At 48.6% G+C, this 57671-nt stretch carries 57 protein-coding genes, 14 tRNA genes and 4 rRNA genes; 5 read left to right on the forward strand and 70 right to left on the reverse strand.

Annotation, left to right across the window (positions count from 1 at the left end; all coding sequences use genetic code 11):
* Positions 1 to 276: 276 nt before the first annotated feature.
* Positions 277 to 1341 (reverse strand): suppressor of fused domain protein, encoded by a 1065-nt coding sequence (locus NST84_RS27085; RefSeq protein WP_342563161.1) that lies wholly within the window; start codon positions 1339 to 1341, stop codon positions 277 to 279.
* 135 nt (positions 1342 to 1476) lie between these two features.
* Complete coding sequence (locus NST84_RS27090) at positions 1477 to 1836, reverse strand: hypothetical protein (protein ID WP_342563162.1); 360 nt, start codon at positions 1834 to 1836, stop codon at positions 1477 to 1479.
* 142 nt (positions 1837 to 1978) lie between these two features.
* Between NST84_RS27090 and NST84_RS27095 the strand changes: the two genes are divergently transcribed.
* Complete coding sequence (locus NST84_RS27095; RefSeq protein ID WP_342563163.1) at positions 1979 to 2800, forward strand: DUF2785 domain-containing protein; 822 nt, start codon at positions 1979 to 1981, stop codon at positions 2798 to 2800.
* Between the two features lie 58 nt (positions 2801 to 2858).
* On the opposite strand, the gene NST84_RS27100 is transcribed toward NST84_RS27095, so the two are convergent.
* From NST84_RS27100 to NST84_RS27235, 28 genes are all read right to left on the reverse strand, one after another.
* Positions 2859 to 3167 (reverse strand): hypothetical protein, encoded by a 309-nt coding sequence (locus NST84_RS27100; RefSeq protein ID WP_342563164.1) that lies wholly within the window; start codon positions 3165 to 3167, stop codon positions 2859 to 2861.
* Positions 3168 to 3322: 155 nt separating this feature from the next.
* On the reverse strand, positions 3323 to 5155 hold the full coding sequence (glmS, locus tag NST84_RS27105; protein ID WP_342563165.1) for a glutamine--fructose-6-phosphate transaminase (isomerizing): 1833 nt from the start codon (positions 5153 to 5155) through the stop codon (positions 3323 to 3325).
* A 600-nt stretch (positions 5156 to 5755) separates the two neighbouring features.
* Positions 5756 to 7096, reverse strand: a complete 1341-nt coding sequence (gene glmM / locus NST84_RS27110; protein ID WP_342563166.1) for a phosphoglucosamine mutase — start codon at positions 7094 to 7096, stop codon at positions 5756 to 5758.
* 158 nt (positions 7097 to 7254) lie between these two features.
* Complete coding sequence (locus tag NST84_RS27115; protein WP_342563167.1) at positions 7255 to 8712, reverse strand: CdaR family protein; 1458 nt, start codon at positions 8710 to 8712, stop codon at positions 7255 to 7257.
* The gene (gene cdaA, locus NST84_RS27120) at positions 8705 to 9535 is read right to left on the reverse strand and encodes a diadenylate cyclase CdaA (protein WP_342563168.1); all 831 of its coding nucleotides are present in this window, start codon (positions 9533 to 9535) and stop codon (positions 8705 to 8707) included. Before cdaA ends, NST84_RS27115 begins: the two co-directional genes overlap by 8 nt.
* Positions 9536 to 9740: 205 nt before the next feature.
* The gene (locus tag NST84_RS27125; protein ID WP_342563169.1) at positions 9741 to 10355 is read right to left on the reverse strand and encodes a zf-HC2 domain-containing protein; all 615 of its coding nucleotides are present in this window, start codon (positions 10353 to 10355) and stop codon (positions 9741 to 9743) included.
* A 120-nt stretch (positions 10356 to 10475) separates the two neighbouring features.
* On the reverse strand, positions 10476 to 11042 hold the full coding sequence (sigW, locus tag NST84_RS27130; RefSeq protein WP_342563170.1) for an RNA polymerase sigma factor SigW: 567 nt from the start codon (positions 11040 to 11042) through the stop codon (positions 10476 to 10478).
* 942 nt (positions 11043 to 11984) lie between these two features.
* Positions 11985 to 14777 (reverse strand): phosphoenolpyruvate carboxylase, encoded by a 2793-nt coding sequence (ppc, locus tag NST84_RS27135; RefSeq protein WP_342563171.1) that lies wholly within the window; start codon positions 14775 to 14777, stop codon positions 11985 to 11987.
* A gap of 410 nt (positions 14778 to 15187) precedes the next feature.
* A tRNA-Pro gene (locus tag NST84_RS27140) sits at positions 15188 to 15261 on the reverse strand.
* 16 nt (positions 15262 to 15277) lie between these two features.
* Positions 15278 to 15351 (reverse strand) — tRNA-Gly (locus NST84_RS27145).
* A gap of 15 nt (positions 15352 to 15366) precedes the next feature.
* Positions 15367 to 15440 (reverse strand) — tRNA-Pro (locus NST84_RS27150).
* A 32-nt stretch (positions 15441 to 15472) separates the two neighbouring features.
* A tRNA-Arg gene (locus NST84_RS27155) sits at positions 15473 to 15549 on the reverse strand.
* Positions 15550 to 15555: 6 nt separating this feature from the next.
* Positions 15556 to 15630: transfer RNA gene (locus tag NST84_RS27160), tRNA-Gly, on the reverse strand.
* An 8-nt stretch (positions 15631 to 15638) separates the two neighbouring features.
* A tRNA-Leu gene (locus NST84_RS27165) sits at positions 15639 to 15722 on the reverse strand.
* Positions 15723 to 15742: 20 nt separating this feature from the next.
* A tRNA-Lys gene (locus tag NST84_RS27170) sits at positions 15743 to 15815 on the reverse strand.
* A gap of 5 nt (positions 15816 to 15820) precedes the next feature.
* Positions 15821 to 15894: transfer RNA gene (locus NST84_RS27175), tRNA-Gln, on the reverse strand.
* A 46-nt stretch (positions 15895 to 15940) separates the two neighbouring features.
* Positions 15941 to 16016, reverse strand: a tRNA-Val gene (locus tag NST84_RS27180).
* 34 nt (positions 16017 to 16050) lie between these two features.
* Positions 16051 to 16125, reverse strand: a tRNA-Glu gene (locus NST84_RS27185).
* Between the two features lie 11 nt (positions 16126 to 16136).
* Positions 16137 to 16212, reverse strand: a tRNA-Thr gene (locus NST84_RS27190).
* 1 nt (position 16213) lies between these two features.
* Positions 16214 to 16289 (reverse strand) — tRNA-Asn (locus NST84_RS27195).
* A gap of 13 nt (positions 16290 to 16302) precedes the next feature.
* A 5S ribosomal RNA gene (gene rrf / locus NST84_RS27200) occupies positions 16303 to 16419 on the reverse strand.
* A 146-nt stretch (positions 16420 to 16565) separates the two neighbouring features.
* Positions 16566 to 19491 (reverse strand): 23S ribosomal RNA (locus NST84_RS27205).
* Between the two features lie 198 nt (positions 19492 to 19689).
* Positions 19690 to 19765, reverse strand: a tRNA-Ala gene (locus NST84_RS27210).
* Between the two features lie 27 nt (positions 19766 to 19792).
* Positions 19793 to 19869: transfer RNA gene (locus NST84_RS27215), tRNA-Ile, on the reverse strand.
* Positions 19870 to 19908: 39 nt separating this feature from the next.
* A 5S ribosomal RNA gene (rrf, locus tag NST84_RS27220) occupies positions 19909 to 20025 on the reverse strand.
* Between the two features lie 106 nt (positions 20026 to 20131).
* A 16S ribosomal RNA gene (locus NST84_RS27225) occupies positions 20132 to 21679 on the reverse strand.
* Together the 16S, 23S and 5S rRNA genes with 14 tRNA genes alongside form the textbook arrangement of a ribosomal RNA operon.
* Before the next feature lie 417 nt (positions 21680 to 22096).
* On the reverse strand, positions 22097 to 22327 hold the full coding sequence (locus tag NST84_RS27230) for a hypothetical protein (protein WP_025336637.1): 231 nt from the start codon (positions 22325 to 22327) through the stop codon (positions 22097 to 22099).
* 246 nt (positions 22328 to 22573) lie between these two features.
* Positions 22574 to 23170: a stage II sporulation protein M gene (locus NST84_RS27235; RefSeq protein ID WP_342563172.1), complete on the reverse strand. Its 597-nt coding sequence runs from the start codon at positions 23168 to 23170 to the stop codon at positions 22574 to 22576.
* 131 nt (positions 23171 to 23301) lie between these two features.
* Here NST84_RS27235 and pdaB point away from each other — a divergent pair, with 131 nt between their 5' ends.
* The gene (gene pdaB / locus NST84_RS27240) at positions 23302 to 24108 is read left to right on the forward strand and encodes a polysaccharide deacetylase family sporulation protein PdaB (protein ID WP_342563173.1); all 807 of its coding nucleotides are present in this window, start codon (positions 23302 to 23304) and stop codon (positions 24106 to 24108) included.
* Positions 24109 to 24152: 44 nt separating this feature from the next.
* On the opposite strand, the gene NST84_RS27245 is transcribed toward pdaB, so the two are convergent.
* Both NST84_RS27245 and NST84_RS27250 read right to left on the reverse strand, forming a co-directional pair.
* The gene (locus NST84_RS27245) at positions 24153 to 24974 is read right to left on the reverse strand and encodes a PPK2 family polyphosphate kinase (protein WP_342563174.1); all 822 of its coding nucleotides are present in this window, start codon (positions 24972 to 24974) and stop codon (positions 24153 to 24155) included.
* Positions 24975 to 25144: 170 nt separating this feature from the next.
* A complete protein-coding gene (locus tag NST84_RS27250) occupies positions 25145 to 25753 on the reverse strand; it encodes a KinB-signaling pathway activation protein (RefSeq protein WP_342563175.1) in 609 nt (202 codons plus the stop codon).
* A gap of 121 nt (positions 25754 to 25874) precedes the next feature.
* Here NST84_RS27250 and gerD point away from each other — a divergent pair, with 121 nt between their 5' ends.
* On the forward strand, positions 25875 to 26573 hold the full coding sequence (gerD, locus tag NST84_RS27255; protein WP_342563176.1) for a spore germination lipoprotein GerD: 699 nt from the start codon (positions 25875 to 25877) through the stop codon (positions 26571 to 26573).
* Positions 26574 to 26649: 76 nt separating this feature from the next.
* On the opposite strand, the gene NST84_RS27260 is transcribed toward gerD, so the two are convergent.
* The 24 genes from NST84_RS27260 to NST84_RS27375 all read right to left on the reverse strand — a co-directional run bounded on the left by NST84_RS27260 (position 26650) and on the right by NST84_RS27375 (position 47587).
* Complete coding sequence (locus NST84_RS27260; protein ID WP_342563177.1) at positions 26650 to 27756, reverse strand: Mrp/NBP35 family ATP-binding protein; 1107 nt, start codon at positions 27754 to 27756, stop codon at positions 26650 to 26652.
* A 90-nt stretch (positions 27757 to 27846) separates the two neighbouring features.
* Complete coding sequence (gene cwlD, locus NST84_RS27265; RefSeq protein WP_342563178.1) at positions 27847 to 28593, reverse strand: N-acetylmuramoyl-L-alanine amidase CwlD; 747 nt, start codon at positions 28591 to 28593, stop codon at positions 27847 to 27849.
* A gap of 77 nt (positions 28594 to 28670) precedes the next feature.
* On the reverse strand, positions 28671 to 29840 hold the full coding sequence (sat, locus tag NST84_RS27270) for a sulfate adenylyltransferase (RefSeq protein WP_342563179.1): 1170 nt from the start codon (positions 29838 to 29840) through the stop codon (positions 28671 to 28673).
* 45 nt (positions 29841 to 29885) lie between these two features.
* On the reverse strand, positions 29886 to 30578 hold the full coding sequence (locus NST84_RS27275; RefSeq protein WP_342563180.1) for a phosphoadenylyl-sulfate reductase: 693 nt from the start codon (positions 30576 to 30578) through the stop codon (positions 29886 to 29888).
* Between the two features lie 298 nt (positions 30579 to 30876).
* A complete protein-coding gene (locus NST84_RS27280) occupies positions 30877 to 31707 on the reverse strand; it encodes a glucosaminidase domain-containing protein (RefSeq protein ID WP_342563181.1) in 831 nt (276 codons plus the stop codon).
* Positions 31700 to 31963 carry a hypothetical protein gene (locus tag NST84_RS27285; RefSeq protein ID WP_342563182.1) on the reverse strand — a complete coding sequence of 88 codons (264 nt, stop codon included), beginning with the start codon at positions 31961 to 31963 and terminating at the stop codon, positions 31700 to 31702. The genes NST84_RS27280 and NST84_RS27285 overlap by 8 nt, the downstream gene beginning before the upstream one ends.
* Before the next feature lie 100 nt (positions 31964 to 32063).
* The gene (locus NST84_RS27290; protein WP_342563183.1) at positions 32064 to 32261 is read right to left on the reverse strand and encodes a hypothetical protein; all 198 of its coding nucleotides are present in this window, start codon (positions 32259 to 32261) and stop codon (positions 32064 to 32066) included.
* 1 nt (position 32262) lies between these two features.
* The gene (locus tag NST84_RS27295) at positions 32263 to 32562 is read right to left on the reverse strand and encodes a hypothetical protein (protein ID WP_342563184.1); all 300 of its coding nucleotides are present in this window, start codon (positions 32560 to 32562) and stop codon (positions 32263 to 32265) included.
* Between the two features lie 234 nt (positions 32563 to 32796).
* Entirely contained in the window at positions 32797 to 33255 is a 459-nt protein-coding gene (locus tag NST84_RS27300) for an XkdW family protein (RefSeq protein WP_342563185.1), read from the reverse strand.
* Between the two features lie 22 nt (positions 33256 to 33277).
* Positions 33278 to 36628 (reverse strand): hypothetical protein, encoded by a 3351-nt coding sequence (locus NST84_RS27305; RefSeq protein ID WP_342563186.1) that lies wholly within the window; start codon positions 36626 to 36628, stop codon positions 33278 to 33280.
* Between the two features lie 30 nt (positions 36629 to 36658).
* Positions 36659 to 37210, reverse strand: a complete 552-nt coding sequence (locus NST84_RS27310) for a phage tail protein (RefSeq protein ID WP_342563187.1) — start codon at positions 37208 to 37210, stop codon at positions 36659 to 36661.
* Positions 37203 to 38333: a baseplate J/gp47 family protein gene (locus tag NST84_RS27315; protein WP_342563188.1), complete on the reverse strand. Its 1131-nt coding sequence runs from the start codon at positions 38331 to 38333 to the stop codon at positions 37203 to 37205. Before NST84_RS27315 ends, NST84_RS27310 begins: the two co-directional genes overlap by 8 nt.
* Position 38334: 1 nt before the next feature.
* Entirely contained in the window at positions 38335 to 38667 is a 333-nt protein-coding gene (locus NST84_RS27320) for a GPW/gp25 family protein (RefSeq protein WP_342563189.1), read from the reverse strand.
* Complete coding sequence (locus tag NST84_RS27325; RefSeq protein ID WP_342563190.1) at positions 38664 to 39089, reverse strand: phage tail protein; 426 nt, start codon at positions 39087 to 39089, stop codon at positions 38664 to 38666. Before NST84_RS27325 ends, NST84_RS27320 begins: the two co-directional genes overlap by 4 nt.
* A complete protein-coding gene (locus tag NST84_RS27330) occupies positions 39086 to 39481 on the reverse strand; it encodes a phage baseplate assembly protein V (protein WP_342563191.1) in 396 nt (131 codons plus the stop codon). Before NST84_RS27330 ends, NST84_RS27325 begins: the two co-directional genes overlap by 4 nt.
* 2 nt (positions 39482 to 39483) lie before the next feature.
* The gene (locus NST84_RS27335; protein WP_342563192.1) at positions 39484 to 40515 is read right to left on the reverse strand and encodes a contractile injection system protein, VgrG/Pvc8 family; all 1032 of its coding nucleotides are present in this window, start codon (positions 40513 to 40515) and stop codon (positions 39484 to 39486) included.
* 2 nt (positions 40516 to 40517) lie between these two features.
* Positions 40518 to 40721, reverse strand: a complete 204-nt coding sequence (locus NST84_RS27340; protein WP_342563193.1) for a tail protein X — start codon at positions 40719 to 40721, stop codon at positions 40518 to 40520.
* Positions 40718 to 43708 carry a phage tail tape measure protein gene (locus NST84_RS27345; protein ID WP_342563194.1) on the reverse strand — a complete coding sequence of 997 codons (2991 nt, stop codon included), beginning with the start codon at positions 43706 to 43708 and terminating at the stop codon, positions 40718 to 40720. Before NST84_RS27345 ends, NST84_RS27340 begins: the two co-directional genes overlap by 4 nt.
* A gap of 152 nt (positions 43709 to 43860) precedes the next feature.
* Positions 43861 to 44190, reverse strand: a complete 330-nt coding sequence (locus NST84_RS27350; protein ID WP_342563195.1) for a phage tail assembly protein — start codon at positions 44188 to 44190, stop codon at positions 43861 to 43863.
* A 14-nt stretch (positions 44191 to 44204) separates the two neighbouring features.
* Positions 44205 to 44726: a phage major tail tube protein gene (locus NST84_RS27355; RefSeq protein ID WP_342563196.1), complete on the reverse strand. Its 522-nt coding sequence runs from the start codon at positions 44724 to 44726 to the stop codon at positions 44205 to 44207.
* Positions 44727 to 44737: 11 nt separating this feature from the next.
* On the reverse strand, positions 44738 to 46183 hold the full coding sequence (locus tag NST84_RS27360; protein ID WP_342563197.1) for a phage tail sheath family protein: 1446 nt from the start codon (positions 46181 to 46183) through the stop codon (positions 44738 to 44740).
* Between the two features lie 3 nt (positions 46184 to 46186).
* Positions 46187 to 46534 carry a hypothetical protein gene (locus tag NST84_RS27365; protein WP_342563198.1) on the reverse strand — a complete coding sequence of 116 codons (348 nt, stop codon included), beginning with the start codon at positions 46532 to 46534 and terminating at the stop codon, positions 46187 to 46189.
* Positions 46531 to 46950: a hypothetical protein gene (locus NST84_RS27370; protein WP_342563199.1), complete on the reverse strand. Its 420-nt coding sequence runs from the start codon at positions 46948 to 46950 to the stop codon at positions 46531 to 46533. Before NST84_RS27370 ends, NST84_RS27365 begins: the two co-directional genes overlap by 4 nt.
* A 136-nt stretch (positions 46951 to 47086) precedes the next feature.
* Positions 47087 to 47587: a sigma factor-like helix-turn-helix DNA-binding protein gene (locus NST84_RS27375; RefSeq protein WP_342563200.1), complete on the reverse strand. Its 501-nt coding sequence runs from the start codon at positions 47585 to 47587 to the stop codon at positions 47087 to 47089.
* Between the two features lie 196 nt (positions 47588 to 47783).
* Between NST84_RS27375 and NST84_RS27380 the strand changes: the two genes are divergently transcribed.
* On the forward strand, positions 47784 to 48167 hold the full coding sequence (locus NST84_RS27380; protein WP_342563201.1) for a helix-turn-helix transcriptional regulator: 384 nt from the start codon (positions 47784 to 47786) through the stop codon (positions 48165 to 48167).
* A 92-nt stretch (positions 48168 to 48259) separates the two neighbouring features.
* Positions 48260 to 49147, forward strand: a complete 888-nt coding sequence (locus NST84_RS27385; RefSeq protein WP_342563202.1) for an ImmA/IrrE family metallo-endopeptidase — start codon at positions 48260 to 48262, stop codon at positions 49145 to 49147.
* 81 nt (positions 49148 to 49228) lie between these two features.
* Here the strand turns inward: NST84_RS27385 and rpsI are convergent, their stop codons facing one another.
* The 14 genes from rpsI to rplO all read right to left on the reverse strand — a co-directional run bounded on the left by rpsI (position 49229) and on the right by rplO (position 57652).
* Entirely contained in the window at positions 49229 to 49621 is a 393-nt protein-coding gene (gene rpsI, locus NST84_RS27390) for a 30S ribosomal protein S9 (protein ID WP_342563203.1), read from the reverse strand.
* A gap of 20 nt (positions 49622 to 49641) precedes the next feature.
* Positions 49642 to 50079 (reverse strand): 50S ribosomal protein L13, encoded by a 438-nt coding sequence (rplM, locus tag NST84_RS27395; protein WP_342563204.1) that lies wholly within the window; start codon positions 50077 to 50079, stop codon positions 49642 to 49644.
* 237 nt (positions 50080 to 50316) lie between these two features.
* A complete protein-coding gene (truA, locus tag NST84_RS27400; RefSeq protein WP_342563205.1) occupies positions 50317 to 51096 on the reverse strand; it encodes a tRNA pseudouridine(38-40) synthase TruA in 780 nt (259 codons plus the stop codon).
* A gap of 323 nt (positions 51097 to 51419) precedes the next feature.
* Positions 51420 to 51785: a 50S ribosomal protein L17 gene (gene rplQ, locus NST84_RS27405; protein WP_019908254.1), complete on the reverse strand. Its 366-nt coding sequence runs from the start codon at positions 51783 to 51785 to the stop codon at positions 51420 to 51422.
* Between the two features lie 43 nt (positions 51786 to 51828).
* On the reverse strand, positions 51829 to 52773 hold the full coding sequence (locus NST84_RS27410) for a DNA-directed RNA polymerase subunit alpha (RefSeq protein ID WP_068727647.1): 945 nt from the start codon (positions 52771 to 52773) through the stop codon (positions 51829 to 51831).
* Between the two features lie 131 nt (positions 52774 to 52904).
* Positions 52905 to 53300 carry a 30S ribosomal protein S11 gene (rpsK, locus tag NST84_RS27415; RefSeq protein WP_062520357.1) on the reverse strand — a complete coding sequence of 132 codons (396 nt, stop codon included), beginning with the start codon at positions 53298 to 53300 and terminating at the stop codon, positions 52905 to 52907.
* Positions 53301 to 53319: 19 nt separating this feature from the next.
* On the reverse strand, positions 53320 to 53688 hold the full coding sequence (gene rpsM / locus NST84_RS27420) for a 30S ribosomal protein S13 (protein ID WP_039877382.1): 369 nt from the start codon (positions 53686 to 53688) through the stop codon (positions 53320 to 53322).
* 20 nt (positions 53689 to 53708) lie between these two features.
* Positions 53709 to 53822: a 50S ribosomal protein L36 gene (gene rpmJ, locus NST84_RS27425; protein WP_003322638.1), complete on the reverse strand. Its 114-nt coding sequence runs from the start codon at positions 53820 to 53822 to the stop codon at positions 53709 to 53711.
* A gap of 53 nt (positions 53823 to 53875) precedes the next feature.
* A complete protein-coding gene (infA, locus tag NST84_RS27430; RefSeq protein WP_018753971.1) occupies positions 53876 to 54091 on the reverse strand; it encodes a translation initiation factor IF-1 in 216 nt (71 codons plus the stop codon).
* Positions 54092 to 54093: 2 nt separating this feature from the next.
* Complete coding sequence (locus tag NST84_RS27435; RefSeq protein WP_342563206.1) at positions 54094 to 54402, reverse strand: KOW domain-containing RNA-binding protein; 309 nt, start codon at positions 54400 to 54402, stop codon at positions 54094 to 54096.
* A gap of 11 nt (positions 54403 to 54413) precedes the next feature.
* Positions 54414 to 55166 (reverse strand): type I methionyl aminopeptidase, encoded by a 753-nt coding sequence (gene map / locus NST84_RS27440; RefSeq protein WP_342563207.1) that lies wholly within the window; start codon positions 55164 to 55166, stop codon positions 54414 to 54416.
* A gap of 4 nt (positions 55167 to 55170) precedes the next feature.
* Positions 55171 to 55815 (reverse strand): adenylate kinase, encoded by a 645-nt coding sequence (locus NST84_RS27445; protein ID WP_342563208.1) that lies wholly within the window; start codon positions 55813 to 55815, stop codon positions 55171 to 55173.
* 98 nt (positions 55816 to 55913) lie between these two features.
* Positions 55914 to 57212: a preprotein translocase subunit SecY gene (gene secY / locus NST84_RS27450; protein ID WP_342563209.1), complete on the reverse strand. Its 1299-nt coding sequence runs from the start codon at positions 57210 to 57212 to the stop codon at positions 55914 to 55916.
* The gene (rplO, locus tag NST84_RS27455; RefSeq protein WP_020427058.1) at positions 57212 to 57652 is read right to left on the reverse strand and encodes a 50S ribosomal protein L15; all 441 of its coding nucleotides are present in this window, start codon (positions 57650 to 57652) and stop codon (positions 57212 to 57214) included. The genes secY and rplO overlap by 1 nt, the downstream gene beginning before the upstream one ends.
* Positions 57653 to 57671: the final 19 nt, after the last annotated feature.

A 57671-nucleotide genomic window follows, 5' to 3' on the forward strand; every position in this document is an offset into this window, starting at 1 on the left:
TCCCAATACAATTTTTAAGTTTGCAAAGCAATAATGCTCCGAATATTATGAAATCTTTACATTCTCTTTTCTATAATACATAATTTTCAATTTTTCGGCAATATTTTTATCTATTAAAACCTGCCCAATACAATTAATAAATGGCCAAGTTGTGATCCTCTTTGTCGCTCACAGTGCAAAAAAATAGGTGTTTAGGTGTACAAAGTACACTAAAACACCTTCTGGCAGCAGTGCACCTGACCGCAGTCGGCGCAATCCGTTCTTTTAAGCTTTACCTCAACCAATGGTATCCACTACCTGCCCGTCCTGATCCTTAATAAAGGTCTTATTCACCCGTACGATCAGCCCTTTGGCCGACGACAGCTTATATTCACCCTCCAAAGGCTTGAGTGTCGCTGACAGCTCCCGGACAGCCGCCTCACTTAGGCCAATCCTTACAGACTGTTCCCCTTCCTCGAACACAGTCTCCGTCGCAGGCTCCAGTATAACCCGCAGCTTTTGGCTGACTAAAGCCAGCTCCTTGTCCTTCGATAAACGTGCACTAAGGAGTCTTGCCACCATCTCAGCCTGCTTGGCACCCATCGTCAGAACGGCTGGTGCTTTGCTGAACAAGCGGCTTTTACCCGGCTCCCATTCCAGCTGATCCACATAGAAAAAGCCGGTGCTCGATCCGTCACGCTCAATCCCCTCCCGCAGTGCATCCTTTATGCCGGGAACGCTCAGCAGCGAATCACGCAAAAGATCGGTAATAAAGGAGGGGAGCTCTTCCTCTGCCGCATGCAAAAAGGCATTCGTATTCCAGGTAGTCATTGCCTCCAGCTCATCCGCTGTAATCCCAACCATCTGCAGGAACTCAACCCGCCCATTAGGCGTATCTATCGCCGGAAGCTCGGGATCATCCGTGAAGGCAAGCGCCGTCAGCTTGGTATCAGCCTCCAGACAGATCGGGCCGTTCGCATCCAGATAATGACCGGACGCAAAAACATTGCCGCTGGAAAATACATATCTCGCCATATTTTGCAGAAGATTAAGCGCCCAGGCCGGCGGCTCCTCCTCATCAGCAGCCCGTATCAGCCGAAAAGTCAGTTCAAAACCGTAGCCGCTGTATTCCGGGTCACTGGACTCTTTTTCATACAGCTCCGAGAAACCATAAGTTACGAAATGCCAATGGGGATAGGGCTTCTCCGCCTTATAAGCACTGATCCCCCGCAGCGGGTCCTTGCCTCCCAGACCATAAGGAATAAGGGTACCGTAATGCTTCGGCTCCTGCTCCCCATACAATCTGTTCACCTGCTCATCAATGGCATCCCAGCCGGTTGCTTCCATTTCTTCCTCGCTCATTTGGCTCACTCCTATAATCGGAATTATGTATTATTTCCAATATTACCCTTAGAAGAGTTCAATTAAGCAACCCGGGTTAACAACCTTTGACGGCTACATCTCCCGAAGCAGCGAATAATCAAGCTCCCCTTATCTCTATAGATTCAGATCCCTTTTTGCTAAATCCATGGATACAGCTACTTTGATTTGATTAATTTTGCTGATTCCCTTACACAAGTACTCTTCTATCGGATGCACATTCACTATAGGCGAAATACTATAATCGTAGCGGTCCAGTTCAATCGTAATAACAGAGTCCGTGTCCACAAGGAAAGTAATAATATCTTCTCCCTGCTCCGGTATCCAATATAAAATATATGCTGTTTTCATCGCGGGAAAAGTTTCTTTAAGAATGTGTAGAAATCTCAGCATGGATATGTCATTAAACAGACGGGCTTTGGAAGCTTGCAGTTCTTTTCTGAATGCCTGCTCAGTAAGGGTTCCTCTAAGTCTCATGTCTTAGCACCTGCTCTCCGCGCTTCTTAACTGTAGTCCCACAATACTACCGAACCAACGCTTTCCGGCTTAATATTATGCATTGTATCTCCTCCTTGCAATATTTTATAGTAGAAGAAATACTTTTAATAGGAGCTTTAATATGACTTTAAAAGAAAAGCTGATGTTCATAAAAGAAAACAACTATCAGGCACCTCCCGAGCCATTCCAGTTAGTACAAGAAATGATACATAACATCGGTTCTTTGGATGCGGAGCTGCGTGATGATCTCATTTACGAAACCTTATCACAATGGATTCCAGGTAATGTTTTAACTATATATGAACTGGAGCAGCTCATACCTGTTATTTTAGATAGTGACCATCTGCTTTATAAGCTTGGTGAATCAGATACAGACTCTGTCTTCACCCGGTCTTTTTCTATGCTACTCATCCCGCCCCTCTTCACAAGGCACAATAGATCTCCATTCCTCTCAAAAGAGCAGATTCATCAGATTAAAAAGAGCGTATTTTACAGCCTGCAGGAAGAACGGGATTACCGCGGCTATGACGAACAAAAAGGCTGGGCTCACGCCACAGCCCACGCAGCTGATGCTTTAGATGAGCTGGCTCAATGTTCCGAGCTGGATCAGAACGACCTCTTAAACATCCTAGATTTGGTGTACGACAAAATGACCATCACAAAGCGGATTTACTCTGACGGGGAAGATGAACGATTGGTCCGGCCTGTAATTAGTGTTTTGAATAGGAAAATCCTCAGTCAGGCGTCTGTTGAGCAATGGATTCAACGTTTCGGTGAGGTGGAGAAGAGTCCCGAATTCCTCCCTGCCTTCAGGCAAAAAAACAATATAAAGAACTTTTTAAAAAGCTTATACTTCCGGGTGAAATTCTACAAAGCGGATGCCGGCCTCTGCCCGGTCATAGAGAATACGTTATATAAAATAGAGAAAGTGTATTACTCCTGATTAAGAGGGGAGATATGATCAATGATTGATTGGGATCATACTCCTCATCCTCTCATATTTACATAAATCCATCCTCGGGTTCCCCAACATCAAATCCTAATACTTTTGTTGCTTCCGATTTAAATGTCTCCATCCAAATATCCCAATCGCTTTGATTCATCTGTGCATAAAATGATAACCCACTCGGCTCAACAGATGCCACAATATAAACATCATCGTCCTCCTGCCCAAACCAATATGGAATACCATCTTTATACCCTGCCCAACCTGGCATACTTTGGTATAAATCAGAGACCTTTTCCCATACTTCATCAGAGAGATGATCCCAGATATTCAGATTACAATTATGAGAAGTTAGTCTATTCATTCGTATTCCCCTTAGCTTTAAGCTTACACCAAATAAAGGTTCTATCGCTCATTATCAAAGTAATGCTACTGCCTTTTAATAAAAAGAGGGCAGCCTGATTGTTCTTTCAGGCTGCCCTCAAGGTGTGTTCAATTAATCTGTTAATCTTACAATTCCTATTCCACTGTGACGCTCTTAGCGAGGTTTCTTGGCTTATCAACATCATGACCCAGAGCCAGCGAAGCATAGTAAGCAAGCAGTTGAGTTACGACTACAGACAATGCGGAAGTCAGCAGCGGCAGGGTCTTAGGAATAACGAACGCCTGGTCAACGGATTTCAGCAGGTCTGTTACGTGCTCCTGGTGAGTGATCGCCAATACGTCTGCGCCGCGGGCTTTCACTTCTTTGATGTTGCTCACAGTCTTTTCGAGTACGGATTCCTGTGTTGCCAGGGCAATTACCGGAACGCCATCTTCGATCAGTGCCAGGGTACCGTGCTTCAGCTCACCTGCAGCATAAGCTTCGGAGTGAATGTAAGAAATCTCTTTCAGCTTCAGCGAGCCTTCTTGAGCTACTGCGTAGTCTACGCCGCGGCCGATGAAGAACAGGTGCTTGTGGCTGGAGATTTGCTCTGCGTAAGTCTTGATAGCATCCTTCTGAGCCAGAATTTCTTCTACCTGCTCAGGCAGGGTGTTCATAGCTGCCAAAATTTCAGCAACCTGTGCATCCGTTTGTGTTCCGCGTACTTCAGCCATATACAGGCCGAGCAGTGTGAACGCAATGATCTGCGAAGTGTAAGCTTTAGTCGATGCTACCGCGATTTCCGGACCAGCCAGAGTAACCAGTACATCGTTAGCTTCACGGGCAATCGAGCTACCTACTACGTTAGTGATTGCCAGTACATGTGCTCCGTTTGCTTGGCCTTCACGCAGTGCAGCCAGGGTATCAGCAGTTTCGCCGGATTGGCTGACTACGATAACCAGTGTTTCCGGTGTTACGATTGGTGAACGGTAACGGTACTCAGACGCAATATCATTCTCAACCGGGATACGAACCAGGGACTCGATCAGGCCCCGGCCAACCAGACCAGCGTTGTATGCAGTACCGCAGGCAACGATCTGAATGTTCCGGATGTTCTTGATCTGCTCAGGAGTCAGGTTAAGCTCCGGCAGGATAACTTTAGTGCCTTCAGCATTAATACGTCCGCGCATAGTGTCGCGGTAAGCCTTAGGCTGCTCGTGGATTTCTTTCAGCATGAAGTGCTCATATCCGCCTTTTTCTGCGGTAACAGCATCCCAATCGACAGTAATCATTTCCCGAGAAATAAAGTTGCCTTCAATCGTCATCAGTTCGACAGCATCTCTTGTCAGTACAGCCATTTCGCCGTCGTTCAAAATATATACGTTACGGGTATATTCCAGCAGTGCCGGAATGTCCGACCCGATAAAGTTTTCGCCTTCGCCAAGACCGATAATCAGCGGGCTGGCCTGACGCACAGCTACCAGTTTATCCGGTTCGTGTTCAGTCAGAACGCCCAGGGCAAACGCACCGCGCATGTGGGTGATTGCCTTCTGTACTGCTTTTACGATATCGCCCTCATATTCACGGGCGATCAGGTGGGAAATAACCTCAGTATCCGTCTCGGAAGTGAAGTGGCATCCGCCGGCAATCAGCTCTTCCTTCAGTTCCAGGTAGTTTTCGACAATCCCGTTATGCACAACCGAGAACTTCTGGCTGTCATCTGTGTGCGGGTGGGAGTTCTCATCAGACGGTTTACCGTGAGTGGCCCAACGGGTATGCCCGATTCCGGCACTGCCAGTCAGCGGAGTGGTTTCCAGTCTGGACTCCAGGTTAGCCATACGGCCCTGTGCTTTAACAACCTGCAGACCTTCCTTCGTGAAAACGGCAATCCCTGCTGAATCATAACCACGATACTCCAGCTTCTTCAATCCCTCTACCAGGATTCCCTGCGAATTCTGATTACCAATATATCCTACAATACCACACATTATAAATTCCTCCGTCCAATTATCGTAATGTGGGCGGCATAAGGAAAGAAACGTGCCGTGCGGCATGTGTAGAGAAAAAGCCTTATTCTGTTGTATTGTCTGTCACCTGTAAGTAGGTATTCATGACATGTACAGTCTTCTTCTCTGCCGCAGCAGGACTCGCGTATCTTCCATAAGCGCATACCCATGAATGATTAAATTCTTCGTACACCCATGAAAGCGTTGTGTGAAAGGTCGCCCTGACATTTTCCGCTTCCATTTACGGCTCTGGTGTATCACCGGGAGGTCCCCGCCGAACATTTCGAACACCTCCACCTCGTCAGCTTACATCTGCCGTGATCCGTTTCAGCCCATCTGGCTGTCCCTTCTCCCCCGCGCAAGATCAAGCTCTGGCGCTTGCTATTGCTGTTACCTCACTATCCCCGCTTTCCTTCTCGAATGACACTTCATCATTATATGCACCTTACATCACATTTGGCAATGAAATAATGGTTGAAACCGCTGGAATTTGTTGAAAAAAATTTCAAAATAGCCACAAAGCCGGCATTTGGAGCATAAATCTCCATTCACCGGCTCTGCAAGCCATGGGTTCTAATGATATTAAACCAGTTCGCGCTCTACAACTTCAACAATCTGGCCTACAAAAAGATCCAGCTCTGCCTTATCCGGGCCTTCTGCCATTACCCGGATCAGCGGTTCTGTTCCCGACGGGCGGACAAGCACGCGGCCGTTATCGCCGAGCTTGCCTTCCACCTCTTTAATCGCTGCTTCAATCGCCGGATTATTCGGATAATTGGTCTTATCCTGTACCCGCACATTAACAAGCACCTGAGGGTATTTGGTCATCATCGAACTCAGCACACTCAGCTTCTTGCCGTCACCCTTCATCGTATCGACAAGCTGAATAGCCGTCAGAATGCCGTCACCGGTTGTATTATAATCCAGGAAAATAACATGGCCGGATTGCTCTCCTCCCAGGTTATAGCCGCCGCGGCGCATTTCTTCCATTACATAACGGTCTCCTACAGCCGTCTTGGCTGTATTAAGCGCCAGCTTTTCGGTTGCTTTGTAGAAGCCGATGTTGCTCATAACGGTGGACACAATAGTTGCATCCTTCAGCTTGCCGGCACGGTTCATGGCATCTCCGCAGATGCAGAGAATAAAGTCACCGTCAACCTCTTCGCCCGTCTCATCAATGGCAATCAGGCGGTCAGCATCGCCGTCAAAAGCAAGTCCCAGGTCAGCACCGTGACGCAGCACCTCTTCCCGCAGCTTCTCCGGATGTGTCGAGCCGTAGCCGTCATTGATGTTAAGGCCGTCAGGCTCTGCACCGATAGCAATCACTTCGGCACCCAACTCTCTGAACAGACGAGGGGCCAGCTCATAAGCCGCTCCATGCGCACAGTCCAGCACAACCTTAATTCCTTCAAAACGGTTATTAATCGTTGTCTTCAGATATTCCAGATACAGATACTTAGCATCATTATCAACAGTAAGCTTGCCAAGACCGGCACCCACAGGGCGTGGAAGCTCATCCTTCTCAGCATCCATCAGCTCTTCAATACGCAGTTCAGTCTCATCAGTCAGCTTAAAGCCGTCTCCGCCAAAAAACTTAATTCCGTTATCCTCAACCGGATTGTGGGAAGCCGAGATCATTACTCCGGCATCCGCCTTGAGCAATCTGGTGATATATGCTACTGCTGGTGTGCTAACGACACCAATACGGATTACTTCTGCTCCTATGGACAACAGCCCGGCAACAAGTGCCGATTCCAGAAGCGGTCCGGAGATGCGTGTATCCATTCCGATGACTACCTTTGGCTTTTCAACATTTCCTGCAAGTACATAACCACCGCAGCGGCCGATGCTATATGCCATTTCTGCTGTTAACTCCTGGTTTGCGACTCCGCGCACACCGTCTGTTCCAAAATACTTACCCATCTCTTTTCTCCTTTAAATACGCTACATTGTAGAATGCGAACTTAAGAATGTTATGGATGAAGCTCCATTTCTTAAGTTCATCTTATATAGCTTAATGAATTATTGTATGAAAGAATTCGGATTCTTGTAACTAAAGGACTCAACACATCATCAAAAAGTTACGTACCGCCGGCACCAGCATTTCCAGTATTCGCGTCATTTCCGCTCCCTGCGGGAGTGCTGCTGCTTTCCGCCGTATCCTCTACCGGCTCCGGCGTAGCAGTACTTGTCGGTTCTGCGCTACGTGTTGGTTCCACACTCGTCTCCCCGCCGGAGACAGCTTCAGAGCTTGGCTCCGGGGTAGGAACAATACCCGTATCCGGACTAACGGTTGCCTCTGGTGTTGCTGCCGGCGTCTGCAGGTCTATAGTGACTGTATTGGGCTGTGAAGAGCTGACCATTGAAATAAACCTCGGCATCGAGATCTGCAGGGAGACCTGGTGAGTGCCTGCCGCCAGTCCCCCGACATCGGCAACCACACTGATATTATCCTGATCCAGCTGATCCAGCAGTGTCGGTGCTCCTGCCAGAGTCAGCGAAATGGCTTTGGCGGCGGGGTCTGTCACTACTGCTGTAAGCCCGCTGGCTACACCTTCAAGCTTGATCGGGATATTCTCCATCGTCCGTTCAGCAATTTCGGCTGCGGAGACAGTAACATTCACTTCCGCCGGCTCAATCTTAGCTGTCCCCTCCGGCGGCTTCAATTCCAGCTTCACCTGTTGCGTGCCTGCAGACTGGACCGTGCTTAGATCAAGGGTTGCCTCGTAAGAGGACAACCCGGCAAGTGCTTCCTTGCTGCCGTATACCGTAACCGCATCTATTTCAGGCGTAACTCTGGATAGCACAAGCGAACCGGGCAGTTGTCCGGAAAAGCTGATATCCAGCGGCAAGGTTTTGTTAGGTAGAGTAATCGACAGCTGCACAGCAACTGTGGAAGGCTCAATAACAGCGCCGCTGATTTCATTGCCGCTCTCATCGTAGGCTGTCAGCCGCATTCTTTTCTCCGTAAAGGATTCATTCTCCCCGTCGAGCTCAATCGTCCCCTGAACCGTTGCTACCTTACTCAACTCACTCGCCGGCAGGGTTACCTCCACCTCCGACGGATCTATAACCGCAGCAGCTGCCTGGTATCCATCTGCCGGCGCCCCCGTAATATTTACGGTAACCGGAAAGGTTTTTGTGTTGCGCAATTCAACATGCACATTCACTTCAGACGGCTCCATCAATTCATACTTGACTCCTTTGGGTAAAGTATAATTTAACGGAAGGGTTGTATCTCCCGGCCCTACATCGCTTAAATCGAGAGTCACTTTATAATCATCGGAGAACTTGAAGTTTAAGTCGGAGTTTTTACCCGATACTTCAAGCCTCACACTGTCGGCATCAACGGTATATACATACTTTTCCTCGTCAAGGCCGGTCTGCTCTATTTTTACATTTTCAATGATCTTCGTCTGTGTATTTACTGTAGTCTGGTTAGTAGGCTCGGTATCCACATGTACAATCGTCCACAGGATGATACCGAAGACAAGCGCAAGAATCTTGTTGAAGTTGTTATTCTTCATCCACTTATCCATTGTTCTTGCCTCCTCTCCGTTTCCAGAAAGCAGAGCTTTTCTCCTTCAGCGTCGAAGACGCGCTCAGCTCCTGGTGCAGCTTGGAGATCAGCGATTCTTCCTTAATATCGCGCACAATCTGCCCGTTAAGAGCCAGTGATATTTGTCCGGTCTCCTCAGAGACTACAACTGATACCGAGTCTGCCACCTCACTGATTCCGATTGCTGCACGGTGGCGTGTCCCCAGCTCTTTGCTGATGAACGGATTCTCGGATAGAGGAAGATAACAGGCGGCAGCAGCAATCTGTCCATCCTGCATAATCAGCGCACCGTCATGCAGCGGCGTATTCGGAATAAAAATATTAATCAGCAGCTCCGAGCTGACAACAGAACGCATGGGGATCCCTGATTCCGTGTACTCATTAAGACCCGTCGCGCGTTCAAAAACAATGAGTGCCCCGATTTTGCGCTTGGACAAATAGTTTACCGCTTTAATCACTTCACCGATCAGCCTGCTGATCTCCTCATCATTCTCTGAAGCCCGTCCAAAAAATTTGCCCCGGCCAAGCTGTTCCAGCCCCCGCCGCAGCTCCGGCTGAAAAATAATAAAGATCGCAAACACTCCGAACGTATAAATCTGGTTCATCAGCCATTTCAGCGTGTACAGATCCAGAACCGTGCTCAGCGCCCAGATGATAACCAGCACAAGAATCCCCTTCAACAGCTGAACGGCCCGGGTACCGCGCACCATATTCAGGACTTTATAGATAATGTAGCTGACGATCAGAATATCGATTATATCTTTAATGGATTCTTTCCATGTCAGGTCGGTAAAATAGCTCATGCTCAAAACCCCCGTCATTTCATATTAGCTGGGTTTATGTAAATTGTCTGTAAGATCTTTTTCATATCTAGGTTATAACGTTCAAGCCCAGGTTGCAAGTTTCACCCGCTGGGGAATTCTGATAATATCCTCCAAGACAACAAAAAAGCGCCATCTTTCCGGAAAAAGAGGCGCAAAAACTATTTCTGCATAAAGGCCATGCGGATTAACGGTAGGCAACTTCAGAGAACATGTTCGTCACTTTATACCAGAGCCAGCTTACCGCTTGGTCTATGCTTTTGACTTGCCCTGAGATGTGGGCTGTAGATGCCTTGTACAGCGTACCGTCGATTACCGTTACGTTGCCGTTTACATCCCCGTACACCTGAGTTTTGCCGTTCTCCACGGTGAGATTACCGGATATCGTCTTGCCGGACGGTACAATGACTGTATCGCCCTGGATTACGACCTGGTCGAGGTCACTGCCTCTGACCACCAGCTGCTGATCCTGATTCCAGAAAGTTACCGAGCTCATCAGCATCACCAGCAGGAATATGGAAGCTGCCGTAAGGGCCGGATGTCTTTTGATCCAGGTAATAAAAGCTCTTTCTTTCTTAGGCTTCGGCAATGAGTCCATAATCCGGCTTACCAGATCATCTGAGGCAACCACATTCTGGTGCATCAGGGAGAACATCAGCATATCAGTTTGTTCCAGTTCTTTGAACTTTGCACGGCAATCCGGACAGGATAGAAGATGCTCCTTCAATTCCCTCTGCTGCAGCTCGGGCAAGTCGTCATCCAGGTAATCATGCATCAAAGAGACGGCCAGTTTGCATTCCATAGGAGCCAATCCTTTCATGAGTGCTATTTAATTTTTTCAAGGCAATGGGACAGTGCATAAGACTTGCTCAACTTACATACGGCACTCCCAGTCAGACGTTTCATAAAAAAACATCTATTTTTACATTTTCGGGCCTAACTTTTTACGTAAGAACTCACGTCCGCGGTGCACCCGGGTTTTAATCGTCGTTACCGGCATATCCAGCACATCGCTGATCTCCTGCAGTGACAGATCCTGCAAATACCGCAATATCATTACAGACCGGTATTTCACGGGCAGACTGTCAATGGCCTCGTAGATCACCCTCTGCGTCTCTGAGAGCAGCAGTTCCGTCTCCGGGGTCACATTAGTGCTCGGAATCATTGAATAGCCGTCAATGCCTTCCTGATCGTTCATTTCGGCATCCAGTGAATAAGTCGGCTTGCGCTTGCGCAGCCTGTCGATACAAAGGTTCGTGCCAATCCTGTAAATCCAGGTTGAAAATTTCTGTTTGTCATCATAACGGTCCAAATTCCGGTACACACGCAAAAAGGTCTCCTGAACGATATCCTCCGCCTCATGACGGTTGTTCAGCATCCGGTAAGCCAAATGATATATTTTGTCTTTATATAGTTCCACAAGCTCGGCAAATGCTCTTTGGTCGCCCTTTAAGGCGAGCTTTGTCAATCTGCCTTCCAAATTCTCCACCTGTTAACTCCCCCAGACTTGCCTCCCCTGGCCTTCTATCTAACCTGAATGCCCACGGTACAAGCATTTAAATCGTAATTCAAGTTTGGTCAAAAATCAAGGATTGTATTGTTACCTTCGTGGAATACGGACCGAGTGACTTCGAGGGAACGCGCAGTGATTACGGCGGCACTCCAAAGAATATTTGGACTTTCGGCCGCTGTTATTGTCAGATTTCTATATATAAACTTGGTTCACAGTTGAAATCTGACAATAAAGACGGACGCTGACGCTCCTACAGTTCCAAAATTCTTCTCCGCCCCGTCTCCATCACCTGTAGCTTATGCGATGTGAAAGGCCCAAATTCCCTTAGGTAACTATGGGCGGGGCAGGAAGCAGAGGTCGGCCTCCTTTTAATTCGATCGCCAATGATTGCCTTGAGCGTACTCCTTACTCCTTACTCCATCCCAATACTCCTATTTCACCGTCATCGGTTTCGACCGTTCTACTTGGCTTAACTGCACTTTATACAACTATTCAGCCTGTTTTTTTTGTAATCCGCTCTTTAGATGTATTTTGTGCAATTAAAAAACTATAAAACGTCTATTTTAGTGAATATACGCCGATTTAGTTGTACGAACTGCAGCTATCAGGTGAAGGGATATCATATTCGCGGCTCTTAATTGTACAAAATACAGTTAAAGGCTTATCCAGTTGGTCAACTGCTACTTTCTACTTTTCACTTATATTAGGCATATTCCTTACCTCATAGTCGGCTATACTGAGTAGCCCGTTTCGGATTGTACTCGGCTGTACAAATGTAATAGAAGCAGAATACAGACAAAAAAAGGAGATCAGCTGCACAAAGTGCAGTAGATCTCCTTTTTTGCTTATTCCCGGTGCTTCAGAGGCGGAATTCCGGGAATGTTCCTGTATATGCTTATTGGTATAAACTTCGGGGCATCAGCCCGTATTACGCAATCCAGCAGCAATACCGTTAATGGTAAGCAGTACCTCACGCAGCAGTTCAGCGTCGTCGCCCTCGGCATCACGCAGATTTCTAAGCTCGGACAGCAGCTGTACCTGAAGATAGCTGAGCGGATCAACGTAAGGGTTGCGCAGACGGATCGATTCCTGAATAACCGGAACGTTATCCAGAATATCATGCTGGCCGGTGATCTTGAGGATCAGCTCTGAGGTCAGCTTGAACTCGGCTTTAATCTGGCCGAAGATCCGCTGGCGGGCTTCATCGTTTTTGCCCATGGAAGCATACTCCTCGGCAATAACCAGATCCGCCTTCGCGATCGCCATCTGCAGTGTATCAATCAGCGTTGTAAAGAACGAGAAGTCAGCATACATCGTCTGCATGATCTTCAGATTCTCTTCCTTACCTTCATAGAAGCTCTGTAGCCCTGTTCCGGCAGCATACCAGGCCGGCAGCAGGTAGCGGCTCTGCGTCCAGGCAAATACCCAAGGAATCGCACGCAGATCCTCGAACCGGTCACTATTCTTCCGCTTGGACGGACGTGAGCCGATGTTCAGCTCGCCCACCTCAGGCAGAGGTGTCGATTCTTTGAAGAAGGACAGGAAGTCCGGGTCACGGAAGATCAGGTCCTGATACTTAGTCAGGGATACTTCAGAGATACGGGCTATAATCTCATCCCACTTCTCTTCATACAAATCTGCCTGCGGCGTTCTGGCATGAATCGCTGCTGTTACCAGCGCTGAGGTAGCCTGCTCCAAACTCCGGTAGGCTATGCCCTGCATCGAATAACGGGAAGAAATGACTTCGCCCTGCTCGGTAATCTTGATGCCGCCGCCAATCGTCGAAGCCGGCTGGGCAAGAATACTGCGGTTCAGCGGCATCCCGCCGCGGCCAAGTGCTCCGCCGCGGCCGTGGAAGAACTTCAGCTTGATGCCGAAATCATCTGCTGTAGCTGTAATCTGCTTCAGCGCAACACGCAGCTCCCAGTTTGCAGTTACTACGCCGCCGTCTTTGTTACTGTCGGAATAACCCAGCATAATTTCCTGCAGGTCGTTCATTGCCCGCACCGCTTCACGATAGATCGGCATGGCGAGCAGTGTCCGCATAATCTGCGGAGCGTTATGGAGGTCATCGATGGTTTCAAAGAGCGGTACCGCCTGCAGGGTGCAGACAACTGTTCCATCGTTATCCTTACGGAACAAGCCAACCTCTTTGGAGAATACCATTACCTCCAGAATATCACTTGCTGCTTCTGCCATACTGATCAGATAGCTCGTAATACACTGCTTGCCGTACTCCTCCTGCGCCAGATAGATTGTGCGGTATACTGCAAGGCATTCCTCTGTACTCTCACTGTAAGACTGGTACGGAGAGGTCAGCGGCCGCGGATCGTTAAGCAAGGACTCAAGGAGCTTTACCTTTTCATCTTCGGGCATATTGGCGTAATCTTGGGTGATATTCATTTTGGCCAGAATTTCAGCCATGGCATTTTCGTGCTCCTGGCTATGCTGGCGCACGTCAAGTGCCGCAGTGTGGAAACCAAACAGCTCCACCTGACGGATCAGCTTCTTAATGTAAGTATCTGCTACATAATCCGCATAATGATGACGCAGACTGCGGTCAATTACGTTAAGATCATCAATGAACTGCTGCGGAGTCGTGTAGCGCTCAGGAGTTCCCTTTTTCTCATCATCCATCACATTCTGTGTCTTGGAGATCATATAGCTGAGCTTAATCCGGTAGGGCTCATTATCATTACGCCAGGCCTCAAACCGGTTCAGCTTAATAATCTCCCGGTCTGCTTCTATTGAATCCAGCAGCTCGCCTGTAACATTGACGATGCTTGTACTAAAGCTCAGATACTGCATCAGTTCGCGCATAATGCGCTGATACTCACGGATAGCCAGCTTGCGCTGCAGACGCAGCGTCTGTAGCGTCACAGCCGCCGTTACGGAAGGATTTCCGTCCCGGTCGCCCCCGATCCATGATCCAAAACGCAGATAAGTCGGCACATGCCAGTTCTGGCCCGGATAGTATTTGCTCAGACATCGCTCAAGTTCTTGATATACGTCCGGCAGCACCTGGAATATCGTCTCATGGAAGTAATACATCCCGTTACGCACTTCATCCAGCACTGTCGGTTTACGGTCACGCAATTCGTCTGTCTGCCAAAGCGTGATTACTTCGTTCAGCAGCTTCTCACGGAGCTGCTCGCGTTCACGGAATGTCAGCGTCGGATTATCAAGTCCCATCACATCATCGGATATCCGTTTGTGGATATCGAGAATGGCCCGCCGCATTGCTTCCGTAGGGTGAGCGGTCATGACCAGCTCCAAGGACAGATTATTCATAATGTCATGAACATCCTCTTGGGAAAAATCACGTTCACGGAGCTCCTGAATCGCACTTTCGATAGATCCCGGCTGTACCGTTTCCCCTGCAGAGCGTTCATAGTCCCGCTTGCGGCGAATCCGGTGATTTTGCTCAGCGATATTTACCAATTGAAAATAAATGGCAAACGCCCGTATTACTTGATGGCGATTCTCAGGATCCAGTGAGCCAATCAGCTCTTTAAATTCATTGTGCAGTTCAGGCAAAAATAATGAGCGCAGCGATTTGCTGGTTTCACGGATTTTCTCCACGACCTCCAGCAATTCATTACCGCCTTGATGTACCAAGACTTCGCCCAAGATGTTCCCCAGGAACCGTACGTCACGCCGCAGCAGATTGTTGGAATTGCTTTTGCTGACAGCTGTCGTAAGTTCGGTCATGCTGCTCCCCCCATCCTCTTCCGGATCAATGTCCTAACATTGTCTATTCGAAGCTTTCCTTATATCATACTGTAAAACCCAACGGAAATCTTCAACTTATTACGCTGTAAAGCGTTGCAGTAATTACGATTATACACCAAAATGCTTCATTATACATTCATAAAATATTTAGGTATCTTATTTCATTATAATGGCTGGCTCTCAACGTATTTATGTGCAAGGTTTACATGACGTGTAGGTATTGATTGAATTATACACGGATTGCGTGGGAATGGAAATTAGGGATGTTGAATACTGATGATAAAATAAGTTTCTTCATTAAAATGCATCTCTCAAATGGAATAAATTAATAGTATATAACAAAAAAACTCTCACAAATGTGAGAGTTTCCGTCAGCTTACGCTGAAGTATCGGGATGACACGATTTGAACATGCGACCCCCTGGTCCCAAACCAGGTGCTCTACCAAGCTGAGCTACATCCCGAAACTATATAAAATTATGGAGCGGGTGATGGGAATCGAACCCACGCTATCAGCTTGGAAGGCTGAAGTTCTACCATTGAACTACACCCGCAAAAAAAGATGAAAATCGGGATGACACGATTTGAACATGCGACCCCCTGGTCCCAAACCAGGTGCTCTACCAAGCTGAGCTACATCCCGAAATAACGTGTTGCATATTACCTAAAGAAAAATGGCGCGCCCTAAGAGATTCGAACTCCTGACCTTTTGATTCGTAGTCAAACGCTCTATCCAGCTGAGCTAAGGGCGCAAATTATGGAGCGGACGACGGGAATCGAACCCGCGACCCTCGCCTTGGCAAGGCGATGCTCTACCGCTGAGCCACGTCCGCATAATAAGTGGTGCGCGTGAAGGGACTTGAACCCCCACGTCTTACGACGCCAGATCCTAAGTCTGGTGCGTCTGCCATTCCGCCACACGCGCAGGGTACTTTTTAATCAAAGTGAGCCATGAAGGACTCGAACCTTCGACACCCTGATTAAAAGTCAGGTGCTCTACCAACTGAGCTAATGGCTCGCATTTGGCAGGGGATATAGGATTCGAACCTATGATGACGGAGTCAGAGTCCGTTGCCTTACCACTTGGCGAATCCCCTATAATGTAACATATCTACCATAACCGGTTCAATAGGAAAACGATCATGGTGGAGGCTGAGGGGATCGAACCCCCGACCCTCTGCTTGTAAGGCAGATGCTCTCCCAGCTGAGCTAAGCCTCCGTATGTATAACCATAAGCCTTAAAGCGAAATAAATGGTGACCCGTAGGGGATTCGAACCCCTGTTACCTCCGTGAAAGGGAGGTGTCTTAACCCCTTGACCAACGGGCCTTAAAAATTTGTGGAGCTCTCAACCGGATTCGAACCGGTGACCTCTTCCTTACCATGGAAGCACTCTACCTGCTGAGCTATGAGAGCATGGCTCCCCGAACAGGACTCGAACCTGTGACAACTCGATTAACAGTCGAGTGCTCTACCAACTGAGCTATCAGGGAATATTATTTGTCCGCTTGGCGGCGTCCTACTCTCCCAGGACCCTTCGGTCCAAGTACCATCGGCGCTGGAGGGCTTAACGGTCGTGTTCGGGATGGGTACGCGTGGAACCCCTCCGCTATCGCCACCAAACGGGCATTTACAGCGTAAATGCTTCAGGAACTTGATTCCTGAAAACTGAATCCGAAACGAATCTGCGTCTGCCCTTTTTACGGGGCCCCCGGAAAGTATTCGGAATCAGCTTCGTCAGCCTCTTCTTCACTTTTTGGGGTAGTATTTTGGATAAGCCCTCGACCGATTAGTATTGGTCAGCTCCATGCATTGCTGCACTTCCACCTCCAACCTATCTACCTCGTCGTCTTCAAGGGGTCTTACATACTGGGAAATCTCATCTTGAGGGGGGCTTCACGCTTAGATGCTTTCAGCGCTTATCCCGTCCGTACGTAGCTACCCAGCCATGCTCCTGGCGGAACAACTGGTGCACCAGCGGTACGTCCATCCCGGTCCTCTCGTACTAAGGACAGCTCCTCTCAAATTTCCTGCGCCCACGACAGATAGGGACCGAACTGTCTCACGACGTTCTGAACCCAGCTCGCGTACCGCTTTAATGGGCGAACAGCCCAACCCTTGGGACCTACTTCAGCCCCAGGATGCGATGAGCCGACATCGAGGTGCCAAACCTCCCCGTCGATGTGGACTCTTGGGGGAGATAAGCCTGTTATCCCCAGGGTAGCTTTTATCCGTTGAGCGATGGCCCTTCCATGCGGTACCACCGGATCACTAAGTCCGACTTTCGTCCCTGCTCGACTTGTAGGTCTCGCAGTCAAGCTCCCTTATGCCTTTGCACTCTTCGAATGATTTCCAACCATTCTGAGGGAACCTTTGAACGCCTCCGTTACTCTTTAGGAGGCGACCGCCCCAGTCAAACTGCCCGCCTGACACGGTCCCCGTACCCGTTTAGGGTACCAGGTTAGAACCTAGATACGATCAGGGTGGTATCCCAACGGCGCCTCCACAGAAGCTTGCGCTCCTGTTTCTACGGCTCCCACCTATCCTGTACAGATCGTACCCAAATTCAATATCAAGCTGCAGTAAAGCTCCATGGGGTCTTTCCGTCTTGTCGCGGGTAACCTGCATCTTCACAGGTATTAAAATTTCACCGGATCTCTCGTTGAGACAGCGCCCAAGTCGTTACGCCATTCGTGCGGGTCAGAATTTACCTGACAAGGAATTTCGCTACCTTAGGACCGTTATAGTTACGGCCGCCGTTTACTGGGGCTTCGGTTCATAGCTTCGGGTTACCCCTAACCACTCCCCTTAACCTTCCAGCACCGGGCAGGCGTCAGCCCGTATACTTCGCCTTGCGGCTTCGCACAGACCTGTGTTTTTGCTAAACAGTCGCTTGGGCCTTTTCACTGCGGCCCCCTCGGGCTATTCACCCTACCGAGGCACCCCTTCTCCCGAAGTTACGGGGTCATTTTGCCGAGTTCCTTAACGAGAGTTCTTCCGCGCGCCTTAGAATTCTCTTCTCGCCTACCTGTGTCGGTTTGCGGTACGGGCACCTTCTCCTGGCTAGAGGCTTTTCTTGGCAGTGTGAGATCATGACCTTCGCTACTATAATTTTCGCTCCCCATCACAGCCCAGCCTTACGATGTGCGGATTTGCCTACACATCAGCCTCACTGCTTAGACGGACATCCATCAGTCCGCGTCACTACCCTCCTGCGTCACCCCATCGCTCATAGCGGATTACGGTGGTACAGTAATTTCAAACTGTTGTCCTTCGACTACGCCTGTCGGCCTCGCCTTAGGTCCCGACTTACCCTGAGCGGACGAGCCTTCCTCAGGAAACCTTGGGCTTTCGGCGGATCAGATTCTCACTGATCTTTTCGTTACTCATACCGGCATTCTCACTTGTATGCTGTCCAGCGCTCCTTACGGTACACCTTCAACCTGCATACAACGCTCCCCTACCCCTGATGCAAAGCATCAAGCCATAGCTTCGGTGGTGTGTTTAGCCCCGTTACATTTTCGGCGCAGAGTCACTCGACCAGTGAGCTATTACGCACTCTTTAAATGGTGGCTGCTTCTAAGCCAACATCCTGGTTGTCTGTGCAACTCCACATCCTTTCCCACTTAACACACACTTGGGGACCTTAGCTGATGGTCTGGGCTGTTTCCCTTTTGACAATGGATCTTAGCACTCACTGTCTGACTCCCGGCAAGAAGTTAATGGCATTCGGAGTTTGACTGAGCTTGGTAACCCTTGCGGGCCCCGCACCCAATCAGTGCTCTACCTCCATCACTCCATTCACCGAGGCTAGCCCTAAAGCTATTTCGGGGAGAACCAGCTATCTCCGAGTTCGATTGGAATTTCTCCGCTACCCCCACCTCATCCCCGCACTTTTCAACGTACGTGGGTTCGGGCCTCCAGTGCGTGTTACCGCACCTTCACCCTGGACAGGGGTAGATCACACGGTTTCGGGTCTACGTCCACATACTAAATCGCCCTATTCAGACTCGCTTTCGCTGCGGCTCCGGCTTCTCACCTTAACCTTGCATGTTAAACGTAACTCGCCGGTTCATTCTACAAAAGGCACGCCATCACCCATAGATCGGGCTCTGACTTTTTGTAAGCACACGGTTTCAGGTTCTATTTCACTCCCCTTCCGGGGTGCTTTTCACCTTTCCCTCACGGTACTGTTTCACTATCGGTCGCCAGGTAGTATTTAGCCTTGACAGATGGTCCTGCCGGATTCATACGGGGTTTCACGTGCCCCGCACTACTCGGGATCCGTCTCGGAGAGAACACAGTTTAGGTTACAGGGCTTTTACCTCTATCGCGGGCCTTTCCAGACCTCTTCGCCTACCATATTCCTTTGTAACTCCATGTGAGACGTCCCACAACCCCAGGAGGCAAGCCCCCTGGTTTAGGCTGTTCCGCGTTCGCTCGCCGCTACTGACGGAATCACTATTGTTTTCTCTTCCTCAGGGTACTTAGATGTTTCAGTTCCCCTGGTCTGCCTCTGCACACCCTATGTATTCAGATGTGAGTAACTGCGAATTACCACAGCTGGGTTTCCCCATTCGGACACCCCCGGATCAAAGCTTGCTTACAGCTCCCCGAGGCAGTTTCGTTGTTCGCCACGTCCTTCGTCGGCTCCTGGCGCCTAGGCATCCTCCGTGTGCTCTTATTAGCTTAACCTCGATTTTCCCTTCGGAAAATATCGGACATTGAATTGCTTCAAAGCCTTTATTACCATTAGGATCATCGTTAGCATCGCCATTAATATTAAACTTGTTTACACAAGTTCAGCTTAAAGGAATGTTCTAAAACGCAAATTCGTTTCGGTATCCAGTTTTCAAGGATCAAGATGTTGCATATATTCAAGCAAATCAATTATGGTGGAGCCAAGCGGGATCGAACCGCTGACCTCCTGCTTGCAAGGCAGGCGCTCTCCCAGCTGAGCTATGGCCCCATAAAATATTAAGCTGTAGATGTTATATGGTGGGCCTTGGTGGACTCGAACCACCGACCTCACCCTTATCAGAGGTGCGCTCTAACCAACTGAGCTAAAAGCCCATATAACATAACATGGTTTCAACCATAGAATGGTTGTCCGCTTGGCAGCGTCCTACTCTCCCAGGACCCTTCGGTCCAAGTACCATCGGCGCTGGAGGACTTAACGGTCGTGTTCGGGATGGGTACGTGTGGAACCCCTCCGCTATCGCCACCAAACGGGATGAAAGGATTGACCTTTCAAAACTGAACACGAGTGAGTAACTAACCGACCGGTTAGATTTAAGATTTGAATGTCATCATTGCAGATGACGATTCTCCATAGAAAGGAGGTGATCCAGCCGCACCTTCCGATACGGCTACCTTGTTACGACTTCACCCCAATCATCTACCCCACCTTCGGCGGCTGGCTCCCTTGCGGGTTACCCCACCGACTTCGGGTGTTGTAAACTCTCGTGGTGTGACGGGCGGTGTGTACAAGACCCGGGAACGTATTCACCGCGGCATGCTGATCCGCGATTACTAGCAATTCCGACTTCATGCAGGCGAGTTGCAGCCTGCAATCCGAACTGAGACCAGCTTTGCTGGGATTGGCTCCACCTCGCGGCTTCGCTTCCCGTTGTACTGGCCATTGTAGTACGTGTGTAGCCCAGGTCATAAGGGGCATGATGATTTGACGTCATCCCCACCTTCCTCCGGTTTGTCACCGGCAGTCACTCTAGAGTGCCCAGCCTTACCTGCTGGCAACTAAAGTCAAGGGTTGCGCTCGTTGCGGGACTTAACCCAACATCTCACGACACGAGCTGACGACAACCATGCACCACCTGTCTCCAATGCTCCGAAGAGGGGCACTATCTCTAATGCTTACATTGGGATGTCAAGACCTGGTAAGGTTCTTCGCGTTGCTTCGAATTAAACCACATACTCCACTGCTTGTGCGGGTCCCCGTCAATTCCTTTGAGTTTCAGTCTTGCGACCGTACTCCCCAGGCGGAGTGCTTACTGTGTTAACTTCGGCACCAAGGGTATCGAAACCCCTAACACCTAGCACTCATCGTTTACGGCGTGGACTACCAGGGTATCTAATCCTGTTTGCTCCCCACGCTTTCGCGCCTCAGCGTCAGTTACAGCCCAGAAAGTCGCCTTCGCCACTGGTGTTCCTCCACATCTCTACGCATTTCACCGCTACACGTGGAATTCCACTTTCCTCTTCTGTACTCAAGCCACCCAGTTTCCAGTGCGACCTCAGGTTGAGCCCAAGGTTTAAACACCAGACTTAAATAGCCGCCTGCGCGCGCTTTACGCCCAATAATTCCGGACAACGCTTGCCCCCTACGTATTACCGCGGCTGCTGGCACGTAGTTAGCCGGGGCTTTCTTCTCAGGTACCGTCACTCCGGTAGCAGTTACTCTACCGGACGTTCTTCCCTGGCAACAGAGCTTTACGATCCGAAAACCTTCATCACTCACGCGGCGTTGCTCCGTCAGGCTTTCGCCCATTGCGGAAGATTCCCTACTGCTGCCTCCCGTAGGAGTCTGGGCCGTGTCTCAGTCCCAGTGTGGCCGTTCACCCTCTCAGGTCGGCTACGCATCGTCGCCTTGGTGAGCCGTTACCCCACCAACTAGCTAATGCGCCGCAGGCCCATCCCTTACCAGCAGATTGCTCCGCCTTTCATTCTCTTCTCATGCGAAAAGAGAAATTATCCGGTATTAGCTACCGTTTCCGGTAGTTATCCCAGACTAAGGGGCAGGTTGCCTACGTGTTACTCACCCGTCCGCCGCTAAGCTTATCCCGAAGGATAAGCTCCGCTCGACTTGCATGTATTAGGCACGCCGCCAGCGTTCGTCCTGAGCCAGGATCAAACTCTCCAATAAGGTTTTTCCGAGCAGCCACTTCACCCGAATGACTCCGAGGAAATAACCATCCGAAAACTATCGAAAAGAGCGATTGCTCATTTTGAAACATCTGACGAGAATTTACATTCTCTACTTTTGGATATCACCGAAGTGATCTCCCATACTCACTCGTTGTTCAGTTTTCAAAGATCAATTTGTTTCTTTTCTTTTGCGTCGCGCTTGTCAGCGGCGACCTTTATAATATATCACAGTGTTTATCGTTTTGGCAAGTCTTTTTTTGAAAAAAGTTTTTTTCGTTTTTTCCTGCCGTGCGTCTTCTCTTGAAATATCAAAAGGAGCGCGAGATATAATTTATCACGTACGCTCCTGTTTAGTCAACCCTTTTTATTAAATTAGTGGCCAAGCACACAAATATATAGACAGCAGCTTATCTTTTTAATGCTTAAACTGGGACGAACGCCCGCCCCATGCATACTTGGACAGCTCCTTTTGCGGAGCAAACCGCGCGTACATGCGAAATACAGTTTTATATCGGTTAGCAATGGCATGCCTGATATTTTGGTCCAAGCGCTGATCACTTAAATCAAGAAGCATCTCATCGAGTTCTTTACGCAGAACGTAGTCCAGCTCCTTGCACTCCTTTTCATTGAACAACATCCCCAACATATGCTTGGCCTCCTTCGTAATAATTTGAGGTTAAATCTTTTGCGCTGCTGTTTGTGTGTCAGAAGTTAGTTCATCTGATGGGAAAACTGCGTGTATACCCGCTTACACTAGATTAACCGGAGCATAGGAACTATAACCATAATTGCTAAAATTCTCTTTATAGCTCTGCTAAGCTTTGGCAATCTTCTGTTGTCAGGAATCCCCAAATCGGCACGGCTTTAATGTTATGCTCAATTCCGTGCAATTTTATGATAAAAGCGCCAATGTAATTGTACTTTCAATAATTGCGGCAATCAGCAGCAGGATTACTATCCATACGGATGCCGTCAATGTCCTGCGCATAGACTCAGGCCAGACGCCGTCCCGGACCCTGCCAAACATGCTCTGTACCACTTTTCCCCCAAAAGCCAGCCCGAATGCACAAGCAATAATAATTGCCGGAATTTCTATAATGCCGTGCGGCAGCAGCCCTTTAACAATTAACTGAAATAAATCCGCCCCCTGCAGGACCGATAAGTGGATCAGATAGCCGATAACTCCCCCGTTAATCAATAAGAAGAACGCCGGAATAACGCCAAATAGCGCCCCCAGGAAAATAACTAACACACTTTTAATGCTGTTGTTTAAAAATATAAACGTGAAGAAGCTCCACTCCGGATTATCTGAATCCATGAGCTCTCCGCTGATGCTGCTTAACCCTTCGAGCTGCTGTTCAAGCAGCTTCTGCAGACTGCCGGTGCCGATCCAGCCGAGCACTCCCCCTAACACAAAAAGAGTCAGCGCCAGCAATATTGCTTTCCGGATTGTCCCCAGGTCTTTAAGGAATCTTGAAAACGCAAACATAAAAGCCTCCTATATATTTTAGTACAAGCAGTAAAAGAGATTTCTGGTACAGATGAGGTCATAAGCGGTAGGTACGAGCATACATTTAGAACAAACAAGCCATTTCGCAATGGGAGAGGAGCGCTGCTAGTATGAATTCTTTTTATGTATTCAGCGGCAAAAAGATAAAACGGTTCATTTATATCTTTGCCGCTGCGCTTCTGGCCGCTGGTGTTGTATACGTGGAAAGGGGTAACATTACTGTTTTTTCAGATTCACAAGCCCCTTCTGCCATCTACAGCGTGCCAACGCAAAAGAAGCTGATCGCTATAACCTTTGACATTAGCTGGGGTGAAAAGCGGCCGGAACCGATTCTGAAGGTGCTTGAGGACAAAAAGGTAGATAAGGCTACGTTCTTCCTTTCCTCACCTTGGAGTAAAACGCACCCGGAGATTGTAACCAGCATTAAGGATGCGGGCTTTGAAATCGGCAGCCACGGGCACAAGCATGTTAACTACAGCACGCTCAGCAATGAGGAGATCCGCACGCAAATTTCAACAGCCCACACCGTACTCACCGAATTAACGGGCAAAGAGCCTAACCTGATCCGTATGCCGAATGGTGATTTTGATAAAAGAGTGCTTCAGGTAGCCAGCGATCTCGGCTATAAGGTTATCCAGTGGGATACAGACTCTCTCGACTGGAAAAACATCGGTGTAGATAATATCGTCAAGCGGGTCACCACCAAAGCACACCCGGGGGACATCATCCTCCTTCATGCCAGCGACTCCTGCAAGCAGACCCATGAGGCACTTCCCCAGATTATCGATAATCTCCGTGCCCAGGGCTATGAATTTGTCACTGTATCCGAGCTGATCAGCCAGAGCAGTGCTGAAGGCACTGAAGTCCGTGATTCTGCCTCACTGAACAAAGAGCTTGAGAAGGCTGCAGGAATGTAACCCTTTTTAGCCGGCTGTACCGCAACCCGTCTGATTGCCCTCTGTTAGTGACGCGGAGAGATGAGCTCTGATATATCAGGTGTAGAAGAATCCAGCTTCGGATACTTCAGGTCGAGCCCCTCCAGTGTTTTGACTACGATGGACAATGCCAGATAATTGCGGTACCACCTGTGGTTGGCCGGAATCCAGTACCATGGTGCCTGTTCGGTGCCGGTCTCACGGAACACATCCTCATAAGCCTTCTGATAATCATCCCAGTATTCCCGCTCCTGCAGGTCGCTGGCGTCGAATTTCCAGTGCTTGGTCGGATCCTGCAGGCGCTCCTGGATTTTTTTAAGCTGCTTCTCCTTGGAGATATGCAAAAACAGCTTGATCACGGTTGTGCCCTCTTCAACCAGCATCTCTTCAAACTGGCGGATATATCGGAAACGGCGTTTCATATCGTCTTTTTTCAGGCTGCCATGCACCCGGGGAACCAGCACATCCTCATAATGGGAGCGGTTGAAGGCAGCAATATAACCTTTTGGCGGAGTCTTCATATGCACTCTCCACAGGAAATCGTGGGCCTCCTCCTCCAGTGACGGCTTTTTAAAGCTGGTAACGATAAACCCTTGGGGATTAATGCCGGAAAAGATATGCTTTACCGTTCCATCCTTTCCGCTTGAGTCCATCCCCTGAAGAATAACGAGCAGCGAGTGCTTCTTTTGGGCAAACAGAATATCCTGCAGCTCGGCCAGGCGCTCCTTCAGCTTTTCCATTTTGGCCGCGGCTTCCTCTTTCGAGTCAAAATCACCGCGTTCTGACGGATCGAGCATTCTTAAAATGTTTTCACTTGTGTCTTTTATCATATAGCGCTTGATGTTCATATATGCCCCTCCTTGCTTACTGATTTCGGTTTACGAACGGCGTTGCAGCCATTAGCTTTATGTAAGCTGTTCTTTAAGATTAACCTTACTGTTTTCATTTTAATCGCACTGGAACGAACAAGAAAACCCCGGTCTCATTATGAGCACTGGGGTTTTTGCATATTGTATGTTTATGAGAGCTGAGGGTTAAGCGGTTTAAGGATGGCATGCAGTCTTAAAATCTGGAATGCATTGCAGGCAATCAGCGGAACCACAATAAACAAGGTTGCACTGTCTACACCAATCTGGAGCACGCCTATCGTCTCCACAATGGTGATGGCTGTCATGAAGAAAAAGGTCGGAATCGCAGCAGCTGCCTTTGTGCTCTGCACTTTGAAATAAGACACAACGACGGCTGTAAGCAGAATGCCTATTCCCAGGATCAGATCAGAGCTTCCTGTTCTTTCAGCTCCGACAAAGGCCCTCAGGAATATAAGCTCGAGCAGCGCCAGCACAGCCAACACAAGCTGTATGTACTGCCACACTTTACGGGAAAACACACCATTGCCCATGTAATTAAGAATCAGGTACGCGAAAAATCCCAGCTGTGCGTAAACGCTAACAAGCATTCCGGAACCAAGCAGAATAAGCAGGTACAGCAGCAGATCCGCTGTGCTTTTGAAATCTATGCCGCCATTCACAATCTGCAGCATAAGTCCCGCCAGCCCGGCTGAGGCAGCCCCTACCAGAAGTGTGGTCCAGAACAGGTGATACCATTTTCTTATACTCAGCCACTTCACCTCCCCAGTGTCAGATTTATTTTACCAAGCTTACCGTCAAAAAACCATCATAACCGCGACATATCCTGTGCACCCGTGCGGCATACTACCCTCAGGATTCCTACAAAGGAGGGCAGCGCCAATGAAGTGGAGGAGTTTGTTGTCTGGAGGCCTGGCATTAAGCCTGGTGCTCACCTTAACAGCCTGTGGAGGAGAACAGAGCAGTTCTTCCAGTCAGATGGGATATAAGGAAATGAAGACAATGGTTGTCGATATATTAAAAAGCGATGAAGGTAAAAAAGCAGTCGAGGAGGCACTAACCTCAAGCAGCGGATCGGAAGGAAGCAGTGTAAGCGGGTTAAGCATGAAAATGATGCCGCTGCAGACCAATGAGCAGATCCGGATTGCGGTTAAGGATACGATCACTGCACCGGAGTACCAGAAGGAAATCGAAAAGATTATGACCGATCCGACCTTTGCCGGTGAGTTCGCCAAAGCCATCAACAGCCAGAGCAAGGAGCTGCATCTGCAGCTGATCAAGGATCCGACTTATCAGAAATCAATTGAAGAAATTATGAAATCGCCTGAAATGATGAAAATGTTCCTGGATCTTACAAAGACATCAGACTACCGCAAGCAGTCCATGACCATTATGCAGGAAGCGATGCAGAATCCGCTCTTCCGTATGGAAGTGCTGGGGCTGCTCAAAACAGTCGTGCAGGACGAGCTCCAGCCTAAGGTTCAGAAGAAAGGCGGAGAAAAGGACAGCGGCTCCGGCGGTGATCAGGGAAGCGGAGGCGACAGTTCGAAGCAGGAAGGCGGAGATGACTCCGGCTCTTAATCCAGAAAAAGAGGCTTATCCTTATGATGTGGATAAGCCTCTTTTGGTGTTTCTGCACATTTTTAATACGGGCTGGTTATTCAAATTTTGCAATCAGCTTGTCTGCAACCTCGGCAAACAATTGCGCCGTCGCAGTCTCCTCTTTATAAACGGATGGTGAAAAGTCAGGCTCGGAGATATGGTTGTCCGGCGCACCAAGCGGTACCTGGGCCAACAGCTCTGTATGCAGCGTCTCCGCCAGTCTCGCTCCGCCTCCGCGTCCGAAGATGTAATCCCGTTTGCCGCACGAGGAGCATTCATAATAGGCCATGTTCTCAATAACCCCAAGGATTTCATGTTCCGTCTGCAGCGCCATAGAGCCCGCTCTGGCCGCTACAAAGGCCGCAGTGGCATGCGGGGTAGTCACAATAATCTCTTTGCTGTGCGGAAGCATCTGGTGAACATCCAGCGCCACATCGCCTGTACCTGGCGGAAGATCCAGCAGCATATAATCAAGCTCACCCCAGCCTACATCACTAAAGAACTGGCGGAGCATCTTGCCGAGCATCGGCCCCCGCCAGATGACCGGACTATTTTCACGGATGAAAAAGCCCATAGACATGACTTTAACCCCGAAGCGTTCTACAGGAATAATCGTTCCTTCCTCGACTACCGGCCCTTCCTCAATGCCCATCATATCCGGAATGCTGAATCCGTAGATGTCGGCATCAATTAGGCCCACTTTTTTACCTTTACGTGCCAGGGCTACTGCGAGATTAACTGTGACTGTCGATTTGCCGACACCGCCCTTGCCGCTGGCCACAGCAATGAACTTCACGCCGGAGTTCTCATCCAGCAGCTCATGGTCCTCAAGGCCTGCTGCATGCCCTTTTAGCGCTGTACCCTCTTCTTGCTCCGGCTTGTCCGGAGAACCTTCTGTACGCAAAATAGAGCGCTCATAGTCGGTTGCATTGCGCAAGCGGATATGGATGTTCTCCACACCGCTTTCGGTAAGCAGATCACGCACCTTCTGCTCCAGCTCCATCCGGCTTGCATCCTCTTCCTCAAGACATACAATGGATAACGAGATCCTGTCCTCTTTAACCATAATGTCGCGGATCAGCTGCAGATCAATAAGGCTTTTTCCGGATTCCTGGTCTTTAAGCGGCTGCAAAAGCTCCTGAATTTGTTCCCTGGTCTGCATCGAGAGCACCTCTGTTTCGTTCCGGACGGGTAAGGCTCCGGTTTATTGTTCTTATTATACCATTACCCCTCAGCAGATTAGTAGTCCCCGTCAAGGCTGCTCCGATGCGTAGCGCAGAATCCCCCTGTAAATGCTGGTGGCCACCTTCCGCTGGTACACATCATCTCCAAGCAGGGCCGATTCTTCAGGATGTGAAAGAAAGCCTACCTCGACCAGCGCCGCGGGCATCTTCAGCATTTTCAGCAGATACACCGTATTCACTGTTTTGGCCACACGGGTTGTATTCTCAAGCGTTGTCCGCAGCTCATCCTGAATAAAGCCCGCCAGTGCCTTATTGCCGTCATTTGCCTGGTAATAAAAGGTCTGCGCCCCGCTCCAGCGGTTAGAAGGCACACTGTTCATGTGTACACTTATAAAAAGGTCAGCCCCTTTCTCCTCAATGCTTCTGACCCGCTGCTTCAGATCCTCTGTTTTCCTCTTGGAGTAGCCCTTTGTCCCTTCCCCGGCAAGATCATAATCCCCCTCGCGCGTCATGACCACAATCGCACCCGCCTGCTGCAGGTAATCCCGTAAATAGAGGGAAACGGACAAATTGATATCCTTCTCGATCAGCCCGTCCTTGCTGACCGCTCCCCCGTCAGGACCGCCATGCCCGGCATCGATTGCAATAATTTTGCCCGACAGTGGCAGGCTCCAGTAGTTCAGCGTTTTGGCAGTAGGCATATCATAGGCTATAATCCCGATCATTACGGCCAGCAGAAAGATCCCTAACATGCTTTTTTTAATGCTGCTCCAGGCAATCCAGACCGAGACCTTCCCTTTCTTCCGGCCAGACATAACAAAGACCCCCTCGTCCCGATAGATTCTACTCATCTATATGGGACAAGAGGGCCAAATAGTACTGGCTATATCATTTAGGCGTGGACCTGTTCGGACATCCCCTCAATCAGAATTTCCGCGACCTCAGGCCGTGTAAATTCAGGAGGAGGGCATTTCCCTTCACGGAGCAGTCCGCGCACCTTGGTACCGGATAAGGTCAGATGCTGATCGGCCGGATGCGGGCAGGTTTTGCTGGAAGCCATATTTCCGCATTTTACGCAGAAGAAGCTGTGCTCGAAGAAGAGCGGGGTAATCCCCAGATCTTCGGCTGTAAAATTCGAGAAAATCTGCTGTGCCTCATAAGTACCATAGTAGTCACCTACTCCGGCATGGTCACGGCCGACAATGAAATGTGTGCAGCCGTAATTTTTGCGGACCATAGCATGAAAAATAGCTTCTCTCGGTCCTGCATAACGCATTGCGGCCGGGAACACGCCCAGGAAGGTCCGGTCAGCAGGATAGTAGTTCTCCAGCAGCGCCAGATAGCTTTTCATCCGAACGTTGGCCGGCACGTCATCCGACTTGGTCTCACCCACCAGCGGATTGAGGAACAGGGCGTCCACAACCTCCATAGCACACTTCTGGATATACTCATGGGCACGATGGACAGGGTTACGTGTCTGGAAGCCTACAACCGTTCTCCAGCCCTTCTCAGCGAAGATTTTCCGGGTATCGGCAGGGTCAAAATAGAACTCTCCAAACTTCTCCGGCTGCGGGCGGTTAAGCACTCTGATAGGTCCTCCTACGTAAGTTGACGGACGTGCCAGCAGCTTGCTTACACCAGGGTGAGCCGGATCAGTTGTTTTGAACACATTCTGGGCTTCGGCCTGCTGGTCCACACTGTAAATACTCTCTACATCGAGCAGCCCGTAAATGACGCCGTCTTCCTCACCGATAAGAGAAACAGTATCCCCCACTGAAAGACCGGACACAACTTCATCCTGTACGGCAAGCGTAACCGGAATACTCCACACAGTACCATCAGAAAGGCGCATATTGTTAACTACGGAATGATAATCCGCTTCATTCAAAAAGCCGGTAAGCGGGGAAAAGGCCCCTACACCAATCAGATCGAGATCGGATATTGTCCATGTATTAATTGCAATCGACTTGTTCTGTGAGGCTTGCTGCAGCAGCTCTTCTCTCTGCGCTCCCTCCACAATACGCTGAATCAGTGTTCCTCCGTGTGGAAGTATAGACGTCATCTGGGTACTCTCCTCCTGTATGTTAACATTTATATGAGTGCTGAATTATTTATGCAGTCCGCATTCTGTCTTCTCGTTACCTGACCATCTGCCGGCACGCGGGTCTTCACCAGGCATTACAGCACGGGTGCATTGTTCGCAGCCGATACTCGGGAAGTTACGGTCATGCAGCGGGTTGTACACCACATTGTTAGCGCGGATATAATTCCATACGTCCTCAGATGTCCAGTCAGCGATCGGATTAAACTTTACAAGACCGAATTTATAGTCGTATTCTACCTTCTTGGAGTTGGCACGGGTTGGCGCCTGATCACGGCGGATACCGGTAATCCATGCTTCATATTGTGACAGGATCCGGGTCAGCGGCTCAACCTTGCGGATCGCGCAGCACTGGTTAGGATCAACACTCCAGAGATTATCACCGTATTGCTGGATCTGCTCATCAACAGAAATTTGCGGCGATACCCGGACAAACTCCATCCCGTATTTGTCAGCCATAACATCTCTGGTCTCATAGGTTTCTTTAAAATGGAAATCTGTATCCAGATAGAACACATCTGTTGACGGGCTTACCTTCTGCAGCATATCTACAAGCACTACATCCTCAGCACCGAAGCTGCAGGCAAAAGTGATGTTGGGAAAAGTCTCTACCGCCCAGCGGATAATTTCCTCCGGCGAAGCATTCTCCAGTTCCTCAGCCTTAACTTTAATCAAATCTTCTTTCTCAAGCAGATTCATTTGTACTCCTCCATCCTAATATATAAAAAACGCATATTCCGTCAATTCCAACTATTCTTATATGGAATAGTATAAGCGATCTAACGCTGAAGTCAACACTTTTATCCATTTTGGGTTAAAGTTTTCAGTGTGAATCGGAATATGCATATTTAGCCTCTTAGCCGGGGGATTTCCATTGCTTTTCTGAGCTTATCAGATACATATAGGAATGGCTTCATTTAGCCTGCCTGCTGCATCCTTATCTTTAAATGCAGGTTCAGCACATTATCTATAATGTTTTGATATACATTTCCCAAGGTTATTCCCCTCCGTTCTGCATAGCCGCCAGCCCCAGACGATATAAAATCGTAATCAGCCTTGCCTCGGTGTATGTGGCCTTGTGCGGTGTATCCATTACAGGGGAACCATTCAGTACTGACGGTGTATTAGCAAAAGCCTGTAACGCATCTTCAGCCCATACTGGAGGGGAAGTGTCCGTAAGTCCCAGCAATGTGGTGCTTAATTCCTTAATCTGATTTGCCTGATCCTTGAAAGTAGCCTCCTGTCGTGTGTATCCCTCTTTAAGGGTATCCTTACTTTTGGTCAATGCTGCAACTGCTGCCTCCAGCTTCTCAATACGTTTTCTTTCCTCTACACGCAATTCCTCCGCCTCCTCCGCCTGCACATCATACTGTGTCAAGATATTTGATTGGATAATACTCATAAGCTTACTGGCATAATCCGGATCGGTAGCATAACCACATTTGTATAGCGCGGCAGTCTGATCTTCCGGCGTCATGGCCTCACGCACGCGATCATACCTGGTTTTGCCGAACAGAAGATCCTGATCCTTATAGAAATTGTAAATGCTTGAGTAAGCCCGCCAGTTGGCCGATGTATTAACCTTTACTCCGTCATATACTTCCCACGTTTTGGTATTAACGCTGCTACCATTCCAAAAGGGTGTTGCTGCTCCGGAACCGACCTTATAGCCGCCAAGGTTGTTCCAGCTATTTATTGTGCCGCCTGTTTCCAACCAATTTTGAGCCAGACGAACACTGGGCAAAATTTCACTTCCTTCGCAACGCACCTGAATAACTGTAGGAATTAAAAGTTTAAAAAATGCTGTTTTAGTGTACTTTTTACTCATTTGCTTTTTTCCCCTCCTTTTGCCTGCTTTCCGGCAGCACCAGGAACAGATCCTTTAGCCGTGTATACATGAGTACTGTAAGAATTAGCAGTCCTGATGCTGTTCCGAGCTGTGCCAGTGCCCAGACTTGAGACTGGATTGCTACACAGACAGCGGAGTCACCAGATAGGCTGCTGAATCTGATCCAGAATGCTACAGCCATCTTGACCGTATAAGCGCCCAAGAAGAAAAATGCAGCCAGCATAAAGAGACTCACGACCCGGCTGCGAAATCTCCCCCGGAAGTACAAGAAAAGCGCGGCTATAAGCAGCAGCGCACAGATGAATGATATTCCGTATGCAAATAACAATACATAATCAGTGACCTCCACGATTAACACCCCGATCGTAAATTAAAAATTCGGCAAATCCATTGTTTTCGATCTCATCCTGAATTTCTCTGGATGCATTTTTATAATGCCGTATTGAAACTGTAACCCCAATGGATGCCCGATGCAGTTCCTTCTCTTTTTCTTTATGCCGGGGTGATAGACGTTTGATCCAATTACTCAGCACGTTATCCTCCCCTATCCTCATCGTTGCTGTTAACAGCAGCATGATCAATTTTCAGCCTTTGCAGCACTTCAAGCGTCGGAGCCATAAAGTCTGCCCGCTCTTTGTCCAGAATTGCCTGAAGCCGATCCCGATCCTCTTCGGCGCGGTCAAGCAGTTCTCGCGGCACCAGGCTGCCCTTAACGATGGATCTTACAATTGTGATCACTATTATCAGCAAAATCAGTGCGACTATATATGCCAGGCCATACTTCTCTGCCAGTGGCAGCAACTTTTCCAGGTTGGATAAATCATTGCTCCCCATCCTCCATCTCCTTTCCTTCCCTTTCTAAATGTAAATAGCCCCCGGAAAACCAGGGGCAAAATAAAAACGCCTGTAACAGCGTAGAAAATTATTATTCTTTAACTTGGTCAATCTGAGGCGTTGCAAGAATATGATCTACCTCGGAAGATTTGAGGAACAAAGGGCAATACGATCGAACTTGTAAATCCGTTACTTTACGTATAATCCACATGTTCAGCACGAAAGAATACATCGTCATTCATCTCCTTCCGCTGGAGATATCATCGCCACTAAAGCATCCATCAAGCTGATAGAGGTCAATTCAGCCATATCCAGCCGCATTTGCAGCCGCTCCATTTCCGTTATGACCGGCGGCCTGCTTGCCTCCGCTTCTTCGTAAGCTTCCCAGGCTGCCTGTAGCTCTAACTCTGTTGGCTGAGGCTGATCCATGTTCCAGACAGCGATGTATGGGCCACGCTCAATAATATCGTAATCCTCCCCTTCCGTTAGCAGATTATAATCAGTACCGTAACGGTAATGAATACCCTCTACTAACACCTCATTGTCCGCTGGAGGCCTGATTTCATAACAAATGAGGCCCTTCTCTTCAGCCCCCAGTCTCAGGACAGGCTCAGGTCCGTTGTCTTGAACAATGAAATCCTGCATTGGAACTGCTTGCGGGTATAATTGCATGATTGCTAATGCTATGTTCATTTTTGTATTCCTCTCCTCCATTTTATGAAACTCTTACTATTCTAAAATGACAGTAATGTCCGTCAGTAGAAAGGTTGATGCTCGATGGGGAATTATGATAAATCCCGAAATAGTAAGAATGACCCGCTACTAAATCCGTTGTTATGCTACCAGACACGATTAAATCATTCGTATTTGAGTTCATACCTCTTGCCAAACACTGATCCTCTTTGCTGTCTTTAAAAATAGATACTTGTGCCCAATATCCGCCGGGCATACCCGGAATAGCAATTACAGATGTTAGTTGGTATTGTCCAGATTGCTGCGGAACAAATGTGGCTGTTGATAGATTCCACTCACCTAAATAGTCAATAAATTCTACGCCATAATTGATTTTAGTAAATACGCCCGTACCAACTGCTTGCCCTGCAGTAGCGAGCGCACCAGCTGCAGCTGTTCTATACTGTGTTGTATTATCTCCCCACGGATTTGTGGCACCCGCTCCATCAGTGACTATCCCACCTTCAGACGTATTTTTCTTAATAGTAGAACTTATAAAAGATCCATTTATGTGAATTCTGCCCCCATATGAAGCTTGGTGACCTATGTTGTTGGAAGATCCGTTGCATTCCTGGACGAAGATCTCACCATTCACATGAGCGTATACAGCTATATTGCTTCTTCCGGTGATTATACTATTGCAGAAATATACTTTTGCAGATTCGACATAAAGGGCAAATTGTGAAGTGGTTACATCTGCGCTGCAATATTGAAAAAATGTCTCATTTGATCCAATAACATAAAATGCATGTGTAGTAGTAGTTGTACTTCTCAATCCGACAATTGAAATACGGCACAAGTTTCTTGCGGAAGATACTCCACCAGTAACGTTGTGGGTAGTAGTGGCAGCGGTCGCACCACTTATGTTCAGTGATCCACGGCCGGTAAACCCTTGAACATTCACAGCTTCGGTGTAAGTTCCTGCTGCAACATAAATAATAACGGTATGATCAACAACTTGCGGAACCATAGACAGTGCTTTGGTTATCGTTTTAAATGCTCCGGCTGCCGTGTTTGCTAACCCCGTATTCATATCGTTTCCGTCTGTGCGGACATAATAGGTTATATCTGCGGTCGTTCTTGCAGCGACACCTTTAACCATGGCATTTTTATCCTTGGTGTACATGTCTCCCGACAAGGAATTGATCTCCCAGGAGTTGAGCCAGGAATTGTTGTCTCCACCAGGAGGTCTATACCAAAACCGAGCTGTTGGAGATGCTGCTGTTGCGTCTAAAGCCAATACTACGGATGGTTTGGCCGTATCCTGCTGAACATTTGCTCCTGTGTCATTTACCCGGATTTGATAATCATTTGTACCTGATCTGTATAGAGTGAGGCCTACCGTATCACCGGAAACCCGATGGGAAAGACCGGCTGCCGCAGTTGCCTCAAATTTTGGACCTGCCAACGTTCCTGTCATAGTATCACCAGATTTTTTCACTACACTGTTTATCTGCCCCTGAATTCCGCTTGTCACCCCGTCCAAATAACCAAATTCCGTATTATTTACGACACCTGTCCCGATTTTAGAAGCATCAATTGCTGCAGCCGCGTTGACATCAGCATTGACGATAGCTCCTGCAGTGATCACTGCTGCTCCGGTTCCCGCAGCCATTGTTATATCTCCAGAAATTGCCGGAAGACGCGCCGCAGGCAGCGTACCGCTGGACAGATCCCCGGCGGATCGCGTAGGCAGATCAGCCAAGGAAGCTCCTGTTTTGTTAATTTTACTCCAGCCAATGGCTGCTGTTGTTGATACATCAACGTCTGAGATGGCCGCAGTAGAATTGACTTTTGACCATCCGATAGCCGCTGAAGAATTGATGTCTGAATCTACTATAGCACCAGCTGTAATCGCTGCTGTCCCCGTACCCGCAGCCATTGTAATATCGCCACTTACTGCAGGTAGGCGGGCTGCCGGCAAGGTGCCGCTGGTTAAGTCGGCTGCCGATTTGGTTCCTAAGTCTGCAAGCGAGGAGCCTGTTTTATTTATCTTAGACCAGCCGATGGCTGCGGCACTATTTACATCAGCATCGACTATGACACCCGGGGCGATAGCGGTAACGCCGTCTCCCGAACTGGTAACGTCTCCGGTATGGTTGGGATGAACATAAGCATTGGCTCCTGCGGCTATGCCGTTAAGCTTTACTTTGTCAGCAGCAATCATAAAACCGTCAGTAGTTGTAGTCACATCTGCATGTGCAGCTCCACCGGAGCCGATATGGGCAGTCAAATTAGTTTGAACAGCATTAGCTTTGGTAGAGGCATCACTGGCCGCCGCGCTTATAGCAGCTGCCTGAGCCGCATTCGCTTTCTCTGTTGCATCCGTTGCTGCCGCAGCTATCGCAGCTGTCTGAGCTGCCGAAGCTTTTGAGCCGGCATCTGCCGCCGCCGTGCTGATAGCTGTATCAACTGTATCCTTTCGGGCAATATCAGCTGCAGCAGATGGAGCGGCCACTTGAGCACGTCCTGATGCATCCCGTTTTATAAGCGTTGAAGCCGTTGCTGCATTAGTTGCTGCGTCAAGAAGCGCTTTAATGGCCGCAATCGTCATGACTGGAAGTGTACGCCAGGTTGCTCCGCCCGTCGTCTGCTTGATCATGTTGGCTAAACCGGAAAAAAGCGCTGTAAGTGAACCTGTATCCACAGACGGGGCAGTTACGTCGGATAAAGTCCGGCTTCCGATCACCGCATCCGTTACTCCCCCATCGGCAAGCTGCGCAGTTCCGACGGCTTTATCTCCGATTTTCGCCTGCGTAACCGCCTTTGCCCCCAGCTGTACTGTCCCTACGGAAGAGTCAGCCAACCCCGACGAAGTAATCTTGGGAGCATCACCGGCGGCACCTGTGTGCTTATGTCCCGCTGACGGGTCAAATTTAGCGTTAACATCTGATTCCCGGGCAAAGACTAGCGAATGATCCATGGTTGCCGTTATATTGGCTGCTGTGCCTACGGTTACAATGCAATCAAAGACCTTCTCGATGATATCCGTCCCGCCGCCGGGGGCTACATAATCTGCCGTAACTCCCGAGTTGGCATAAGCATATAAAATTTCTCCTGCATCCGGATCCTGCGCGAAAACACCTACCTCACGAAAATAAAATCCTGCAGTGATTTCCGCGTTGGATAAAACTGTACCCACAATTACTTTGTTGGGCGGTTGCGTCCGCAATCTCTTAACGGGCAGTGTTTTCTTAGGTGAAATCAGTCCGTTAAGCGCCGGTATGGACTGTCCGCTCAGTGAGCCGTCACCGACTGCAATCCTCGTATAATTCAGCTGTGCGCCCGCCTGCGCCTTTCCTTGGAGCGCCAAGCCCTTGTTGGTTAATATCATTCCGCCAAATACTGCCACTGTAGTCCCTCCTTAAATCGTAATTTGTTCTCCGAAATGCAAAAAACCGCCGATATACAGCGGCAGCCCTTCCGATTGAGAAATAGTAACGCTATCCAGCACGGCAGAGATACGCTTTACCGCATCTACTGCATCTATAAACTCCCGTGCCCGTGCGGCCGTGACATCCGCATTATTGGTAACGACACGAAAGTGGTAGGGATCTCCTCCATATTCCCACCATTCTTCTACAGCCCCCTCCCCAAACAAGATAGCGATAAGATCTTCGACAGCGGCTGCAGTCCCTTTTTGCCGGTGAAATGGAATCGATGTCTTAACCAGCAGCCTTTTTTGCTCCAGCGGCAAGTCTGGATCATAATAGGGCGGCCGGTATTGAACAGCCAGCTCGTCGGTTTCGGCCTCCGTCCACTCCGTCCACCGTCCGAAGATATCCAGCGCCGCTATCATAGCGGTCGTTTCCTGCAGCTGCGTGTCCAGTGAAATGGCTGCCGCTGACATAGCCGGATCGTTCCGCAGCGGAGAGGGCAGCAGGTCAAGCAGGCTTGCCTTTTGAATGTTAATCATCGGCGAGCCCCCCATAGTTGATAGTTGTCATACCCTCCTGCGCAACTTGTGTTGCCGTTAAAGCCGTATACACCGGTGCAGCATTCACCACCCGCAATGCGCCGGCAGTCATGACACGTGCGATTAATTCTGAGGGATTGATATCCCGTCCAAGCTTGGACTTTTGCCAGAGCTGATAAGCAGCAACTGCGGAGGTGACCGCTGCTTGTATAGCGGGCACTTCAGAGACTCTGCTGCGGCTGATGTAATAGGTTATGTTGGTATTGTAGGGTACGGAAGTCGGAGCCGTTACCGTCACCTGGTCCGTTAATGGCCTAATTCCCCGGTCTTCCAGGGTCTCGGCAACAGCGTCAAGCACATTCTGCCCCGGAATCTGCCCGCCGGCAAGCAGAGGGACAATTGTTACCTTTCCATTCCCCGGGGAAAAGGCATGTACGTCCAAAATGGCCGCGGAAGTGGATTTTGCCCAATATTCATATGCCCCCTGCGGTCCGGCTGTGCTGTAGGAATCCGGAGCAGTCCGGATCCGCTCCCTGAATGCCTCGTCCGACTCTTTTTCCGCTCCGCCAGTGGTTGCCGTCAGATTGGCTACGGACTGTATGAAGGGAAGCTGGTCCATCAGAACATTAAGTTGTCCCGGCAAGAAGCCGTTCCCTGTTGTACCTGGTGACGAGCATACTGCCGATACCGCACCGGCCGTCCCCCCTGCAGGTATCTCCAAATATTCCTCTGTTACAAAAAAAATAGAGCCGTCGCCTCCCTGCACTCCAATTCTTGTTCCCTGCGGAACCGCAATAGGGAAAGACAACGGAATTGACAATGTAAATTGCATAGTAGTGATCGCGGCGGAAGCCGATAAACGCTCAGCCCCCTGAAATAGCCCCATATGATCAAGCTGTATGCCGGATGCATAGCGGAGCAGGTTACTTTTGGCCGTCTGGTTTATAAGCACCCTCTGCTGGACGATAATAGCAGCCAGCGAAGATAAAAACAGCCGTACCGGATCGGCAGGCTGCAGTGTTCGGCCGGTCAGGCCTTCATATACAGAAATTATGTTTTGCTGGATTTCAGCCGCCTCTTCAGCAGCAAACTGGATATCCGGTAATTCTACAGCTTGTGCCAAGTCATACCACCTCCTCCTTTAAGATGTACTTTATTACTGCCCGTAAGTGCCCGGCTAAAGCATCTGGCAGTCCTTCTTTAAAAGTGATCTCTGTAAGTTGGGCCCGTGGTTCCTGTTCCGTCACGGCAGATATGATTTCACTCATCATGCGAGTTTTCCTAAAGGGATATGGCGTATCCAGGCTGCCGAAATCCAGCCCGATGCTGCGGGCTAACGGTGTACTGCCAAGGGGTGTGGTCAGAATCGTACGTATGTTCTGCTCCACCTCTTCGGCAATCGTAGCCGGCGCAAAATTAATGACGGAAGGTTGCGTCATATCCAAAATAAATATCATTTCACATACTCCTCCAATGCAATATCAACTGTTGCAGCATAGACATGCCCCCTGTTGTCGATATGCTCCCATGCCTGAGACAGGCTTGTTATTACCCATAGTCCTGTACCCAGACCCTTGTTTCCTATAACCAGCGGGAGTGCCCTGCCTGCACGCTCCAGTTCTGTAAGACGGTCAAGTTCGGCCCGGGGATTGAGTTCACGGCTCAAAACAAGACGCATAGTAAAGGAGATTGAATCAATTCCCGGTCCCAGCCATTCTTTTTTAGGTTTTTTCCCCAGGATATCATGCTGCGTCCATCGGCCTGCACTGCTCCGTGTCAGGTCCTGGAAGGTCAGAATCTTGTCTTTTTCTTGGTCAACCATAAATATTACAGGTCCAAATGCTCCAATCGTATAATTCTCCGTCGCAGTTCCGCTCACATTACACCTCCTGAACTGACAACATTACCGGTAACCGTTAAATCCCCTTCAATTTTCATGCCGCCGGAGGCTTTAATAACAAGTTGGCGTGCACTGCGGTCATAATATACAAAGCTGCCGTCCTCAAACCATACGCCATGCTGATTCCTGTTACCTGGAGCTGTTTCCTTTGATCCATAGTAGGTTCCCAGACAAAAGCCGGCGGAATAGCTGTTCTCCAATATCACGCAAAGAACAGTCTCCCCCGGCTGCGGAACAGTATTTCCGTGTCCCCATCCGCCCGGCATAATGACCGGAAGCGGAGCAGACACCAGGTTGTCCCGTTCCGGAAAGGTGACCCGCACGCTGCAGGAGGACGGATCTGCTGTGGAGACTTGTCCAATTAAAATCATGTCTACCACCCCAATACCTTTCTGATCTCAAGCTCTGTTGTATAGCCGCTGCTACCGATCACATGCCTGGCAGATTCGATAATATATTTGCCGTCAAACCGCTTCCAGCCCTTAACATTAATCGTTAATCCGGCAGCCATTCTTATATCGCCCATCAGGGACAGCGTTCCTCTGCCGCCCTCCTTATTGGACTCCCGCAGCCTTTTGCGGGCCAGCCGTAAAGCGGCAGCCTCATCGTCAACCTGCTCAGTTATCTTCAGCACCGGACCGGTTTTTGGAGCACCCTCAGGGACGAACATTGCCTGCACCGTTCCCTTGTCATTGGGCGGTGTGTATATTACGGTGCATGCCCTGTATGCGGAGTACGCCGTATTCACTGAGAATCCAAACCCCGTCACATTATCCTTACCTCTGGTGATAGTAGCAATCGGCGCCTTTTTCTCAAATACAGATTCATCAAACAGTACCAGATTGCCGCCGGATACCTTAATGGCAATTCCTTCACGGGTTACTGTCTCTAATAAAAAGCCCAGATCCGACTGCCGTGTCTGCTCCAGATGATCATATGACGGATTATCCTGGGCTTCGTATACCAGCTCCAGTTTGGCACGTTTGGCAATTTGCGCAGCAATCGTTTTTAGATTCGTCTTTTCCCAGCTGCGCGAGCTGCGCTGCATACGGATCTCCGAGGTAATCGGCAGGGATACAGCCTTGATCGCCACCGTATCCGGCGGTCCGCTAAACTCAATGCTGTCCACTTCAAATGTCCCGAGCGGCAGCTTTTTAATCTCACCAGGCCCATCCCAGTTCATAGTCCGGATTGTAGCCTTGATGGAATCCCCTTCGGCTGGTGCCCAGGGTCCCTGCCAGTTGCGCGCCGCATCCTCCAGAGAAATAGAGATATCGTCAAGCTGTCCAGAAGCGGCATCACTATATTGAAAATCAGTTAGCGAGTCGGCAATATCCTGCGTGACATCTTTCCCGTTATATTGAAGCACCAGCATTGCTCTGCGGGCATTTTGCGGTAGTTCCAAGTCTATCCCTCCCTTTTCCAAGGCGGAAGTGTATCTGAGACATCTGCAGGCTTATCCGGAACGGTGACTGCGACATTCCCGGAAAAAATTACGGTCTGCGCAAGCTTCGGATTAGCGCTGATCAGCAGCGTCATCAAATACTCATCGCCGTACAGCTTAAAAGCAATACTATCCCAGGTGTCACCTTGTACTGACTTATAGATCACTGGAAGCTCACCCGCCTTTGCTGCTGAATCATCCGCTGAAACCGCTGCTCAAATGCCGGCTGCTGATCCTGTATTGCTTTGGCCACCTCAGCTGCAATAGAAGGAGTTCCGCCTTGAATAGTAACCTGGGGAGCCCAGGTCACCTGAATGTTCCCTTCATTTACGTTATTGGAGCTGGAATAGCCCATCAGATCATTAGCTTTCTCCAAAAGCGAGCGGGAGCGTGGTTTAGTATTGAGCGGAATGGCTATCTCCGGACCAGCCTCACCAAAGATAGAAGGGCGTGTGGCGATCCCCCCGTCGGCGTATCCTTCGAAGCCGGGATCATGTTGAGCCAACCGGTTTAGCTTCTGGCCAGCTACAGTCCTCAAATCGGGTGAGCCGTCTTCCTTCATCGTCTTATGGAGCACTTGCCAGTCTTCATCCGAAAGACTGAAATCAGGAACCTGTCCGGTTTGTTCCCAAATTAGTTGCAGATTAATCTTTTTGGCATCCGGTAGCATGTCCACTTCTTGGTTTAATATTGCCATATCACTCATTGCCTGATTAAACTGATCTTTTTCCGCACTGGATAACTCATTGTACTTCCGTGCCTTCTCTTCCAATGAGCCGCCCAGATCTATTTCAACCAGACGTCTCTGCAGATCATAATAAGAAGCAAAGCTCTGCTGTGCTTCATTCAATTCACTTTGAGTCTTTTCAAGCTTGGCATTGTAACTATCAAATGACTCTGCAATATCTGCGTAATCGAATTGAAGAGTTGCCCAGTTGCTACTGTAATCCTTACCAGTGGACTTCTCAATTTCCGTAGCTAAAGCATTCCGCTGCTGCCCTTTTTGTTCATCGCTGGCATTGCTGTCATTTATTTTTGTGATTTGGTTCATGTACTCTAAATAATCCCGGTAAGACACTTTTGCTTTTTCATATGCAGCATTCTGCTTATCAAGATTCGCAGTCAGTTCTGAATACTGATCCTCAAGCTCCGGCATTTTCCCCTTAGCCTCGAGTGCATCATGCTCGATCTCCCGCTTGCTCATATCCTTCCGGGAAGCATAAATATCTTCAACCAAATCCAGCTGTTCCCGGAACTTGCTGTTTTTAGAGCCTTCTGCGGATAAAATATCCGGATTCATTTGGATCAGCTCTTGCTCAACCGACTGCAGTTTTCTTCTGGCCTCCGTTAATTCATCTGCCGGAGTCTTGACTTCTTTAATTTTTTGGGTCAGCCGGTCATACTCGGTAATAAGCTCTTGGTTCCTCTTACTTGCCTGATCAATCTCTTCATAGTTGTTATAGGCCTCGCCAAGTGAGTCACCCATATTCAGCAATTCCAGCCGTGCCTCTTCCTGATGCTTCTTATAAGTCACTACACCTGCTGTGATTAGGCCCAGCGCACCTACAGCAATCCCTACCGGGCTAGTGAGCAGGCCCAGTGCACCGGCAAAACCGCCTGCCGCTCCGCTTGCCCCGCCCGCGGCACTGCCTATGCTTTTAAAGCCCTGGATGATTTTTAGCGTGTTAGTTGTGATTGCTGCTGCAGGAGCTGCCAGACTGAGCACCATCATCAGCTCTTTGTTGCTGCTCATCCATTGCGCCAGGCCCTGAAGCAGCGGCATCACACTCTCACCAAGCGGAATAATCAGCCCGGTCATCATTTCCCTGCCAATTGCCTGAAACTGCTGAGTCAGAGTACTGTATTTTACTGCTGCCACTTCTTCCATGGTTTGCTTTGTCATGTCAAACTGATTCCGGGTACTCCCCAGAGCAAGGATCGCATCACTACCCATATCCGCAAACTGGCTGCCGAACAGCTCACCGGCAATTTGCGCCTGTTCAATGGGGTCTTTAATTTCTTTAAGCTTCTGAATCACTTGCTCCATTGCCTGTTTTCCGGATAGCGAGCCGTCTGCGAGACCTTTAAAGATCTCCTCCCCGCTGCCAAGCGTTTTTTGGAGCTCCTTCATAGCTTGTTCTGCGGAATCTCCGCCTGCATTCAAATCGTTAACCAGGACATCTGCTGCCTTTTTTCCGGCAACCTTTAGCAGATTGGCATATTCGGCGGATCTGGTACCACCTTTTACAAGTGCTGCACTGAACTTCTCCAGCTGCTCCGGTGCAAACAGCTTGTAAATAGCTTCTTTGACCGAATCTGAGTCACCTGTCACCGCGGTGCTGAACTCCTTCACGGCATCCGCTACACCGCTCAGGGACGTAGCCCCATGCTCTATACCGGTACTGAATACACTGAACATCTCACCAGCCGAATAGCCCATTTTATCAAAATAAACACTGTACTCACTGGCGGTGTCCAGTAATTCACCGGAACTATTGAGCCCTTTCTGTGCACCTTGGGCCATCAGGTTGTACGACTGCTCGGAAGTAATGCCAAACTGCTGCATCATGGCATTGACCGCTTTTAATGAATCAGGAACCTCCCCTTTAAAAACGTCCCTGAAGGTGATAGCATTCTGCGTCGTCTTCTCCAGCTCATCTCCGCTTTGCTGCAGCACCTGCTTCACAAGTGTCAGTGAATCACCTAAATCCTCAAACCCCGTGCCATAATTTTGCCGGTAGAGATCGTTAGAGATCTCCCCCATCTCTTCCATCTGTTCTGCCGTCAGCCCGGTAGATGCCTGAAGTTGAGCCATTGCATCTGCAGATTGGTTCATCGCATCCATAATTTTCGTGAGCGGTTCTATACCTTCTTTGATCTCGGAGAATAAATCTGTTTTTTCCTGGATCCCTTCCAGCAATCGCCCGAGTCCGCTGGTACTCTCACTCAGATCGTCTACGACATTGTCTGCATCATCCGCATCCCGGCGCAGATTCTCAAATCCCGGAAGACGCGAGAGCTCCTCAACCATTCTGGCGATCTCTTGTACGCTGTCTTCAGCCTGTCCAACCGACCGGCGGAAGGCGGGTGTTACGATCGCATTTAATTGAAAGATAATATTAGTGCTGCCTGCTGCACCGCTTGATCCTGCCACGTGTTATTTCCCCCTTCCCTTCAGCCGGGCGACCCGCTCTACCCAATCGCCTACTTCTCCCAGCGGCAGCGAGAGGAAATACGGAATTGGAGTGCAGGTGTTCATGGCCAAAAGAGCGGCGAGGTCTTTGATCCCCCCGCCGCCCACGCAGCCTATAGCAGCAAAAAACTTTGTGCCCTCAAGGTCAGCTTAGTGAAATCCTTTGCTGAAAGTGCGCGGATCAATCCCACATGCACCCCGGCGGCTTTTGCCACAATATAGGCCTGATAGGCTTTGTTAGTCTCCTTGACCAGTTCACTTCCCCCTTGTCTTGCCGTTTCAGCCTGATACTGGCGGTCACAGACGAGAATATCTGCTCCGGTCAGCTTGTCAAAGTCAATATTTAAGGATTCAACAGTGTTCCCCTCAAAAGTAACAGGCCGGGCGAAAGTGTAAACTTCCGCCGTGGCCTCCTCACTTACATTTTTTTGTTCAATGTCCATTGTTCAGTGCCCCCTTAATTCATTGCCAAGTTAGCTCTAGTATCATTCAGATAATCCTTACCATGCACTTTATGGATATAGTTGTACTTGTCAATCTCCAGTACTGAAGCCTGATCCAGGTCAACCTTCAGATAACTTACCGAGAAATTATTAGTCGTTTCCATCGTTGCGGCCGGCTCCAGATTTCCAAGTGACAGTCCCAACGGTCTCGCACGGACTGTAACTTTAAGGGATGACTCCTTATATTCGCCTGACGAGGTATCAAATGTTTGAATGGATGCACGCAAATCTAATGAATGACTCACCGGAGCCAGCAGTTCAGCAGCAGCAGCTTCCATAGTTCTCCAGGTTAGAGCCAGGCTCATTGCACCTGTTTGTCCAGGGGAAGGGGCCTCCATTTCTCCGGCTATCCCCCCACCTTTAATGGTTTCTACTAGATACGTAATCTCCGGCAGTGTGGCAGTAGCAGTGCCCAGATATTTTGTACCGTTCAGGAATACCGAATAATCAATTACCCGTTCTGATCTTTTAGGCATGTTGTTCCTCCTTAGGCTACTAGTGCAGCCAAATATGTTGTGTCGTACTCAAGCTGGAATGAGATTTCCTGTGCCGGTCCTGGCGGTGTGATGTATAAATGGAACGTAATTTTACCCGCCATCAGGTCTGCCGCCTGATTTTCGGAAGCATTAAATTCCACGCGTCCGCCCAGTAGCGCACCGGAGGCGGTGAGACCATTTAACCAAATATTTACGGAGTCCGTAACCGCAGCAATCAGCCGCTTGTTCATCGGATCATCTACCTTCTGCATATAAGTCAGAATCAGGCTGTTGCCGATCCAGTTAAACATGCGGCGGACCGGAATAAAGCTGTCCTTGGGATCCGTTGATTCGGGAAATGCTCCCGTGTTGTTTCCCCAAGCCTTCCAGCCGCTTGTCCCTAGATTTACAGCTGTCATAATACCGAGGCTGTTCATGTAACTCACTTGATCGATACCAAGATATAGACTTGTTCCGTCTGAGAGTGCCGTGCCGTCAGCCTGAAGCGCTTTATTCGACGGGGATACGAAAGGAACGCCACCGTTATGGGTATCTGTCGATGTAATCAGCCCTGCCAGCTGTGTGGAAAAGTGATACTGCTTTTCTCCCAAGGTAAGCATCGGATATGAGGCAATTTGAAGTGATCCATTATAGTTGTTATCCGACTTCCAAGCGCCTGCATCACTGTAGGACTGTGCAGGATCAACATCAGTAAGCGCCATTGCCTTAAAATTGCCGTTAATATTTCCCGCTTTAGCTCTCATTACCGCAGCGACTGCAGGAAGATGAGACCAGCCCGGTGCAAGCAGCAAATCCGGAAGGATACCGAACCGAGGATAGACCTGATTAATCAGTTCGAACCCGGTGTAATCGCCTCCGGAAGTTAAACCACCAATAATATCATTCATATCGACAGCCTCAGGGCTAACCTTGTCATAACCGATGGAGAGTTGCACGGTATTAGCCGCAATGGCTCCGCTTGCTTTTGTTGTAAGGACCACACGTCCATCTTCATCAAATGCTGCTGTAAAGTCCGTACCTGCCACATAAGTTGAATTACCGTCGGAAGATCTGACTTTGAGTGTTGTCAGCAGCACTCCTTCATCATTTAGCATCGCAACACGGTTATTAACATTAACTGCCGCCGGAGCAACAGTAACTTTGTGGTTAGCAGGATCAAGGACATTGACCAATATCAGCGGTGCCTTTTGATACAATACAAAATGGGAGTGAACCAGCTCGCAGAGCGAATAGTTTGTCCAATCATCACTGTATCCCAGAGCGGCTACTGCATCCGCATAGGTGTAAGCCAAGACCGGCGTGTTTACCGGAGCGGCCGAAGAAGCCAGATGAATCGGTGCTGTACCTACCGCGAACGGTATGCCGCTTGCAGCCTCTGCTGGTGCCAGGACAGATGTCGGTTGTTCAATAATGTTGATTCCGTGTTTATAAGCCATTCATTAGTTCCCCTTTCCTAAAAGCCGTTGATAAGCTGCATATTCTGCTGTTCCGGCCTTAACAATACGTTCCTGAATAGCAGCAATTTCTTTAACCTGAACAGTAAGCTCTGCTACTTCCGGCATTTCAGTATATAGAGACTGTAAATAGGCAGGCACTCCTGAACGGAAAACCGTTGACTGCAGCAGACGGCCTCCCGGCAGATTCGGCCCCAAGTAAATACTGGCCGTTTCAACTGCAGGCTCGTCCGTCTCGGCAACATCGTTCAGTACACTTTCTTTCAACTCATTCGTCATTTCTGGTTTCAACTGCTCCACCAACATTTTGATTGTATTCTTCATCCGGCTCACAATTCTACCTCCTGTCTAATTTGGGGCAATGCCCATGTGGTTGTAACTTCCCCAGTCCACTCTGGTAATGATTGATCCTCACTCAGCTTCCATTTCCAGCTGTCATCAATAGCAAATTGCTTGGCGATGATCCTTTTTCGCATCAGCAGAATACGTACCCGCTCCATGAGGCTCAACAAATCAAGCAAGCCTGAGCCTTCTTCCGTCATAGTCCCAAACAGAAGTTTGATCTTAGTCATGATGTTGTCCTTATTTCCTTCTCCTTCCTCAGGGCGGATAATAATGAACGGATATGCCGGCTCCTGCGGTTCTGTAGGTAGAGCACCTATATGCACTGCCGGAAATATTGCCGCATCGTCAGCCAGCTCCTTTTCCAGAAAGGTTTGAATCGCTTTAACCAGTAAATAATTTGTCACTGCGCTCCTCCTTCCAAGGCAGATTTACTGCGATGTATCTTATGAATCTCACCTCCTTTCCTGCTTCGCGCTATCCTTAAGTTAATTGGTCTTTCTATCCATACGGGGCATTCACTAGACAAACGATGCTGCTTTTTTAGAGAACACATAGAATTTCTGCTACAAGCGGAGTAATTTTTCTCTGCGCCCGCTGAATGTACTCACTTACACTGCCTGCAGAGATACCGAGCATTTCTGCTACTGTGGCATGCGAAAAGCCTTCGCCATGCGTCAGCATATAACATTCCCGCTCTCGTCTGCTTAAGGGTTCCAAAGCGAACTCAAGTAATGCCTGCTGATCTTCTGATAACCCTGCCTTAGTGCAGTAAGTGGTGTCATTGCTGAATCTTTGCATACGCGCCGGTTCTAGCGGAATTTCCCGTTCATATCCGGCTCTGCGTTCAATACCTCTTCTGTTACCGGGACGTCTGCCTGTTGAAAGCCACTCAATTACATATTTACAGTCACTAATCATTCCGGAAATAATTTTTTTATCAGCAGCATCAGCGATAAAATAGGCATTTTCGGCCTGTTTCAGCGATTTACGGTATTCCAAGAGCATTTCATGATGATCATTTATATGCGGACTCTCTATCATATGCATACCTTCCCCTCGCTTATATACTCAATTGCGTATTTATCAGTTATATTATATTCAATTTCGTATTATGTCAAATAATATTTTCAATTAAAATACGATATTGAACATTTACATTCTAAACAAGGCTCCTTATAATAAAGAGGTAATGGGAAAGAACATATAATTATTTACTTTGCTCAAAGGAGGGCTACCTGTGCGGAGGGCTGAGGTTTTAAAAAAATTAATTGAGGAAACTGGCCTGAATACAAAAGCATTTGCAGAAAAGGCAGGAATTCCCTATACTACACTCAGGTCAATGCTAATGCGTGGTGTAAGCGGAGCATCAGTGGATAATGTAATTAAAGTTTGCCGTGCACTCGGAATAACGACGGAAGAAATGGACAGGCTGGCCTTTAGACCCGGGGAGGCAAATTCTTTTCAGCAGGAATATGCCGAATTCGAGGCCTTTATTAACAACCCCGAGCATAGCTTGTTTTTCAAGGATTATCTCGAAGCTCCGGAGGAACGCAAACGGGAGATGCTAACCTTCTGGCACTTTATTAAAGATGCTGAAAAGAAGAAGGCAGAGGACAAGTAATTAAATAAAACATGCATGATCGTGGTTTCAGCCAGCGAGCTGTTTCCACGCACCTATATATACGAACATACATTCCCTTCAGGAGGAAGCTAATGTTTAAACATTATAGAACAACACATCTCGAACAGTTCATCGAGCAGCTTTACTTTGAGAACCATATTACAGCTCCAGAGCAGATTACTATTCATGGGCTTGCCTTAGCCCTTAACATTCATACTACATACTCACCCATCAGTAGCCGGGCCTATGAGTCTAATTCAGGTATACGTTGCATTCTTTTGGACAGCCGTCTCCCTCCAATGAAACAACGTCTTGATTTCCTGCATGAGCTCTGTCATATTCTCCGGCATGTCGGTAATCAACTGATTATGCCGGACTTTTTCATTAAGTCTCAAGAAATCGATGCTGACAAATTTGTTCTTTATGCATCAATGCCCTACTTTATGATTAAGTCTCAGCAGTTGCCCGGGGATTACAATCAGACTATCGAGCTACTATCCGGCACTTTTGGTGTTCCAAAAGATATGGCAAAGATACGATTTGATCAAATTCTACGCAGAGAATATGAGGGTGAACTAACGAGCGGATTAGCTAATTACAACCGTCCAACAAGCAGAACAAGCCAACAGCCGGAATACCCTGATACCACTAATATATTTGCCTATTATGACCCACACAGCACTTCTGAAGGCCCCGACCAGCTAATTATCTGTTTGGATTACAAGACATTGACTACACAATACGAGCTACTTATCCCCCGTGATGAACGATTCAAAGAAATTGATTGGGAGACTTTAAAGAATATTGCGGTAGAATCCACAATTAGTGGCGATATTGTTTGTTTTGACGGCCAAATAACTTTACAAATTCATAGGCTGGTCTTTAGAAACGGGTTTTCTAAACATACTTTTGTTGTTCACATGCGGGAGGTCGAGCAGCTAATTGAAACGGATCAGCGAGTAACACGAAGGTTTAATTAAGAGGAAAATAATTCTAAGAAAATAAAAAGCCCCTGACCCAAAAGGGCCAGAGGCTTGATGTCCTTGTATAACAAGGGAATATTAACGTTTCGAGAACTGTGGAGCGCGACGAGCAGCTTTGAGGCCGTATTTCTTACGTTCCTTCATACGTGGGTCACGAGTCAGGAAGCCGGCTTTCTTCAGCGTACCGCGATATTCTGGGTCAACTTTGAGCAATGCACGGGAGATCCCGTGGCGAATTGCGCCAGCTTGACCGGAAATGCCGCCACCATGTGCAAGCACGATTACATCGTAATTGCCAAGTGTTTCAGTCAGGTTCAAAGGCTGTCTTACGATCATCTTCAGTGTTTCTACACCGAAGTACTCATCCATCTCACGTTTGTTAATGACAATGCGTCCTTCACCCGGTACAAGGCGAACACGTGCTACCGAATGTTTACGACGACCTGTCCCATAGTATTGTACTTGTGCCATGAAACTGTCCTCCTCTATTCTTATCCGCGAAGTTCGTAAACTTCAGGTTTTTGTGCTGCATGTGGATGCTCTACGCCTGCATAAACTTTAAGTCTCAGCTTCATGTGGTTGCCTTGACGAGTCTTAGGAATCATACCGTGAACAGCAGATTCAATTACACGCTCAGGTTTAGTTTTCAGCAGGTCATCGGCAGTAGTAACCTTCAGACCACCTGGGTGCATCGAGTGACGGTAGTATTTCTTGTTCTGCAGTTTCTTACCTGTCAGGTGAATCTTCTCAGCGTTGATAACAATTACAAAATCACCAGTATCAACGTGTGGAGTGAATTGCGGTTTGTGTTTGCCACGGATCAGAGCAGCGGCTTCGCTAGCCAGACGACCAAGTGTTTTGCCTTCGGCATCAATGATGTGCCAAGTGCGTTCAACTTCGTTCGGCTTCGCCATATAGGTGGTACGCATGAATGTTTCCTCCTTGTTCTCGTACGAAAATCTTCTGTTTCGTATATCTAATTTCTCATTGGAAGTACGTTTAAGTTAGTTAAGTAAAGCTTGTTGGTTGGCATTTTCTTGATCGGGGCTGTGGGATAGCCATCAAGAAAACACAACTTTTATATTACAGCATAACCATGATAAGTGCAAGTCATTTTTAATCCGAATCTCATTTATTTTCTACAAAAATAACGGGCTCCAGATCGTCTAATTATTGTCCCCATCATATTCAACACTCCATAGTGCGAGTCCTTTAGCAACTGCTGTAGGTCCCGCTGCAGCCCGGTCGCATGCCTCCAGAATATCCGCAACCTTATCCGCCTGGTACTTGCGCTCACCCACCTGAATCAGCGTTCCCATAATAATACGGACCATATGCTGCAGAAAACCGCTGCCGGTAATGTAAGTATGAATAACACCCTGATCATCCGAGCCCGGCCGGCACATACTGCGGTCAATTTCTATATAGGCTTCATAGATTGTCCGCACGTGCGAGGTCTTGGTTGACTTCCGGGAGGCAAATGAAGTGTAGTCATGTGTACCAACCAGATGCCCCAAACCCTGCTGCATGGCAGTCAGGTCAAGCCTCAGAGGGTGATGGTGCTGCCAGCGCCGCTGAAAAGGATCCGGAAACCTGTTTCCGTTAATCGTATACCGGTAAGTTTTACGCTTGGCTCCCCTGCGGGAGTGGAACGACAGTGGAACCTCTATAGCGTCTGTAACTACGATATCCTGCGGTAATCGGGCGTTAAGCGCCAGACACCAGCGTTCCAGCGGGATTTGCGAGGAAGTCATGAAGTTGAACGGCTGGCCGTATGCATGTACTCCGGCATCCGTCCGTCCTGAGGCTGTAATCTTAAGCCCCTCCCCGGTCAGATGAAGGATAGCCTGTTCCAGCCGGTCCTGAATCGTATTGCCCTGAGGCTGGGTCTGAAAGCCATCATAATGTGTTCCGTCATAGTTGACCTTCATCAATAGATTACGCATTTCATTCTTCCTTTCAAGCTGCTGACAAGCTCACTTAACCGTAACTCATTTTCACAAGTAGAAACAGCTTAGCCGTCCTAAACAGGACGGTAGCCATTTCTGCGAGAAATATAAGGATGATTTATAGCGTAAAACATATAAATCCTTATATTTAAAAAAAAGAGCCCCGGCGGGAGCTCCTTCTACTCTTTACAAGGTGATTCCCGCGGTTATTGGTACAGCAGGGCCTAATCGCCCCTGCAGCACAATAACAATAATACTTACTGCTCAATCTCCGGAGATCATGAGCTTAAAGAGTAAATCGGAAATCAGGACTTGTATTACTACGCACGGTCAACCAGTTCAAGATAAACCATAGGCGCAGCATCGCCACGGCGAGGTCCCAGCTTCAGGATACGAGTGTATCCGCCTGGACGCTCTGTGTAACGAGGAGCAATATCAGAGAACAATTTTTGGATTGCATCTTGCTCACCGTCTACAGTCTCACGACGAACAAAAGCAGCTACTTGACGGCGAGCATGAAGATCGCCCTTCTTAGCCTTAGTGATCAGTTTCTCAGCGATGGAACGAACTTCCTTCGCCTTGGCTTCCGTTGTCTGGATGCGCTCGTATAGGAACAGATCCGTTACCATGTCACGGAACAATGCTTTACGCGCACTGGAATCACGGCCCAATTTTTGGTATGCCATTTTGTTTTCCCTCCTTCACTCAAGTACTCAAGCAATTGAATTACTATTCTTCTGTACGAAGACCCAAACCGAGCTCTTCAAGCTTCTCTTGAACTTCTTCCAAAGATTTGCGGCCCAGGTTGCGGACCTTCATCATATCTTCTTCAGTTTTCGTAGTCAGCTCTTGTACGGTATTAATACCGGCACGTTTGAGGCAGTTGTAGGAACGGACAGAAAGATCAAGCTCTTCGATTGTCATCTCAAGCACTTTTTCTTTTTTGTCTTCTTCTTTTTCTACCATAATTTCGGCGTCTTTCGCTTCATCCGTAAGACCTACGAATAAGACGAGGTGTTCGTTCAAAATTTTGGCTCCGAGGCTTACAGCCTCTTCCGGTCTGATACTGCCATCTGTCCAAACTTCCAGCGTCAGCTTGTCATAGTTAGTCACTTGTCCGACACGAGTGTTATCAATGACATAGTTTACGCGGGAGATTGGAGTGTAGATGGAGTCAACCGGGATTACACCGATTGGCTGATCGTCGCGTTTGTTCCGGTCTGCTTGGACATAGCCGCGACCACGGCCTGCAAAAATACGCATGTGAAGTCTCGCGCCAGGTCCCAGCGTTGCAATATGAAGATCCGGATTGAGGATTTCAACATCGCTGTCCGCGCGGATATCACCTGCGGTAACGATGCCTTCACCCTCAGCATCAATCTCGAACACCTTCTCTTCGTCTGAATGAATCTTCAGAGAAAGAGCTTTGAGGTTCAGAATGATTTCCGTCACATCTTCCATTACGCCAGGAACGGTCGAGAACTCATGCAAAACGCCGTCAATTTGGACCGAAGTCACAGCGGCTCCCGGCAGGGAGGACAGCAGAATCCGGCGAAGCGAGTTCCCCAGAGTCGTGCCATATCCACGTTCCAGCGGTTCAACTACGAATTTCCCATAGGTTCCTTCATCATTGGCTTCTACGGTCTCAATTTTCGGCTTTTCGATTTCTATCACGAGTGTACCCCTCCTTCAAACGTCGCTCCTATATGAAACTGTCACCCCATCAGGTGCATCATGTAGTATGCCTAAACACCTATTATTAGCAGATGCGTCAGAATTATACCACAATCACAATTCTGATTTCACTATACGCGGCGACGTTTCGGCGGACGGCATCCGTTGTGAGGAACCGGAGTTACGTCTTTAATGAGGTTTACTTCAAGGCCAGCGGCCTGAAGGGAACGGATGGCAGCTTCGCGGCCCGCACCCGGTCCTTTAACCATAACTTCAACGGACTTCATGCCGTGTTCCATAGCTGCCTTAGCAGCAGTTTCGGCTGCCATTTGCGCTGCAAATGGAGTCGATTTACGGGAACCTCTGAATCCTTGACCACCGGAACTAGCCCAGGAAATTGCATTTCCGTGAGGATCCGTGATCGTAACGATAGTGTTGTTGAACGTGGAACGGATGTGTGCCACGCCAGACTCGATATTTTTCCGGTCGCGACGTTTAGTACGTACGACTTTTTTCGGTTTAGCCATTGTCTCTTATCACCTCTTCTTATTTCTTTTTGTTTGCTACCGTACGGCGCGGGCCTTTACGGGTACGAGCATTGGTTTTAGTGCGTTGACCGCGAACAGGCAATCCACGACGGTGGCGAACACCACGGTAGCAGCCGATCTCAGTAAGACGCTTAATATTTAAGGAAATTTCACGACGCAGGTCACCTTCAACCTTGACCGATTTGTCGATCGTTTCACGCAGTTTGCTGACTTCATCTTCCGTCAAATCACGGACACGTGTGTTAACGTCAATGCCTGTTTCATTAAGAATTTTCTGGGAAGTCGTTTTACCGATTCCGAAAATATAAGTCAAGGCGATCTCAACGCGTTTGTCACGTGGCAAATCCACACCAGCTATACGAGCCATTTTACGCTACACCCCCTTCTTTAACCTTGTTTTTGTTTGTGTTTCGGATTTTCGCAAATTACCATAACAGTCCCTTTGCGGCGGATGACTTTGCATTTTTCGCAAATGGGCTTCACAGAAGGTCTTACCTTCATGTTCATTACCTCCTCAAAGTTTTGCGAAGCAAAACTTTTGTTGTAGTTCCCATCTATTTACGGTAAGTTATACGGCCTTTTGATAAATCATAAGGCGATAACTGCACGACCACTTTGTCTCCGGTTAGGATACGGATAAAGTGCATCCGCAATTTCCCGGACACATGGGCAAGAATTTGATGACCGTTCTCAAGCTCAACCTTAAATGTTGCATTCGGCAACGGTTCAATGACCGTTCCTTCCACCTCAATGACATCTTCTTTAGCCACAGTTAGTCTCCTCTCTCATCAGCACTTTTTCCAGCTGGAGTCCCATATTTCGTCACTGCAAACCGCAGCTTTCCATTGGTTACCCGGCCGGTTTCTTCCAAACTGTCCACAACCTCACTGCTTATGAATGGTATGAGCTCCAGATGTCCGATATTCTTCTTCTTCGGCCCGTCAAACTTTCGTTTGTCCCCATCAGCAATGTATACAAATCTGCTGTCAACAACTGCAATAACAACGGCAGCCTCTCCGGCATCTTTGCCTTTGAGAATTCTCACGATCTGACCAACCTGCGGGCTGCTCCCAGTATTCACGTGAAGATCACCTACGCATTCAGTTTTGTGAAAATTTCCATGCCGTCCGGTGTAACAGCTACTGTATGCTCAAAATGGGCACAGAGTGAGCCGTCTACCGTAACGACCGTCCAGTTATCTTCCAGAGTTCTGACATATCTGTCCCCGGCGTTTACCATCGGCTCAATCGCGAGTACCATACCCGGCTTCAGACGTGGTCCGCGGTCCGCTATGCCATAGTTCGGAATTTGCGGTTCTTCATGCAGTTCTGCCCCGATGCCATGGCCAACATACTCGCGAACAACGGAAAAACCGGCATCCTCGATATATTGCTGGATCGCATGGGAGATTGTAAACAAGCGCACATCCGGTTTGACTAACGCCAGTCCTGCGTATAAGGAGCCTTCCGTGACGTCCAGCAGACGCTGGGCATCTTCGGAAATGCTTCCTACTCCGTAAGTCCAGGCGGAATCACCGTGATAACCGCGATACTCGGCACCAATATCCAGCGTCACAATGTCGCCTTCGATCAGCTTGCGTTTACCCGGAAATCCATGCACCAATTGTTCGTTGACTGAAGCGCAAATGCTGGCAGGAAAACCGTTGTAGCCTTTGAAAGACGGCACAGCACCTTGACTGCGAATATATTGATCGGCGATTCTGTCGAGCTCTCCGGTGGTTATCCCTGGCTCAATGGCCTTGGCAATCAGCCGGTGACTCTCGGCAACAATACGACCAGCTTCCCTCATAAAGGCAAGTTCCTGTTCGGATTTACAAATGATCATTACATTAACCCCGCAGTAAAGATACGATTTCGGAAGTAACGACATTGATTTCGTTCTCTCCGTTTACCTGCCGCAAAAGACCTTTATTCTCATAAAATGCAAGCAGCGGCGCTGTCTTGTTATCATACTCATCCAGGCGCTTGCCTACACTCTCTTCGTTGTCATCCGGACGTTGATACAGTTCCCCGCCATCAATGTCGCAAATGCCTTCTTGCTTCGGCGGGTTGAAAATCAAATGATATGATGCACCGCAAGTCTTACAGATCCGGCGTCCGGTAAGACGCGCCATCAGCAGTCCGCGGTCCACATTCAAGTTGATTACATGATCCAGTGAAGTGCCGGACCGGCTCAAAATCTCTTCCAGCGCTTCCGCTTGCGAAAGGGTTCTTGGAAAGCCATCCAATAAGAAACCTTTTTCGCAATCGGACTGCTGGAGCCGTTCCTCAACGATTCCAATGGTCACATCATCAGGTACAAGCAAGCCTTGATCGATATAAGATTTGGCCTTCAATCCGACCGGTGTCTGTTCCTTTATCGCTAAACGGAATGCGTCACCTGTCGAAATATGCGGAATGCCAAGCTCTTTTACAACTACAGCTGCCTGTGTTCCCTTGCCTGCCCCAGGAGGGCCCATGAATAATATGTTCACGTTTCTCTCTTCTCCCCCCAAAAGTTCGCCACCAAGCAAGAAACAGCACAATAGGTGCCGGCTAGTAAGTAGACCTTAGCTTCACCGGAACCTATCGCCTATTTGTTGATGAAGCCTTTGTAATGGCGTTTGATCAATTGGCTCTCGATCTGCTTCATCGTATCCAGTGCTACACCGACCACGATCAACAGCGCGGTACCGCCAATTTGCACCTGCCGCGGTAAGCCGGACAGGGAACCGAAGAGTACAGGCAAGACAGAAATAACAGCCAGGAACAGCGCACCCGACATAGTCAGGCGGGACATTACTCTGGTCAAATACTTCTCAGTTGCTTTACCCGGACGGATACCAGGAATGTAACCACCGTTCTTTTTCATATTATCAGCCATCTGCTGCGGATTCATCTGAACAAACGTGTAGAAGAACGTAAATCCGATGATCATGATCACGTAAAGGACCATACCGAGCGGCTTATCATGAGCAAGGTTGTTGGTGATCCATTTAGCCCATTCATGCGTTGACCAAAAGCTCGAGATTACAATTGGAAATTGAAGCAGTGAAACGGCAAAGATTACCGGAATTACACCTGCCGCATTGATTTTAAGCGGAATGTGCGTATTCTGTCCACCGTACATTTTGTTACCGACCACGCGTTTAGCATATTGTACAGGGATTTTACGGATACCTTGTTGTACAAAGATAACCCCTACAATAATCGCCACAATCACGATCAGTATAATAACGACTTTAAGAATATTCAGGAACACCTGACCCGGCTGAATGAAGCTTGATTGCGCCGTAGTGGTGATATATCCCGGAATGGCGGCGACGATTCCCGCAAAAATCAGGATCGAAATCCCGTTTCCTATTCCCTTTTCAGTGATCTGCTCACCAAGCCACATCAGGAACGATGTACCCGCGGTCAGTATGATCGCGATCAGCAGGTAATCCGCAAAGGTTGCATTTGGAATCATCTCAGTGCCGTAGATCCGGTTAAACCCGATTGAGGTCGCAAACGCTTGAATCAGACCGAGTACGACTGTACCGTAACGGGTGATTTGCGCCAGTTGCTTTTTCCCGTGCTCCCCTTGTTTAGCCCATTCGGCAAACTTAGGGATAACATCCATCGAGAGCAATTGCACTATGATGGATGCTGTAATGTACGGGTAAATACTAATCGCAAAAATCGAGAAGTTTTTGAGCGCTCCGCCCGAGAAGGTGTTCAAAAGACCCATCAAAGCTTCTCCGCCTTGATTTGTTGATTCCAGCACTTCTTTGTTCACACCGGGAACCGGTACAAACGAACCGATACGGTAGATGATCAGAACGAACAGGGTAAACAGGATCTTTTTGCGCAAATCTTCAACATGCCATATATTCTTAAGCGTCTTGAACATTAGATCACCTCGGTTTTACCGCCGGCAGCCTCGATTTTCTCTACCGCAGATTGAGAGAACTTATTTGCTTGTACAGTCAATTTAACGGCTAGTTCGCCATTGCCGAGGATCTTGATGCCGCTCTTGGAATTCTTGACAACACCAGTTTCAATCAGCAACTGTGGAGTCACTTCAGTTCCTTCAGCAAAGCTGTTCAGATCTTCCAGGTTCACAATCGCATACTCTTTACGGGTAGGATTGATGAAACCACGTTTAGGCAGACGACGATAGAGCGGGTTTTGACCACCCTCGAAGCCAGGACGAACACCACCGCCGGAACGGGAGTTCTGACCTTTATGACCGCGTCCGGACGTTTTACCGTTACCGCTACTTGGTCCGCGACCAACGCGGTTGCGTTCTTTGCGGGATCCAGGAGCTGGAGCAAGTTCATGTAACTTCATCGTTTGCACCTCCTTATGT

The sequence above is a fragment of the Paenibacillus sp. FSL R7-0345 genome (assembly GCF_038595055.1).
Taxonomy (GTDB): Bacteria; Bacillota; Bacilli; order Paenibacillales; family Paenibacillaceae; genus Paenibacillus_AQ.

Bases quoted from the DNA above. Each gene is read 5' to 3' on its own strand.
- NST84_RS27300 (WP_342563185.1), bottom strand. From the start codon at position 33,255: ATGAACATAGCATTAGCAATCATGCAATTATACCCGCAAGCAGTTCCA.
- rplM (WP_342563204.1), bottom strand. From the start codon at position 50,079: ATGCGTACCACCTATATGGCGAAGCCGAACGAAGTTGAACGCACTTGG.
- NST84_RS27375 (WP_342563200.1), bottom strand. From the start codon at position 47,587: ATGATAGAGAGTCCGCATATAAATGATCATCATGAAATGCTCTTGGAA.
- NST84_RS27355 (WP_342563196.1), bottom strand. From the start codon at position 44,726: ATGCCTAAAAGATCAGAACGGGTAATTGATTATTCGGTATTCCTGAAC.
- NST84_RS27085 (WP_342563161.1), bottom strand. From the start codon at position 1,341: ATGAGCGAGGAAGAAATGGAAGCAACCGGCTGGGATGCCATTGATGAG.
- NST84_RS27235 (WP_342563172.1), bottom strand. From the start codon at position 23,170: ATGTTTGCGTTTTCAAGATTCCTTAAAGACCTGGGGACAATCCGGAAA.
- truA (WP_342563205.1), bottom strand. From the start codon at position 51,096: ATGCGTAATCTATTGATGAAGGTCAACTATGACGGAACACATTATGAT.
- rplO (WP_020427058.1), bottom strand. From the start codon at position 57,652: ATGAAGTTACATGAACTTGCTCCAGCTCCTGGATCCCGCAAAGAACGC.
- NST84_RS27125 (WP_342563169.1), bottom strand. From the start codon at position 10,355: ATGGAATGCAAACTGGCCGTCTCTTTGATGCATGATTACCTGGATGAC.
- glmS (WP_342563165.1), bottom strand. From the start codon at position 5,155: ATGTGTGGTATTGTAGGATATATTGGTAATCAGAATTCGCAGGGAATC.
- rpsI (WP_342563203.1), bottom strand. From the start codon at position 49,621: ATGGCACAAGTACAATACTATGGGACAGGTCGTCGTAAACATTCGGTA.
- NST84_RS27275 (WP_342563180.1), bottom strand. From the start codon at position 30,578: ATGAATCTGCTTGAGAAAGAAGATTTGATTAAAGTTAAGGCTGAGGAA.
- glmM (WP_342563166.1), bottom strand. From the start codon at position 7,096: ATGGGTAAGTATTTTGGAACAGACGGTGTGCGCGGAGTCGCAAACCAG.
- rpsM (WP_039877382.1), bottom strand. From the start codon at position 53,688: ATGGCTCGTATAGCTGGTGTGGATTTGCCACGTGACAAACGCGTTGAG.
- gerD (WP_342563176.1), top strand. From the start codon at position 25,875: ATGAAGTGGAGGAGTTTGTTGTCTGGAGGCCTGGCATTAAGCCTGGTG.
- NST84_RS27260 (WP_342563177.1), bottom strand. From the start codon at position 27,756: ATGCAGACCAGGGAACAAATTCAGGAGCTTTTGCAGCCGCTTAAAGAC.
- map (WP_342563207.1), bottom strand. From the start codon at position 55,166: ATGATCATTTGTAAATCCGAACAGGAACTTGCCTTTATGAGGGAAGCT.
- secY (WP_342563209.1), bottom strand. From the start codon at position 57,212: ATGTTCAAGACGCTTAAGAATATATGGCATGTTGAAGATTTGCGCAAA.
- pdaB (WP_342563173.1), top strand. From the start codon at position 23,302: ATGAATTCTTTTTATGTATTCAGCGGCAAAAAGATAAAACGGTTCATT.
- NST84_RS27310 (WP_342563187.1), bottom strand. From the start codon at position 37,210: ATGATTAACATTCAAAAGGCAAGCCTGCTTGACCTGCTGCCCTCTCCG.
- cdaA (WP_342563168.1), bottom strand. From the start codon at position 9,535: ATGAGCTATTTTACCGACCTGACATGGAAAGAATCCATTAAAGATATA.
- NST84_RS27360 (WP_342563197.1), bottom strand. From the start codon at position 46,183: ATGGCTTATAAACACGGAATCAACATTATTGAACAACCGACATCTGTC.
- rpsK (WP_062520357.1), bottom strand. From the start codon at position 53,300: ATGGCTAAACCGAAAAAAGTCGTACGTACTAAACGTCGCGACCGGAAA.
- NST84_RS27100 (WP_342563164.1), bottom strand. From the start codon at position 3,167: ATGAATAGACTAACTTCTCATAATTGTAATCTGAATATCTGGGATCAT.
- sat (WP_342563179.1), bottom strand. From the start codon at position 29,840: ATGACGTCTATACTTCCACACGGAGGAACACTGATTCAGCGTATTGTG.
- NST84_RS27280 (WP_342563181.1), bottom strand. From the start codon at position 31,707: ATGAGTAAAAAGTACACTAAAACAGCATTTTTTAAACTTTTAATTCCT.
- NST84_RS27295 (WP_342563184.1), bottom strand. From the start codon at position 32,562: ATGGGGAGCAATGATTTATCCAACCTGGAAAAGTTGCTGCCACTGGCA.
- NST84_RS27320 (WP_342563189.1), bottom strand. From the start codon at position 38,667: ATGATATTTATTTTGGATATGACGCAACCTTCCGTCATTAATTTTGCG.
- NST84_RS27330 (WP_342563191.1), bottom strand. From the start codon at position 39,481: ATGATTTTAATTGGACAAGTCTCCACAGCAGATCCGTCCTCCTGCAGC.
- NST84_RS27095 (WP_342563163.1), top strand. From the start codon at position 1,979: ATGACTTTAAAAGAAAAGCTGATGTTCATAAAAGAAAACAACTATCAG.
- ppc (WP_342563171.1), bottom strand. From the start codon at position 14,777: ATGACCGAACTTACGACAGCTGTCAGCAAAAGCAATTCCAACAATCTG.
- cwlD (WP_342563178.1), bottom strand. From the start codon at position 28,593: ATGTCTGGCCGGAAGAAAGGGAAGGTCTCGGTCTGGATTGCCTGGAGC.
- rplQ (WP_019908254.1), bottom strand. From the start codon at position 51,785: ATGGCATACCAAAAATTGGGCCGTGATTCCAGTGCGCGTAAAGCATTG.
- NST84_RS27385 (WP_342563202.1), top strand. From the start codon at position 48,260: ATGTTTAAACATTATAGAACAACACATCTCGAACAGTTCATCGAGCAG.
- NST84_RS27230 (WP_025336637.1), bottom strand. From the start codon at position 22,327: ATGTTGGGGATGTTGTTCAATGAAAAGGAGTGCAAGGAGCTGGACTAC.
- NST84_RS27245 (WP_342563174.1), bottom strand. From the start codon at position 24,974: ATGAACATCAAGCGCTATATGATAAAAGACACAAGTGAAAACATTTTA.
- NST84_RS27305 (WP_342563186.1), bottom strand. From the start codon at position 36,628: ATGATATTAACCAACAAGGGCTTGGCGCTCCAAGGAAAGGCGCAGGCG.
- NST84_RS27090 (WP_342563162.1), bottom strand. From the start codon at position 1,836: ATGAGACTTAGAGGAACCCTTACTGAGCAGGCATTCAGAAAAGAACTG.
- rpmJ (WP_003322638.1), bottom strand. From the start codon at position 53,822: ATGAAGGTAAGACCTTCTGTGAAGCCCATTTGCGAAAAATGCAAAGTC.
- NST84_RS27350 (WP_342563195.1), bottom strand. From the start codon at position 44,190: ATGGACATTGAACAAAAAAATGTAAGTGAGGAGGCCACGGCGGAAGTT.
- NST84_RS27115 (WP_342563167.1), bottom strand. From the start codon at position 8,712: ATGGATAAGTGGATGAAGAATAACAACTTCAACAAGATTCTTGCGCTT.